The sequence below is a fragment of the Euryarchaeota archaeon genome (assembly GCA_016207515.1).
Classification (GTDB): Archaea; Thermoplasmatota; SW-10-69-26; order JACQPN01; family JACQPN01; genus JACQPN01.
Window position 1 is genome coordinate 1 of sequence record JACQPN010000024.1, and the last position, 41,768, is coordinate 41,768.

The window sequence follows — 41,768 nt, forward strand, 5'->3', positions numbered from 1 at the left end:
ACGATCTCCATCTTCTCGCGCGCTGTCCATTTCCGCTTCTGTTCGTTTTCCATTCGTGTTCCCTTCCCGCTTGGTCAGCGGGGTGGGAACCGTTCAGAAATCAGAAGACCTTTTTGTCCCAGTTTCGCTGAAACATCTCAGAATAGCTATTGAAGTCTGGAACGTGTCCAAAAGCTTCGCGATACGAAGCAATTTCATCCACAATGGGAGTCGTTTCGACGAGAACCAGACACCAGCCACGGGATCGCATGGAATTGACGTGAGAGTGAGGTCAAGCGACGGGCGCCTACCTAGTGACATGACTCTAACGGGACAAGTATTCCAGATAGGCAGAAACCACCTAGAAGGCTTCATGGCCGCAATTCGGATTGGCGTCGATGTGGGCGCGTTGGAAAACACGATGACAGGCCACACTTATCGATTGATCAGCAACAATACAATCGAAAGCAATGATCAAGGAATTGTTCTAGGGCTATCTGCAACTCTCTCGAACAACTCGATCCAGAATTCCTCTGCCGCGGCCGTATGGCAATCAGCTTCGACCGCCACCTCCGCCCTGTTGGGCAACGAGATCCGAAACACGCCCCTCGGGTTCTCCCCGTTCCACTCCTGCGCTGGGATTCCGGTCTATCCGATTGTCGAGTTCAATAACTTCGTCAATACAACGGATTGGGCCATTTTGCAAGGAGGATGTACCGCCATCGTGCCGGCGGCTAACAACTACTGGGGCCACCCTGACGGTCCCACCTACAACCGCGGCGACAACGCTCTCGATCCGATTCTCGACCCCATCGTGCCCGAGGAGATTGGTTACGGGGGCCGGGTCACCTTTGGCGTGGTCTTCGCGCCATGGTTGACGGAGCCGAACCCGCACGCCGGGCCGGTGCCCGAAAACTAGACGGCTGACCTCCTCGTCGGAAGCATGCGCATCATCACGGCGCGCGCTTGGCGGCGAACACAAAGCGTCCGTTTGACTGTCTGGCATTGACGATAAACTCCCGTTCCAGGGGATCGGCGCACCCATCCCATCCTTAGGCCGACTGTTCGTGCACCGGTTATCATTCGGTTTTTCGTCATGGCCCACGAGGATTTCCTTCGAGGCGGAGAGCACTAGGAGGAAACCGTATTTTTGACGGCCCGCCATCCGTCGCGTCTTGTTCGCGTCTTTCGCCCACATGTACTTCTATATCCGACGATGTGCCTGCATCAAGACAAAGGCGAGGCAAGCCGGTTGAAGTTCGACCACTACAAGACCGACGGATTCTATGATGAGATGTTCACGGCCGACGGCAAACCCCGTGAGGGCGCCTCTGTGCTCGTCGACGCCCTCGAGGGCTTCAGCGACGAGGAGATGCGCCGGCGCCAGCAGGCGGCCGACGTCGCCTTCCTCAACCAGGGCATCACCTTCACGGTCTACGGCGACAAGGAAGGCCGGGAGCGGATATTCCCGTTCGACATCGTCCCACGGATCGTGCCCGCAAGCGATTGGGCCGTCCTGGAACGCGGCCTCCAACAACGCATCAGGGCGCTCGACCGTTTCGTCGACGACGTCTACCACGACGCCCACATAATCAAAGACGGCGTGATCCCGGAAGCGGTCGTCCGGACGAGCAAGGGGTTTCGCGACCAATGCATCGGCCTCGACCCGCCGAAAGGCATCTGGTGCCACATCTCCGGCATCGATTTTGTCCGCGACGGAGACGGGCGGTATTATGTGCTCGAGGACAACCTGCGAACCCCCTCCGGCGTGTCCTACGTCCTGGAGAACCGGGAGGTCATGAAGAAAGTCCTCCCGGAGATAATGGGCAGGATGAGCATCAAGCCCGTGACCCAGTACCCGATACAGCTCCTGGAGACGTTGCAGCACCTTTCAGGGAAAAGCGACCCCACCGTCGTCCTCCTCACGCCTGGCATCTACAACAGCGCCTACTTCGAACACTCGTACCTCGCCCAGAAGATGGGCATCGAACTCGTCGAGGGAAGCGATCTCATCGTCGACGGCGGCGAAGTGAAGATGAGGACGACGCGCGGCCTAAGGCGCGTGGACGTGATCTACCGGCGCATAGACGACGATTTCCTCGACCCGGCGGCGTTCCGGGGCGACTCGCTCCTAGGCGTTCGCGGCCTCATGGACGTCTACCGCGCGGGAAACGTAGCGCTCGCCAACGCCCCCGGCACCGGGGTCGCCGACGACAAGGTGGTCTACCCGTACGTCCCGTCCATGATCGAGCACTACCTGCAAGAGAAGCCGATCCTCCCAAACGTGCCGACGTTCGTGTGCTGGGACGACAAACAACGCGAGCACGTGCTCGGCAACCTCGACAAGTTGGTCGTCAAGGCCGCGAACGAATCCGGCGGCTACGGGATGCTCATCGGTCCCTCCGCATCGAAAGAGGAGCGCGAGGCCTTCGCCGCGAAGATCCGCGACAACCCGCGTAACTACATCGCGCAGCCCACCCTCGCGCTTTCCCGGGTCCCCACGAGGATCGGGAACGGCTTCGAGGGACGCCACGTGGATCTACGCCCCTACGTCCTCAACGGGAGATCGATCCATGTGCTCCCCGGGGGCCTCACGCGTGTGGCGCTCCGGAAGGGCTCGCTTGTCGTGAACTCGAGCCAAGGCGGCGGCAGCAAGGACACGTGGGTGCTTGCCGACAACGGAGGCCAGTGACGTTGGCCCGCTCGACCACGTCACCGACTCTTCCCCGCGGGGGTGGCCGCTGATGCTCTCTCGGGTAGCCAACGCGGTCTATTGGATGAACCGCTACATCGAGCGGGCCGAGAACGTGGCGCGCTTCGTGGACGTGAACCTCAACTTGACGCTGGACCTTCCCGAGGGCCACGCGGACCAATGGGAGCCCCTCGTCATCACGGCGGGCGACAGCCTCGTCTTCAAGAAGCGCTTCGGTCCCGCCACGAAGGAGAACGTCATCCATTTCCTCACCTTTGACAGCGTGAACCCGAATTCGATCCTCTCATGCCTTCGCCAGGCCCGTGAGAACGGACGCAGTGTCCGCGAGATCATCTCGTCCGAGATGTGGCAGCAAGTGAACCGATCCTACCTTTACCTCCAGGACGCCATAGCGAGCGGCACGGCGATCCAGAGCCCTCACGAGTTCTTCGCCCGCGTCAAGATGGATTGCCACCTTTTCACCGGCATCATGGACGCGACGATGTCGCACGGCGAGGCATGGCATTTCGGAAGGATGGGCCGGCTCCTCGAACGCGCGGACAAGACATCGCGCCTTCTTGACGTGAAGTACTTCATGCTCCTACCTCGCCCCACGGACGTGGGCTCGGCGGTCGACGATCTCCATTGGCAGGCGGTCCTCAAGTCAGCGAGCGCCCTCGAGATGTACAGGAAGGACCGCCGACGGCGCATCACGCCGTGGGACGTCGCGGACTTCCTGATACTCGACCGCCAGTTCCCGAGATCAATCAGGTACTGCGTCACGAAGGCGGAGGAATCGCTGCAGGTCATCGGCGGAAAACCCGGCAGGGCCTTCCACAACAAGGCGGAGAAGCGGTTGGGACGACTCCGCTCCGAACTCGACTACATCGACCTCAAGGACGTCTTCCAGAAGGGTTTCCACGAGTTCCTCGATGGGATCCAAACGGAAATCAATTATGTCGGCGACGGGATCCACGACACGTTCTTCGCCGCGATCACTGTAGATGAAACGGCGCCGGTGAGCGGGGGCCCGCAGTAGGCACCGAACCAATGATAATCGAGACAAGTCACGAAACGTCGTACAGGTACAATTCCGCCGTCCGGCTCGACCTTCAGACCATACGGTTGAAGCCCCGCGCCGACGCACGCCAGAGGATCCTGCACTTCGACCTTCACGTCTCCCCGGATCCGACGTTCCGCAGCGAGGGCATCGACGAGGATGGGAACGTGATGGTCTGGGTCCGCATCGACGGAAGCCTGGACCGCTTCGACGTGAAGACTTTCTCCCGAGTAGAGACGACGCCCTCCCGGCCCGAAATCGAGATGCTCTCGCGAGGAGTTCGGAAACTGCCGATGGAACTTCCGGGCGACGAGGGCGTGAGGCTTCAGCGTTACTTCGTTCCCCCCTGGGTCGGACCCGAGGTCAAGGAGTACTCCGAGCGCATCGCCGATTCGACGCACAGGAACACATTGGATTTCCTGGAGACGCTCGCGTTCCGCATCCACAAGGACCACGCGTACCGGGCGCGTATCGAGGGCCCTCCGCTCACCCCGGACGTGACGCTCGCAAGACGCGAGGGCAGTTGCCGCGACTTCACGGTCCTCTTCATGGAAAGCTGCAGGGCGCAGGGGATCGCGACGCGGTTCGTGAGCGGTTACCACGTGAGGCAACGCGACAATGCAGGCCGGGAACTGCACGCGTGGACGGAAGCCTACTTGCCGGGCTTCGGGTGGCAGGGCTACGACCCGACCATCGGGCAGATCGTGCTCGAAAGACACGTGCCGGTCGCGACGGCGTCGAACCCCAGCGGGGCGGCGCCTGTCACGGGAAGTTTCTGGGGCAACAACGTCACCTCCACGCTCTTTTTCAAGGTAGACGCGCGGATCCTCACCGCGAACCCGCCCGCCACGTTCTGAAAGCCGCCGGCATGGCGACGCTCATCCACCGTAGCATTTACATTCCGCCCCGTGTCGGTGGTTCCCGCCACCCTCACGTTTTATTAACCGTGGCGGATTCGCACGTACATGGCCCAATGGAGCCCCGCCTGCCTATGCGGGCAGATCGGCGTCAACATGATAGTGACCGGCAACGACATCGGCCCCGAGGGCGCATACTTCGGGCCTGGGGCGACGATGAAATGCCCCGCCGGCCACGAGATAGAGCTTGGCACGTGCCGATGGGCGCGGACAGGGTAAGCGCGGACAGCTTCTCCAACGTGATCAGCGTTCGACCTCGCGACCCGGTCGCGCCGGCAAGAACGATGCGTTCAGCCTTTGAGGTGCCCGGTTTTTTCCCAAGACGGCAACCAAATCGCCTTTCGCACGCGGGGCCCCAGCGCGAATAAGCCTATGTACCGACGAGGCGTTTGCCAGTCGTGGTCTCCGAATCCGGCCTCCTCTTCGACGCCGACTACGTGACGGTCGACGGCCGGGCCTGGGTCCGCCTCTGGGTGAAGTCGGGCGGGCGCGTCATACGCGTCCTCGACCCCACCTTCGAACCGTACTTCTACCTCGTCCCCGACGGAGTCGATTCGCTTGACAAGCTCCGAGCGGCTGCGGCGAGGCTCTCTGACGGGAATGCCCGCGTCGAGAAGGCCATCGAAGTTGAGGTGAAGGAAGGCCTGAGACCCGTACGGGTCGTGAAACTGGTTACTCACCACCCTTCCGATGTCCCGAAGCTACGCGAGCGCGCCGCACAACTTCCGGGCGCCGTCGCGTGGCGAGAAGCCGACATCCTGTTCCGCAACCGCTACCTCATCGACCGCGACCTCGTCCCAATGAACGGGGTCACGTTTGAGGGTGAATGGCGCGACAAGGCCAAAGGCGAGTTCGTCGCGACGAAAGTGGAGGCCGCGCCGCCACCAAAAGATGAGGCCCTTCGCCTACTTGCTTTCGACCTCGAGGTCCACAACCCCAAGGTGGTCCCCGATCCCGGGAAAGACGAGATCGTCATCATAGCGATCGCCCGCTCGGACGGAAAGGTGCAATCGCTCGAGAGCAAGACAGGGGACAAAGCACTCATCGAGGCTTTCGTTCGCGAGATCCATGACTTCGACCCGGACGTCCTCGTGACGTACAATGGTGACAACTTCGATTGGCCCTACCTAGTCGCGCGTGCGGGAGCCCACGGGATCGGCCTCGGCGTGGGGCGCGACGGCTCGGAGCCCGACGTCCTGCAGCTCGGGCCCGCGAAGACCGTGCGCATAACGGGTCGTGCCGGCGGCGACCTGTACAAGATCGCGCAACGGGATCTGCCGGACGTCAAGGTCAAGACGTTGAAGAACGTCGCCGAGCACCTCAAGGTGAAACTCAAATCCGAACGCGTCATGATCCCGAAGGAAGAGATCTGGAAATACTGGGACGATCCCGAGAAAAGGAAGACGTTGGTGGCCTACGCCCGTGACGACGTGACCTCCACTCTCGACCTCGCAGCAAAACTCCTCCCCATGCAAGTAGAACTCGCCCGCCTCATCCGCCAGCCCCTCGACGAGGTCGTCGGTATGGGCCGCGGCCGACAGGTGGAGTGGTTCCTCCTCTCGGAAGCCCACCACCTGGGGCTCATCGCGCCGAACAAGCAGTTCAGCGAGGACGAGGCGTACGAGGGAGGCGTCGTATTGGACCCGAAACCCGGCATCTACGACGACGTCGTGGTCCTCGACTTCTCCGCGATGTACCCGAGCATCATGATAAGCTACAACATCTCGCCCGACACGGTCTTGCTCCCCGGCGAGGACACGCCCCACTTCACGGCGCCCGAGGTAGGTTACCGTTTCCGCAAGGAGCCCGACGGGTTCTTCAAGAAGATCCTTCAGCGGCTCGTCGACGAGCGACGTTCCATCAAGGCCGACATGAAGAAGACGGCCCCCGATTCGGCCGAGCACGCGTATCTCGACATCCGGCAGAAGACCGTGAAGGTGCTCACGAACTCGTTCTACGGTTACACCGGTTGGGCGGCCGCGCGTTGGTACAAACGCGAATGCGCCGATGGAACCGCGGCGTGGGGGCGTAACCTAATCATGCAAGTGGTCGACAAGGCCAAGGCGAGGGGCATCAACGTGATCTATGGCGACACCGACTCGCTGTTCGTCACGAACACGCCCGACATCGACATGTTCGCGGCCGAGGTGAACGCGGAGCTTCCGCTCGAACTCGACCGGCAGGAGGAGTTCGAATCCATCTTGTTCACGGGCGCGAAGAAACGTTACGCGGGCCTCACGAAGAAGGGCGCCTTGGTCGTGAAGGGCCTCGAAGTGAAGAGGGGCGACTGGTGCGCTCTCGCCCAACGCATCCAGGAGGAATGCCTGGAACGGGTCTTGCGGGACCGCGATCCCGGTGCCGCCGCGACGTTCGTGAAGGCCACCGTCGCCCGGCTGCGGGCCGGGGATTTTACGCTCGATGAGGTGACGATAAACAAGGGGCTCACGATGAGTCTCGCAAGCTACAAGACGAAAGGCGCGCACGTCCTTGCGGTGGAACGGGCCATTGCGGAGAACCCCGGTTACAAGCCGCAGATCGGCGCGAAAGTCAGTTTCGTCATCGTGAAACCGGGGCCGGCCGAAAAGAGTTCGAGCAAGGCGAAGGTCCCGAGCGACTCGCTACTACGCGACCGCGCCCGACTTGTCGAATTCCTGAAACCGGGCGAGGAGCCGGACCCAGAATACTACGTCGAAAAGCAGGTCGTCCCGGCGGCGGTCCGGATCTTGGAACAGTTCGGCTTCGACGCGGAATCGCTCCGCGGAGGCCCGGCAGGCGGAAAGGCAACGCCGAAGAAACAACCGAGCTTGCAGGATTGGTTCTGACCAAGACCCGCCGCACTCTGGGGGAGACCGAGTCCGGCAGCGTCCGCTCACGACGCGTTCCCACGCACAGAACCTTTAAGTACCAGACCTTTCATCATCATTATCGCTGCTTTTGAAGCGCCCCTTTTGAGGGAAGTTTATGCAGGAAGCTTTGACACCAAAGTCCTTCGACGAGCAGGTTAAGGCCGTCTCGACCGGCACGAGCACCATCGGCATCGTTTGCAAGAACGGTGTGGTCATGGCGACCGACATGAGGGCCACTTCGGGCCACATGATAAGCCACAAGACGACCCAGAAACTCTTCAAGATCAGCGACAAGCTCGGTCTCACGGTGGCCGGCCTTGTGGGCGACGCCCAGGTGCTTGCCCGCTGGCTCCAGGCCGAGGTCGAACTCTACCAAGTGAAGCGCGGCAACGATATCTCCGTCAAGGCCGCCTCCACGTTGATGGCGAACATCCTCAACGGGCGCAAGTTCTACCCGTTCTGGGTGCAACTCTTGATCGGCGGCGTCGACAAGGACGGGGGTTGGATGTACAGCCTCGACGCGGCGGGCGGCAACATCCCGGACAAGTACGTGTCCACGGGAAGCGGCTCCCCATTCATCTACGGTGTCCTTGAGGACCACTACAAGGACGACATGACGACGGAAGAGGGCATCGACCTCGCGATACGCGGCCTCAACGCCAGCATGAGGCGCGACAGTGCGTCCGGCGACGGGATACTCCTCTGCGTCATCACCCAGAAGGACGGCTACAAGGCCATCGACGCAAAAGAGATCGAGAAGCGCAGGAAGAAGATGAACCTCCCCTAGGGTTCTGCTTTTTCTCTTCGTTCAAGTCTCTTCGATTTCACGCTCCAGATTTCAATCGAGTTGACCACCCATGGGTGTAGAAGACCTACTGAAACAGATCCGCGAGGAAGTCAAGTCAGAGCTTCCGCCGGAAGTCATCGTGACGGACATCGAGTTCGAGGGCGCCCTTCTCGTGATCTACACGAAGACGCCGGAGAAGTTCGCCGACGACGAGGACATGGTGCGTCGGCTCGCGAAACGCGTGAGAAAGCGCGTCATCATCCGCCCCGACCCCTCGGCGATGGCGGAGATAGAGGTCGCCAGGAAAAGAATCGAGGAGTTCGTCCCGGCCGACGCGGAGGTCACGGAGATCTATTTCGAACCCGACTCGGGCGAAGTGACCATCGAGGCGAAGAAGCCCGGCCTCGTCATTGGCCGCCACGGTTCGACGCTCAATGACCTGAAGCGCGCGATAGGCTGGGCGCCGAAGGTCACGAGGACCCCGCCGATCGCCTCGAAGACGATCAAGGAGATCCGCGACTACCTGCGCTCCGTCTCGGAGGAAAGGAAGGACCTTCTGCGGAAAGTGGGTCGCCGCATCTACCGTGGAAGCACGGGGAGGGACCCGATAATCCGGTGGACGAGCCTCGGCGGCTACAGGGAGGTCGGCAGGTCCTGCCACCTGTTGATGACGCAGGAATCGAAGGTCATGATCGATTGCGGGGTCTACTTCGCAAGCGACGACTCCGGGACACCTTACCTTCAATCGCCGGAGGTCTCGCCGTTGAACAGCATCGATGCGGTCGTCCTCTCGCACGCCCACCTCGACCACTCGGGGCTTGTGCCACTGCTTTTCAAGTACGGTTACGACGGGCCGATCTACGGGACGGCCCCGACCCGCGACCTCACGGCTCTTCTTTGCATGGACTACCTGAAGGTCGCCGCCGCCGAAGGACGGAAGATGCCGTTCGAGAGCGAACACATCCGCGAGATGGTGAAACATTACATCCCGTTGAAGTGGGGCGACACGACCGACATCGCGCCGGACATCAAGCTCACTTTCCAGAACGCGGGCCACATCATCGGTTCATGCGTCTCGCACTTCCACATCGGCGATGGCGCCCACAACATCGCCATCACGTCCGACATGAAGTACGAGAAGACGTGGCTTTTCAACCCCGCGGTGAACAAGTTCCCGCGGCTTGAGACACTCATAATCGAATCGACATACGGAGGGCGCAACGACTTCCAGCCTTCGAGGATCCAGGCGGCCGAGCAGATGAAGGAGATCTGCAACCGTGTGGCGGGGCGGGGCGGGAAGATGGTCGTACCTGTCTTCGCGTTGGGGCGCTCCCAGGAGGTCATGATCGTCCTCGAGGAGCTCATGAGGACGAAGCAGATCCCGACCGTCCCGGTGCATCTTGACGGCATGATCTGGGAAGCCACCGCAATCCACACGGCCTACCCGGAGTTCTTGAACAACAAGCTCCGTCAACAGATCTTCCACGAGGGCGAGAACCCGCTCCTTTCCCCCATCTTCGAGCGGGTCGATTCGCAGGACAAGAGGAGGAGCATCCTCGCATCCAACGAACCCTGCATCGTCCTAGCGACCTCCGGGATGCTCAACGGCGGCCCCGTAATGGAATACTTCAAGGAATGGGCGCCGGACGAGCGTAACGCCCTCGTTTTCGTCGGCTTCCAGGCAGAAGGGACCTTGGGCCGCCGGCTCCAAAAAGGCTGGGGCGAGATACCGTTCACGGAACAGGGGAAGTCCCGCGTCGTCAAGGTAAACCTCTCGATCGAGATAATCGACGGTTTCTCCGGCCACAGCGACCGGCGGCAGCTGATGAATTATCTCAACAACATCAGCCCGAAACCCGACCGCGTCATCGTGATGCACGGCGAAGAGTCAAAGTGCATCGACCTCGCGTCAAGCATCTACAAGAAGTTCAGGATGCAAACGCACGCGATGGCGAACCTTGAGACCGTGAGACTCAAGTGAGTCTTCCTGGACGGCTTCGCCGTCGACTACGGCCTCGATTCTGCGTAGCTGGGGGAGGTCCGGCTATGGTAAGAGGGTCTCGCGACCCGGATCCGGGTTTGTGGCCGCGCGCCGACGCTCACGAATGAACCCTTTCCTAAGGCGCCACGACCAGGAAATCTGCGTCCCACATCTAAGACACACGTGTAGTCCATCCCCCTAGAAAAACCACATATACGCCGTAAACGTATACTGACTATACATGACCAAGCTCGTCCAACTTTCTGATGAAGCGTATCGTCGTCTCAAGAACCTGAAGCGAGGCCGCGAAAGCTTCAGCGATGTAGTCAACCGCGTGACCCGGAAAGGCGACCTGAGCGGCCTATGGGGTCTGCGTTCCGGCGCCGAGATCGACGCGCACGAAAAAGCCATCCGCGAGGTCAGCGACCGGGATCGACCGGAGACCCATTGATGGTCGTCCTGGACACCTCGTTTCTCATCGCATTCGAACGACGCGAACCGAACGCCGTCGCCTTACGGGACACTTTCATCGAAGACGCCGAAACACTTCGCATCCCGGCCGCGGCTTGGGTCGAATTCCTTTACCGATTCGGCCCTAAGGAGCGTCGTGAGGCCGCGCGCGTCCTTTCGGAGGCGACGAGCTTCGAGGCCTTCACGCAGGAATTGGCCCACGAGGCGGCCGAGATCCAGCATGAACTGGAGAAACGGGGCCGCACACTTGCGTGGCACGACCTTCAGGTCGCTGCCACGGCCACTACCTTCAGGGAACCGTTGGTGACGCGTGATCTGGCCTTCGACCGGATGCCCGGTCTGGAAATAGTCCGCTGGTGACGCGGGGCCTACGCCCGGGCAGGCCGGCGACTGCGGGCCTCCAAAGAATGGATGCGGCGGGAGGCGTCCTTCGAAGGGGGCGCGTCCAGTTGCGGCGGTCCCGTCCAATCACACACGATTCCTCCACTTTCTTGCGTCTACAGGCCAGGGCGGCAAGTTTCGGCCCGATCTCCTGGAGGGGCAGTACGCATAAGGCCAGACCTCGATGGCATGCCCTCGGTCGGCCCGAAATTCATGTGCGGCGGCGCAACGCTAGCGCGCCAAGGAGGATCGCCACCGGGACAAACAAAGCAGGCATCGGCGTCTTGGCTTCCGGCGCGATGGTCGCGGACGGTCCGTCTGCCGCGTCGCTTGAATCGGTCGATACGGGATCGCGGCCCGAGGCGCCTTGGTCGCTTGACACGACCCCGCCGCCGGTCACGTTCCCCGTTTCCACGGGCTCCTCCGGAGCGGCCGCGGTCGGCGGCGGCCTAAGCACGTAAGTCGCGTTGCTCCTCGCAACGTCGTTGGCGCAGCCAATGACAAGGCACCCGTTCCCCTTGATCTCCCATGAATAGGCCGTAAGGCCGGAAAGTGTCAGATTCCCGCGCGTGGACGCGGGCAGCGTGAGGTTCTCCTCGAGGAACCTCTTCGGGAAGGTAATCGACAGGTACCCAGGACTGCCGTACCTGAATTCGCCCTTCGTTTCGTTTCCTTCGAACTTCTCGAACGTTTCCTTTTCGTACCTGTTCACGTTGAAACCGGTGCTCCCGTCGGGGCCGATGAACGCGAAGAGGCTGTAACCGTAGCCCCGGTAGACGAAGTCGAACCTGTAGCTCGATTGACGCGCCGCCGCGGCGTCGAGTGTCTTGTACTTGATGTTCGCGTTGAACGTGCCGTCGGTCTCCTTGTCTATCCACGCTTCGAGGATGTCGCCATAGAAAGCACCCGTCGGGAAAGCCGGGTCCCCTTCGGCGTCCTTTATCTCCGGCTTGGCCTCCGTGCCGGCGAACGCGCCTTGAGAAAGCGCCCCGGCTATTGTGAGCGATGCCATGATGAGAACATACCCCGCCCGCACCGACATCGAGCCGTTGAGTGGAGCGTGCCACAAATAAGGTTTGGGGCAGCAGCCTTGACCAGGAGGTGGATGAGTGTCAGCGTGCCGCGGCGTTTATCAGACGTCGGATCGCGGCGACCGGATACTCGGTCTTCTTCGAGAACCGGAGGCAGCCGACCATCACCTTGAAACCAGCCGCTTCCAACGCGACCTTCTCCCGTTGGAGCAGGCCGGATTTCGGAGGGCACCAGAAGTGGAGTGTCATCCCGGATTTCCCCTCCACCATCATGATCGCGAACTTGAAGGGGTCCATCGTCCCACGCATCATCTCTGGAGGCGGCGCCCATTCGATACCGACGACCCAACCGGGCATATCGAACATGTGGGTCGGCCTCGCCGCCGGAAACGCCGACTTGAAGGCGCGGCCGATCCCTTGGAAGGCTTTGCGAAACCGCGGTGAGGCGCCCTCCAGGTACGCGCGCCTTGCCTCCGCGTCGTAAGAAGCGGGCCAAGTGGTCCGCGGCGTGCGCGGCGTGGCCTTCATGACGGCTTTGGCCACCGGCTCACGTGCCCTTGAAGTCCGCCTTCCGTTTCTCGATGAACGCCCGCATCCCCTCGCGTATGTCCCCCGTCGTGAAGCAAAGGGCCGCAGTCTCAAGCTCCAACGCGAGCCCCGAGTCGATGTCGGATTCGAGGCCACGGTCGATCGCTGCCTTGGCCAACGAGACGGCTACGGGCGCGTTCGCGGAGATCCGTTCGGCGAGCGCCACGGCCGCCCCCAGGAGTCCGGCCGCGGGGACCACCTTCAGGACCAGGCCGATCCGTTGCGCCTCGTTCGCGTCGAACTTGTCACCGGTGAAGATGAGCTCCTTGGCCTTCGCCTTCCCGACGAGGCGCGGGAGGCGTTGCGTGCCGCCAAAGCCCGGGTGAAGACCGAGGCCCACTTCGGGAAGCCCGAAGGTCGCGTTGTCTGCCGCGACGATGATGTCGCACGAGATCGCGAGCTCCATGCCGCCCCCGAGCGCAAACCCGTTGACGGCGGCTATGACGGGCACGGGCAGCGTCTCGATCTTCCTGAACACGCGTTGGCCCATCGCGGTGTATCGACGCGCTTCGAGCGGCGTAAGGGCCACCATCTGCTTGATGTCGGCACCGGCGGCGAACGACCGGCCTTCCCCTGTAAGGACCACGGCGCGAAGCGTCTTGTCCATTGGGAGCGTGTCGATAGTGGCCTCAAGATCGGACAACACCTCGCCGTTCAAGGCGTTCAAGGCGTCCGGTCGATCGAGGCTCACGATGGCCACACGGCCCTTGCGCCGCACGTTCACTCTTCGAAGCGTCCACGGGGTGTTCTTCCCACCATGCGCTTGAAGGTTCGCGGCGACGGGGAAGGCGGCCCCATGGCGAGCGTGGATCGCCTCGACGAGTCGAAGCGCTTTCCCCGTGCCGATGCGGTTCATGAGGGCGAACGGCCCGGTCGCCCACCGTAGCCCGGTCGTTGCGGCCTTGTCCGTGTCCTCGGCCGTGGCGACACCTTCGTCGACCAACTTGGCGGCGATGCCGAGCGTCACGCCGAGGAGACGCTCGGCCACGGCCTTCGTCGCTTCAGGCTCGATCCTGCCCGCTATGTCGAAAGGCGTTCCGGCCTTGAACGCCCTTTCCAAGACGGCGCTAGGCTTGTAGAACGGACCGAACGCCTTGTGGAGGCTCTCCTGACTGTGGTAGGCGATCGGTATGCCCGTGAAGTTCATCAACTCGAACGGCCCCATCGTGATGCCAAAAGCCTCCTTGGCCGCCGCGTCGATGGTCGCGGGGCTAGCAAGGTCTTCTTCGACGATGCGGCAGGATTCATTGAGGAGGGGCACGAACGCCCGGTTCACGGCGAAGCCGGCACTGTCCGCGGTGCGCACCGGTAGTTTTCCGAGCGTCCTTGAGAACGTGGTGAGCGTCTCGACGGTCTCCTCACTCGTCTCATTCCCCGCCACCACCTCGACGAGGAGGTTCACGGCCGCGGGGTTGAAGAAGTGGAGGCCGCCGAAACGTTCCGCCCTCTTCGTGGCCTTGGCCATCTCGGTGACCGAAAGGGACGACGTGTTCGTTGCGAAAACCGTCGTCGCCGGGCAAAGGCGGTCCAATTCGCCGAAGACCTCGTTCTTGACCTTCATCTCCTCGAAGACCGCTTCGATGACGAGGTGCGCGCCTTCGGACAGTACCTTTAGGTCCGTCGTCGGCTTTATCCTCGAAAGGGTCGCGTCCATTTCCGCCTGTTTGAGTTTTCCCTTCTCGACGCGCTTCTTGAGCTGCGTCGCGATGTTGTCCATCCCGCGCCTCACGAGTGCCTCGTTCGTGTCGCGTAGCACCACGTCGAATCCCGATTGGGCGCACGCGAGCGCGATCCCAGAACCCATGTTCCCGGCACCGACCACGGCCACCTTTCGTATCTCCAAAGTCACACTGAACGCCTCAAAAGTGAACCGGCCGAGCGGTAAAGCCGTTTCCGGTCTCCCACAGGAGGAAGGATACCTCTTCGCCCACGAAAAGCGTTATAAAGAGGTTCTGCCTTGTCACGAACCCCGGAGAAGAACGGATGCCAGCGAGAAACATGTGTTGGAGATGCGGCAAGAAGTACCGGCAGGAAAGCCACATCTGCCAGCCAAGCGCCATGGCGAAGGCGAAGCTGCACGGGCAGCCGCGGCCGTAGCGCACTCTTGTTTTCTGGTCTTCGGGCACCCGCTCGACACTTGGCCCACCGGCTTTAGGCCATTTCGAACCTGCTCGTGAAGTGCCTCAAGGTCCTCGATTCCTTGGCGAACCGCACTCCCCGGATCTCGGCCTTGTGCCTCGCCACTTCCCTGAACGCGTCCGCGACATAGTCGAGGTGCGCGGTCGAATAGACGCGCGCGGGGATCGCGAGCCTAAGCATCTCCACGGCCGCGCCTGTCTCGTCACCGGTCTTCGGGTCGCGCCCGGCCATGAGTGTGCCGATCTCGACGGCCCGGACACCGGCCTCGACGTAGAGGGCCAAAGCCAAGGCGTGCCCCGGGTAGTTCTTCGCCGGTATGTGCGGCAGAAAAGCGCCGGCGTCGACGAACACTGCATGGCCCCCGGGCGGCGTGATGACCGGTACACCGGCGGCCACGAGTTTCTCCGCGAGGTATTCTACCTGTGCCACGCGGTGCCTTAAGAAATCCTCGTCGGCCGCCTCTTTGAGGCCCACCGCCATCGCGGCGAGGTCGCGACCTGCGAGTCCGCCGTAAGTGAGGAAGCCCTCGTGGAGCACGGCAAACGGGGCGAATCGCTCGTACAAGTCGTCCGATTGCGTGAGGATCAATCCACCGATGTTCACGAGCGCGTTCTTCTTGGCACTCATGAGCCCCGCGTCGGCAAGGCTGCTCATCTCGTGGGCTATCTCGACGACCGACCGTTTCCCGTAGCTAGGTTCCCGTTCCCTGATGAACCAGCAGTTCTCCGCGTACCTCGCCATGTCGAGAAACAGCGGAATGCCGTGGCGCTTCGTGGCCTCGCGCACCGCGCGGAGGTTCGCCATCGAAACGGGTTGGCCACCGACCGTGTTGCAAGTGACGGTCACGAGGACGTACGGGATGTTCTCCTTGCCATGCCGCTTGACGGCGGCTTCGAGCTTCGCGATATCGACGTTTCCCTTGAACGGTTCCTTCGAGTCACGCACGCGCGCCTCGTCGATCGTGCAGTCGACGGCGGCCCCTCCCTTGTGCTCGATCTGGGCCTTGGTGGTGTCGAAGTGGGCGTTACCCGGGATGACGCTTCCCGGTCTGATCACGGCCTCGGCGACCACGCGTTCCGCGCCGCGACCTTGATGGACGGGGATCACGCGTTTGAAGCCCATGACCTCGCGAACGGCTGCCTCGAGCTCGTAGAAGCTTCTCGATCCCGCGTACGCCTCGTCGCCTCGCATGATCGCGGACCACTGTTCGTCGCTCATGGCGCCCGTGCCGCTGTCGGTGAGCAGGTCGATGTAAACGTGTTCGGCGCGAAGGAGGAATGGGTTGAACCCCGCGTCCCGGATGAGTCGAGCGCGTTCTTCCCGTGTCGTGAGCCGGATCCTCTCGACGGTCTTCACGCGGAAGGGCTCTGGCGGCGGGCGCATACAAGGTGGACGTATAACTTTGTACATTACACTTTTGGGCGATCCTTCATGGGCCGCGCCGTCTTGACGCAAGGTTTGAAGCGACGGCCACCGTTTTGCACGCCGTGCGTCGAAGATCGTCATTCGCGACCGTTTTCGTCCTGATGGCCGTCATCCTTGGGCTCGCCGCGGTCCAGGTGGCAACGGCGAAAACGGCACACGTCGGGTCCTTCACGATACAGCCCGGCCGGTTCGGTGAGACGGACCTGAACCTGTCGCGCGGAGATGTGATCGAGTACGAGTGGAGCACCTCGCCCCCGACCGTGATCGGTTTCAACGTGCATACGCACCGCGACGACAAGACCATCGAGTACAACGAAGCGCGAAACGTCTCCGGGAAGGGCGCCTACACTGCGCCCGAAACGGGCACCCACTCCATCCTTTGGGACCCCGATCCGCCTGCGACGCGCTCCTTCAACGTGACGTTCCGCCTTGGCGGAAACTACGCGTGTCTCTCGTCCGTCCCGGAAGGCCTCTGCGCGATGACGGCGCCCTCGGACGGAAGCCGCCTCGCATCACCCGGGGCCGGTGTCACGGTCATTGGCCTGTTGGTCGCTGCTGCCGGGGTGGTCGCGATCGGAAAACGGCGTCGCCCATGACGCAGCACGAAGGCTGATCCGAGATCCACAGGAGGAGAGGAGTGACGCGGGTCCTGTGACCGCCATCATGGGCGGCGGGGCGTCGAACAACATAGTCGCTACTTTTCCCCTTCACTGGGCCCTGTTTTGTGGCGGGGTGGATGGCCGGTGTCGCGCGCGTCCTCGAAGAACCCAACGTGGAGCTGACCTTCGAGCGCTTCATGGAGACGCGTGACGAACCCCCAAAAGAGCACGGCGAAAGCGAGGACCACGATGCCGACACCCAAGAGAAGCTCCCGCGAAACCGCCGCGCGGGAAGCGAAAAAGACCACGATGACGACTGTGAAGACGAGCGCGACGAGGAGCAGGACCGCACCAGCCGCGCTTCGGAGAAGTCGCGCGCGCTCCCCCTCGGGTCTCACGAGCAGCGAATAAAGCGTCTGGAGACTTGTGAAGAGGGAGAAGAACGCGGGGATCGAAAGAAGCGTCGCCCCCACCCACACGATGAGAAGCGCGTTGGTGCGATTCTGGGCCGCGACGAGTCCCGGCACTATCCGGGCGAGAAGGACCGTGAGGTTCACGAGTATCGCAAGAAAGAGCGCTGAGACGAAAACGCGCCGAAGGACCGACCGCGCTTTCCTGCCGGAGGGCGAGTCCGCGGCGATCCTTGCCCGGGCCCTTCCGACCCACGCCGCGTAGTACCCGGAGAGTAGATGCAGCTCCCTCGGAGCCCGGTTATGGAGGGCGATGGCGCCCCTTGCCACACCCGCTGCGTACGGGGGGGCGACGATACTCGTGATGAGACAGAGGCTCGTTCCCGCTGCAAAAACGAGGGCGCCCTCGCTCGTTGCCTGACCGAGGACGGTCGAGAGCACGATCGCGAACGTCCCGTAGCGTCCCATCGTCGCGCCGATCCTCACGCTTTCGACTGCGCTTCGCCCTGCGAGGAAGAAACCGGATCCTGCCCCGATGGTCTTCGCTAGCATCGCAACCGCCACGATCGCCCCGATCGCCGGCAGGTTCGAAAGCGCAACACCGGGATCCATGAGAAGCCCCATGGAGATGAAAAAGAGGCCGAGCGCGGTCTCGCGGCCCATCTCGACGACGCGACGGAGCCGCTCTCCGCCTACCGATTGGGCGACTGCGGCCCCCATCACGAAAGCGCCCAGGGCCGGTGAGAAGCCGAGCTCCGAGCTCGTCACCGCCGCCGCGACGGCGAGCAGCGACGCGGCGACCCCGATCGGCCAATCGCGTCGCGATCGGACCAAGGCGCGCATGATGTAAGGTGCCGCGATCGCAGAGAGGCCGACGAGGACCAGCATGAGAAGCGCCGTCTGCCCCATCGCCTCCGTCACCTCCACGGCGGAGAAGGAGCCGGAAAGGATAAGCGCCGAGAAGACGGCGAGGAGGGCCGCGGCGGCGACGTCTTCCATGAGGAGCACGCCGACGACCACGTCCTTTGAAGGGAGGTCACGGTTCTCCCGCCGGAAGGAATAGAGGACCAGCGTGGTGCTGCTGATGGACATGACCGCTCCCAAGACGCCGCTTGCGATAGGCGAAAGGCCGAGCGCCTGGCCCAGGGTGAACCCTAAGACCAGGACGACGAGGACCTCGATCACGGTTATGAACGCCGCGACACCGCCGGTCTTCGTGACCTCTCGGATGGAAACATCGGTGCCAAGGGCGAAAAACGCGAGGACGATGCCGCCGAGGGCCACGAACTGCGCCATCTCAAGGCTGATCGGTTGAACCGGGCTCGGTCCCCCGCTTGCGAACACCACGCCGACGACGAGGTATAGGGTCGTCGGTGGAAGCCCTACTTTGCGAGCGATGCGTTCCGTGACGAGCGCGGCGCTCGCGATGAGGATGCTAGCGAGGATGACGTCTTCGCCTGCCACGAGAATGGTCCAGCCGGCCGGGAAAAGCCGCGTCCCCACATTTACAGTTTGCCAGACGTTGAGCGCTAAGGGCTCCCGCGTCCGCCTTCATCGACGGCGCCTCCGCGTCCGTCCCTTCTTCGTGCCTTGCCGCCAGCCTCGTCTTCCTCTGCCCCTTCGAAGGCAAGGAGTATCACGTCGCCCTCCTCGATCTCCGACGAGCGGGAAAACGTCGCGATCGGCCTGCCTGATCGCCTTATGCCGATCACGGTGGAACCCTGGAATTGATCGTCAAAGCCCCTGGCGATCGATAGGCCCACGAGTCCGCTTCCGGCCGTCGCGACGATGCGCCTCATCTCCACGCCCTCGGGGTGGGCGTGGAGGAGCCTCTCGACCAGGGCCTCCTCATCGGGTCCCTCCTCCTCGCCACCGAAGAATGATTCATGCAGCGCGTACTCCAACGAGCGGTGGAACGAATCGATGGACCGCCACAGGACGAGCGCCGTGACGACGACGATCAAGCCAACGCCACCGACGACCTCCACGGGCGCGAGTCGCCCGGAAGAGAGCAAGAGCGCCATGACGCCCACGAAGGCGACGACCGAGAGGACAAGGAGCCGCGCGATCAGCCTCTTGAGGAGCACGGCTTCCCCGCCGGTCGGTCGGAAGAGAAGACGGAAAAGACTCACCGCCGACGCCGCCATCGACAAGAGCCCCGGAACCGCCAGTAACGCCGTGGCGAACCAGATACCCATGGCCGCGTCGTCGTGGCGAACGTTGCCTCCAAGAAGAGGCGGGACGACCTTCGTGGCGATGAGGCCGAGGTTCACCATCACAGCGACCAAGACGGCGGACACGAAGATGCGCGCCATGAGGTGGCGGGCCTGACGGCCGGCCGCCGAGGTCGCCGCCGCGCGGGATCGCGCCCCCCTCATCCAACCGCGATAAGCGGACGAGAAGGACTTGACCGATCGCGGCGCCCCGCGCTCCAGCGCGCCGACGAGCGCCGACGTGGCCGCCCCCAACGGGCGGGCGGAAAGCGTCGACGCTATGCAAAGTCCGGCCGCCGCCGCAAAGAGGACCGCCCCCTCGGTCGTCGTGGTCCCGATGACGCCGGCCAAGACGACGGAGAACTCCCCGAACCGCGCAAGACGCGTCCCGGTGAGGCTCGCATCACGCACCGTCTCCCCGAGAAGGAACATCGACGTGGTCGCGGCAAGGGTCTTGCCGACGATCGCCACCACGGCGATCAAGAGGATGAGGGGAAGGTTGACGAAGAGCACGGTCGGTGACACGAGGAGGCCTATCGTCACGAAGAAGAAGGCGACGACGGCCTCGCGTAACCCCTTTGCGACTACGACCATATGCCGTGCGGCGTCCGACTGTGCGGCGGCGGCGCCCATGATGAAGGCGCCGAGGCCCGGCGAGAACCCGAGGAGAGTCCCTGCCCCGGCGGCCGTGGCGGTTACGGCGGCCGTCCCGATTATCGCCGGATAGTCGCCGCGGGGCCGGCTGAGAACACTCAAGAGCCGCGGCGCCACGAGCACGGCAAGGGCCGTGAAGACGAACAGCAGGATGACCGCGCGCCCAAGGGCACTTACGACCTCTCCGGCGGAGAACGAACCCGAAAGGCCCACGGTCGAATATAGTCCGATTAGGGTCGCGGCCGCGACGTCCTCCACCAAGGCGACGCCGAGAAGCACGCGCCGCGCCTCGTCGGACATTCGCTCCTCGCGAGTGGAATGAAGAACTAGTGTCGTGCTGCTTATCGCCACGACGCCGCCCAAGACGGCGCTCGAAAGCGGGGAGAGACCGATGGCGCGACCTGCGGCGAATCCCACACCCGTCATGAAGACGACGCCTGTCGCCCCGGCAAGCGCCGCGACACCGCCGACGTTCACGATCTCGCGCACCCGGAATTCGAGGCCTAGGAAGAAGAGGGCAAGGACCATCCCTATGTCGAAAAGGATCCGCGCGTTCTCCGGTCCGAGGAACTGCCCTGCGAAAGGCGTCTCGGGGCCGATGAGGATGCCTGCCGCGACGTAGAGAGCGACAGGGGGCACCTTCGTCAACACGGCGGCGCCTCGCGCGGCCGCACCGACCAACGCGACCATGGCACCGGCGACGACGAGTCCTTCAACCTCCACTCGCCGCCTCCAGGCAACGTGCAAGCCGCCTTAGGGATCGGAGGTCCTTCACGCTCTCGCCAAGATCCGGGACGATGATGGGGCGGACCGAGAAGCTGTGCTCGAGCAAGGCCATGGCCCGTTCCTCTTCCTCGAGGATGCGCGCATGGAGCCGGGCGCTGCGGTCGATGCCGCGCACGAAATCGGCGCGATCATCGCCGGCAAGGCCCATGGACGGCCCTCCGTCAGAAAGGCGGTGCATGGCCGATGGGTCCGACCGCGGGATGACACGGTTCACGACGACGCCCGACGTCTTGAAGGCCAACCGGGTCATCGACACCTCCAATTGCAAGGCGGACTCGATGGCCTGCCGCTCCGGGTTCGTGACGATGTAGTACGCCGTCTTCTCGGGGTCGCGAAGCAACGCGTCCATCCTCCTTGACCGTTCTTCCAGGTCGACGAACATCTGGTCGAAGTTGTTGATGAACTCGGCGGCCTCATGGAGGAACCTTTGCGACGTCCATCGTGCGGCCGCGTCCGCGAAGCGGCCCCCCGCAAGGCGCACGATGCGGGACGGCTTGAAGAAGAACCGGACAAGGCCGGATTCGAAGACGCGCACCAGCCGCGAGGACGCAGAGAGGAAATCTATCGCGTGCGTCCTAGGTGGCGTATCGACCACCACGAGGCCGTAGCGGTCTTCCGCGAGGATACTGTCCAAGGTGCCGACGGCCACGAACTCCTCGCTCCCCGCGAAGGCGTCGGAAAGGTGGCTGTAGAACGTGGACGCGAGCACCTTCTCGCGCACTTCATCGCTCGGGGCGTACCTTCGGACGAGTTGATCGAGGGCGGATTTCGTGTCGAGCATCAGCGCCGAGAGGTCGCCTGTGACCTCGTGCTCCGCCCCCCCGAGTCCTACGCCCATCGCGTCCGCGAGGCGTCTTGCCGGGTCTACCGTCATCACGAGGGTCTTTCGATGCCTCGACGCCGAAAGCGCGGCCGCCGCGCTGAGCGTCGTCTTGCCGACCCCGCCGGGCCCAAGGAAGACCACGAGCCGTTTCGATTCAAGGTCTCCCTTGAGGCTCATAGGAGCCCCTCCACGGTACTCGAGAGTTTCTCGGCCTTCGAATCGCCAAAGACCATGGGCGCCTCGACGAGCGGCAGACCTATGTCGCGAAGCAGTTGCGCCTGTTCCTGCTGCGACTTTGAACGGGCAAGGATCACGACGAGCGCCCTCGCCGCCTCTTCCACCGCCGTGTCGCTTGCACGCGGCTGTCCTCGTGCCAGCTTCAAGAGTGTCGCCTGTGACCTTCGTCGTTCGAACATCGGGGGGATGTTCTTGTTCACGACGATCGCGCGGACCGTCATCGCCGCTTCGCGTAGCCTCAGGAGGAGGTCGGCCGTCTCGCGGACCGCCACCTCCTCGGGTGTTGTGACGACGACGACGCGCGTCACCGATGGGTCCTCCAGCATGACCCGTATCGCGCGGCAGCGGTCCTTGAGCTTCCCGACGAGCATCGCCTCGCTCTTTCCGGGCGCTTCGAAGAACGCCGCCCCGTGCCCCGTGGCGAGGCCGTCGACGACGATCTCGTCGTGGCGTCCAGCGAGTCCTATGTCCCTCAGTCGGTTGAGGACCGCCATCTCCTTGACGCCGGGCGCGACATCGACGAAGCTGTCGTAGGCGGCGCTTCCCGTCACCATGTGCGAGACGAGCGGGAACTTGAGGAAATTGTGGAAGGCCTCGTCGACGAGGAGGCGCGGCTTGAATTCGAGGTGCTCGAACGGCTCCGCCGCGGCGCGTTGGCGCGTGGCACGGTGTTGGAGGGAAAAAAGGAGAGTCTTCCTTCCGGCGAGGCTCGCGCCGAGCGCGAACGCCTCCGAGATGGTGGTTTTTCCAGTTCCCCCTTTTCCCGTGAAGAACGTTATCCGGGGCCGCGCCACGGAAGCAGTACGGCGGCGGCGCTTAACAGTTTTTTGCAGAACCGGACGCCCGCATGGGTCCCGCTTGCCGCGCGCGAGTGCATTGCTTGGGCGATGCGTTCAAAGGGGCGTGATTCCGAGGACGTCCATGGCCGAAACGGCCTCACTGGGAAGATCGCGTGGGTCGACGACCGCTCGCCTTGAGCCCGTAAGTTCAGCGGCGAGCGTCAACGCCCGCACGGGGTCGGACTCCAAATGGTGCCTGGCCAGCATGTGGCCGATGTTTGCCCGCCCCAGACGGACCGCGTCCGTCGGACGTGGAGAATAGTGGCCGCCCCCCACGCCAAGGCAAGTGGGAAGATCCATGCCCGCGGTCTCTTCGCCGAGGCCCATGATGGTGCGGGCGACGGCCGCGGCCGCCTCCTCGTCGCCCCATCGCTCCTCGCTGCTTCCCACTTCAATGAAGAAGGACGGCGCACGCATCTCGGGCCCGTGGTGGGTCGCCTCGAACGAAACGTCGTAAGGCAGTCCCGCGGCGTTCTTCATCAAGAGGCGGAGTGCTTTCGACTGTAATGCCGCCGGCGCGGGGGCGAGCGTCCAAGGCTTTCCACCGTATTTCGCCTCGGCGAAGTTTCCGATGGGGTGGACCGTGAGTGTGTGCTTACGCGATGCCGCCTGGTGCCTTGACGCGAACATGAAGGCGGCGGGAACGATGCCTGTCTCGGTGCGAAACCCCAGGTCCAACCTTTCGTGATAGATGTGCAGGTCCTCGATCTTGCAGAGGATCAGCCGACCGTACCGAAGGACGTCACGGCCCCCAAAAGACCCGATCCTTTCCCACGACGCCGCGTCGTGGAGCGCGCGGCCGATGGTGACCGACGCCACATCGGGTTCGGATACCACCACCACATAAGGAGGCGACGCGGAAGCGGAATCGTCCGTGGGGCCGTTTCGGGGCATCGTGTCCCCTTTGGCGCCCGTCGGCGCCACTATTGGTCGTCTTCTTCCTTCGCCCAGACGCCCTCGTCCTCAAGTTCCTCGTCGTCGCCCGCGTCGGTCTCGGGTCCGTCGACGTCGCCAGCGCCCTCTTCCTCGGCGGGCGCGGGGCCTTTCGTTTCGGCTTCGACCGCGCTCACGGGGCCGCCGGCCTTGACGACCTCGGCGAAGGCGAGTTTGCGAAGCACCCGGGTCACTCGGACCTGCACGGCTTCCCCCACTTTCGTGTTCGGGACGAAAATCACGAAACCGTTGATACGAGCGATGCCGTCGCCTTCCTTGCCGACGTCCTCGATCTTCAGCTCGTACAGGTTCCCTTCCTTTACAGGCGGCGGCCTGGGGGCACTTTTCGCCGGAGCGCGGTTTCCGAAAGCCAATCTGGTCAACTCCTGGTCTCTAGCCGCCCCCAACCGCTAATCGCCAATGCGATTACGCGGCCGCAGCGACTCTTCGCGCTAATCCGAGCAGACTATAAATAGATTCGTCAGCTGCTCGTTCGGACCACATGGCGGCCCGGACACGCAACAAATCTCAACGGGCAAAGGACGCGAAGCGGCGCCTCGACCCGGGCGTCGTGGAGGTCGTGCTGTCCGCGGGTCGCCTCAAGAGCCGCGAGCGACGCGGTTGGCGGCAGGCAAGGTTGACGGCCCGACGGTTCGAGAGCGTCGCCGATCATTCGTGGCGTGTCGCATTCATGGCGTTCCTCGTCGCCCCGCCTCGCATCCGCCGACGAGCGATTGAACTTGCGCTCCTTCATGACCTCGCCGAGGCGGAGTGCGGCGACATCACGCCGCGAGACGGAGTGCCGGCCAAGGCGAAGCGACGTATCGAGGCCGCGGCGCTTGAAACCGTCCTCGCCGGGCTGCATGCGCCCATCGCGTCGCGCGTCCGCCGCGCTCATCAAGAATACTCGTCGGGAAAGAGCGTCGCCGCGCGCCTCGTGAAGTCGCTCGACAAGGTCGAGATGGCGATCGAGGCTTTGGCGTTGGAGCGGGAGGGCGCGGACCCCGAGACGCTTGAGACCTTCTGGAGGTCGGCGCGACGTGCCGCCACCACGAAGACCGGGCGCGGCCTCATGAGCGGACTTGAGAAGGCGCGAAGGACCGGCGGTCGTTAGCCCGGCGGCGCCACGACCAAGTCGTAAGTATCACGGACTCCGGGGAGAAAACCGGGGAACGGGAGCGCGCCCGTCTACAGCTTCTTGAGCGTGTCGCCCTCGTACTTCATCGTGAGGCGCTTTCGCCCCGCCCACGCCTTTCGCTTCGCCATGAGGGCGCCGACGATCATCGGAAGGCCCAACGAGACATCGACGTAGCATTGCGCCTTCTTCGCGTCCTTCGCGATCTTGCCCCAGCTCTGCGCTTCCTCGAAAGTGCACCCGGAAAGGCCGCCCCAGTGCGGGCTGTCCATCGTCAACTGTATGGCATAATGGTGCCCGCCAGGTTCGTAGCCGAGCACTTCAGAGATGACCTCGGTCTGTTGTATGTAGTTCTTGCTGATGCCGCCCGCGATGTAGATGACACCGGTCTTCTTGGAAGTGTACTTGATCTGGGACAGTTCGTATGCATCCCGTATCGGGTCGATGGTCGGGTACGCCTCGCCCCTCTTCCTCGCCTTGACGTACTGCGACACCATGCCTATGCCGATGGAGGAATCGTTGAGGGCCGGGGCGAATATCGGCGTGTTCGTCCTCGCGGCCTCGGCGACCCACGAGGCCTCGTCGTCGAGCTGTTCGCCGAAGAACTTGAGGATCTCCCGGCTCGAATACCCTCGCGTCTCGAGCTTCCCGAAGAGCTTGCCGAGGTACTCGTCGGTCTCACGGAACTTCTCCTCGTCGACGATCGTGTCGTAGAGGCGGTCGAGGAAATGTTCCCTGAGCTCGAGGTCGTCGACATCCGGCGACGACCTCCAGAAGTCGTACCCGCGTGCCGCGTAGATGTCCTGGTACGGCTGCGAGCCTACGGTGACGATCACGTCCACAAGGTTGTACTTGATGATGTCGCGAAGCACTTTCCGAAGGCCCGCGGCCATGAGGCTCCCCGCAAGCCCCATGACGATCGTCGGGCGCTCCTTGTCGGTGAGCATGTTCTCCCAGATCTGGGCGCAAGTGCCGAGGTTACGGGCCTGGAAGCTCGCGCCCTTGTAGGCGTCGATGAGGTCCTCGATGGTCTTCATCTTCTCAAGGTCGACCTGCGTTATGGGCGTGTGGAGAAAATCCTTCTTCGTCATCTTGGCCAAGGGAAACGCCGTCCACGGTTACGCAGGATTCGCGTTTTAAGTTTTGCGGGCCCCCTTCGCGTCGAAGGACGCCCCCGTGTGTCGGGCCTACGCGACCTGAACGCGCACCGAATTGTTGGCAAGGTACGCTTCCCATTTGAACGTGACCGTCATCCTGCGTTCGCCCCTGATCGCGAGTACCTTCTGATCCCGTAGTTTCTCGTTGACGATCAAGCGCACCGCGATGCCGCCCGCGTCCTTTTTCGACGTGTTCTCAAGCGTGATGGTCGTCGTGACGATCTCCCCTCGAACGACCTCCTCGGGCTCGTTCTTCACCTCTAAGATGTGGACGTCCTCGAAACCGGAAGGCGCCCCTGGTATCGCTCCGCTCGGAAGGCCCGATTCCAACTCCTTCTCTATGAGCGGTCGCTCGGCGGGTGTCGGCAGGTCCGGAAGCTCCCCCTCGGGCAGCGACTCGTCCTCCCCCATCTCGGCCGAAAGGGAGAACACGTCTTCCTTCGGGCCGGGCCTCGCGATGGGCTCTTTCGGCCCCTGGCGGCCCTTTTCGCGCACCGGCCTCACGCGCTTCTCCTTCGCAGGGCGTGCCGCTTTTCCTTTCCGAACCACGATGACCTTGGCCGTGACGGAGCGCTCGTACTTAGGGCGCCGTTTCGAACGAAGGACCACTTCGACGGTCTTTCGCGACGGCGCTGGCCAATCCTGCGGCGGCTTGAGAAGAAGGCCGAGCGTCACCGTCTCCCTGGGGTCCAACGTGAATTCCGTGCGCGCAAGGCTTGCGGCCCAAGCGCTCGGAAGCGGTTCGAGGCCGAGTTGGACGTACTCCGGCAGGCGGCCCTTGTTCGTCACCACGATATCGAGAAGGCGTGCCTTTCCGGGCTCGACCATGAGGCGGGCGGCCTTCAACTTGAGCAGGATTTTCGGCCTGGTCGAAAGGCTACCGAGCACGATGACCAAAATGATGAGAAGGAGCAGGAGCAAGAACACCATAGACAGGGCATCGGCGTTGTCACGAAGCGTAGGAACGCTCGCGAACATGGACCGGAAGGAATCCGCGACCGGGCGAAGCGGATTGAAGGGTTGCGCGAACTGGCCGTCCGGGCCGTCGTTTCCGCCCGTATTGTTCCCCGTCTCGTTGTTACCCGCAGGACAATCCCCGACGCTCGGTCTCAGGGAACCATCGGGACAGGTCTCCCCGACGGGCGGCCCCTGACCAGTGGAGACACGAGCGAGAAGGTCGGCGACGTCGGTTGCGCCTCGAGCCGAAACCGCGTAGATGGCGACGGCCTGCGTCTGCCCCGCCGGCGGGTTCGGAGGGGCAACGACCTCGACGGTGAAATTGGCGCTCGCATTGCCTTCCATCCGGAAGCGGAACGGCGTGATGATCACGTCCCACCCGGGAAGAAGCGTGGAATTGGTGATGTTTATCGTGTCCTGAAGGTCACCGAGGTTCTGGAGCGTCATCGAGAAGTTGACGCTGTGACCTGGCTCGACCACGAGGTCGCGCTCGGCCGCGATGAGCTTCACCTTCGCGACGGTGGCGGTCTCGTACGTGAAGTTGATGTACGACGGGTGCTGCTCCGAGTCGTAGATGAGGCGGAATTCGTTTGCGGTGGCCTCCGGAGGCACCTCCGGGGGTGTGGGGGGGACCAGTTCGTTCGCCGCGATCGCCGTGAACCCAACGGCTATGGAATGTCCTCGCTCGATCACGGGGTTCGTGAGGTTTCGCGTGGGGATAACGAAGACCTTGCTCGGTTTTGGTGCAAGCGGGTGGAGACTTGATCTCGCTTCGAGTTCTATTTCCTGGCTCTCCTCACCAATCTTGATCAAGGTCCCATTCGGCGGGAGATCGTAAAGCGTCATGTTCACGAGCTTGACAGCCGCGACGGTCGCGTTGGTATCGTACCAAATGACGCCCTGGACGTCGTTCGAGATCTTGAAGGACTCGGCGGCGCCGAGTTCAAGGTCCAAGACCCACGCGTTCGGGTCGTAACCGATGTCGATGATCGAGTCTGCCGGGCTCGTCGGTCTGAACGCGTCCATCGTCCTTTGGTCGACGCGGCCTAGGAACGATTTCGTCTTGTTGTGGAGGAAAAGCTGCGACTCGACCGTCACGACGGCCTCTGCCGTGATCGGCAGGAGCGCTATGGAGGAAAGCAGGAGGCCGACGAGCAAGACCGCGCTGTAGCGGCCAGGTCTCGTCAAGGGGTTCGTTTCAGCCAATGGGTAATGTGAGAGGGCGACCGGTATTTAACTTTCCGAAAACGGGGAAGAGATATCGCCCGAATCGCGAGGCCGTGACCGGCGTCCCCTGGTCGAAACCGCGTCGGCGGGCCTTCGCTCCAGCCCAGCACCCTTATAAACGGCGGGGCGGTTCAAGCGCCCTGGATGGAGAAGGAGAGAAGCGAAAGGTTCGCGCGGCCGAAAGGCACCCGTGATTTCTGGCCGCACGAGATGGAACGGCGGCGCCGGGCCGAGAGCACGCTACGGGACCTTTTCCACCTCTACGGCTACCGCGAGGTCGCCACCCCGACGTTCGAGAACCTGGACCTTTTCACCAGAAAATCGGGGGAAGGCGTGAAGAATCAACTCTACGCCTTCAAGGACAAGTCGGACCGGGACATCACCCTGAGGCCCGAACTCACGGCGCCGGTCTTGAGGTTCTACGTGAACGAACTATCGCGCGAGCCGAAGCCTCTCAAACTCTACTATTTCGGGAACTGCTTCCGCTACGAGGAACCGCAAAGCGGTAGGTACCGGGAGTTCTGGCAGTTCGGCCTCGAACTCATAGGACCGCGTGGGCCCGAGGCGGACGGGGAGGTCATCGCGATCGCGGCCAAAGCCGTGGAATCGCTAGGACTGTCGGACGCCGAGCTACGGATCGGCCACATCGGGATACTTCGTGAACTGATCGGCGCGCTCCCCATCGATGAAGCGAAAAAGGCGGAGGCGCACCGCAAGATCGACAAGAAGGAAGCGGGCCTTGCGTGGTTCCTGGAGGACGCGGGTGCCTCAAGCGCCGAAGCGGGGCTCTTGGAGGAAGTGGCGGGAACGACTGGCGGCCCGGATGTTCTGAAGACGGCCGCGGACCTTCTTTCCGGGAGACCGAACGCCCACAAAGCCGTCCAGGAACTGACGCGCCTCGCGGAGATCGTCGCGCTCCACGGCGTCAAACGCTTCCACATCGACCTTGGCGTGGTGCGCGGTCTTGACTACTATACTGGCGCCGTCTTCGAGATCCATTCACCGTCCCTTGGCGCCGAGTCCCAAGTATGCGGCGGCGGAGCGTACTCCCTTGCAGAGATGTTCGGCGGGGAGAGCGTGGGATCGAGCGGTTTCGGCCTCGGCTTCGACCGCGTGCTGCTTGCGAGCGCGCCGAAGACGGAAGTGAAGAAGGGACGTATCGACGCGTTCATCGTCCCCGTGGGACCCGAAGCGCGGGGAAAGGCCATCGAGGTCGCCGTGGGCCTGCGCGCTGCCGGGATCTCCGCCGACTCCGACCTGATGGATCGTTCCATCTCCAAATGCCTCGACTATGCGAACGCGATAGGGGCAAGACGTGTCGTCATCATCGGGAAGAAGGAGCTTGAATCAGGGTCGGTCACCGTGAAGAACATGGAGACGGGCGCCCAGGAGAGCGTCAGGCTTGGAGACGTCGCCAAGCACCTCAAGGCCGCGTGACGGCCACTCGATCCGTGGATGTGCGGGCGCCGGCTCGCCAAGGTCATGTTCCGGCCATCCAATCCGTCACGATCCTTGGGACGCGCCTCAGGTCCCGCACCTTCTCGACGTCCACGTTCCTCGCGTCGTGCCGATCCACGAGGATCACGTGGGCTATCCCCGCCGCCATGGCCCCCTCGATGTCCCGCCCGAAACTGTCCCCGATCATCGCCGCTTCCCCCGGGCGGACGCCGGCCTTCTTCAAGGCGGCCTCGAATATCGCCGGATGCGGCTTCGGGAAGCCCACCTCCTCCGAACAGGTGACCGCGTCCACCCATGAGGCGGCCCTGAGTATCGGCAACGCTTCGCCGGCGAGGTACCGGTCGGCATCCGTGACCACGCCGACGTGAAGGCCCATGCCCTTGACCTCCTTCAGCGCGTCGGCCGCTTCCGGGTAGAGTCGCCATGATCGTCGCTGTATGTCGAGGTAGCGGCCCCAGAACCAATCGACATCGGCCCGATCCACCCTGAAACCGAAGGCGTCCATCATCTCGACGAAGACGTCTCGCGCGGCCTTTTCGAACGGGACGTACTCGGCCGGCAGGCCGTCGTCTGCGGCCTCACCGTGTATCATGTCCATGATGGCGAGGCTGAATTCGCCCGAAAGGTCGGACACGGGTCGCTCAAGGCCGTACTTGTCCCGCACTTCCCTCATCACGGTATCGAGGGCATCGTAGTCGCTTCGCTCGTCGAGGATCGTCCCAAGCAGATCGAAAAGGACGGCTTTGAGAGCCACGGGTCGCCAACGACGCCTGTATGCCAAAACCTTCCGGTGGCAGGTCCGTTCGCTGACGCAAGAAGGGACAGAGTCCATGCTTACAGGTCAACGCCAAAGGGGATCCAAGGAACCGCTTCCGCCATGTTCCATACCGCTCAAACATGAGGCTTCAGGGTGCGTCCCGTAGTGCTACAGTCCATCCCGGCGGCGTCTTAGTGGCAGGATTATTTACCAGGCACGCGGCTCCTTGCAACCGCAGATGACCGCCCCCGTCGGTAGCCGTGTGCTGGCAGCGATCGCGTTTGTCGCGGCGCTCGGCGTCGTGTTGATCGCGGCCCAAAGCGAGTTCGGCCCCCACGCAACACCCGAGCGCCGTCTATCGCTCGTGACCCCGTTCGACACGCTGACGGGCGCGCCGGAGACTTTCATCACGCTCCCGCTCATCGTCCGTAACACGGGCGACGTGGAAGAAACGGTGAACGTGACGGTGCGAAGCGTCCTTGAAAGCGAGGTCCGCCTCTCCGGTCCTTCGATCATCGGACCCGGGAACGCTACGGGCGTGTTCGTCGTCTTCCACATCCCCCCGGAAGGCGCCGACCACGTCGAAACGAAGATCTCGGCGCGTAGCGGCGGCGCCGTCGCCAACCTCGACCTCGTCGTCAACAAACTACGAGCCCTTGGTCTCGTGAACGCGGGCGACACGGCGGTCGTAGATTACGTGGCGCGCCTCGACGACAACACGGTGGCCGAGACCAACAACGCGTTCGTGGGCGGGAACGCCGCGTTCAGGAGGGCGGGCCCGCCGAGGTTCGAGGCGCTTTCGCCTCTCAACGTGACCGCCGGCGGCGCCTCAGACATCCCCGGCCTTGGCGCGGCCGTCGAGGGGATGCGCTCAGGCGAGAGCCGGACGTTCCTTTTCACGCCCGCCCAAGCGTTCGGCGAAAAGAACGCGAGCCTCGAACGGGAACGCAGGACCATGATAGATCGCTCCTTTACGCTCGACCGGACCGTTTCTGGACCCCGCTTCGCCTTCAGGCTCGTCAACGAATCGAGCGCCGTGGGGGATGTCATCCGGCTCGAATCGGGTCGAAACGTCTTCGTCTACAGGATAGTGGCGCTCGACGCCGTGAACGCGACGCTCTCATTCGAGGCATCGACAGGCGATACTTTCACCCTCATCTTGACGCCGGAAGGCTTCGTGTACCCGGATTTCTGGACGAACGAGACGATAGTGACGGCGGTGACCGAGACCAACGTGACCTTCACGGTGTTTCCGACTCCCGGCCCCGACTTCACCTGGTTTCCTTACTGGCCGGATTCATCCAGACTCTACGCGATCAACGACGAGTCCATCGTCGTGGAGCACGATCCGCCTATCGGCCTTAAGTACCGGGAAGCGTCCGGCGGCCGCGCGATAGAGGCGACCGTGGCCGACGTGGCGGATGACGTGATCACCGTGACGGTCGCGAATTCGAACCCCTTGGCCGGCGTCCCGGTGTTCTTCGACATCTACGTGCGCGGTGTCGTGCACGAGACCTGACAGTTACGGGCACCGTGGCGACACGCGGGATGCTGCCGCGTACTCCTCGTCACGCAAGAAGTGCGTCGCGCGCGGATCAAGTGCCTGCCAGAAGGCTCATCGGCGCGCTTCCTCGAGCAAGTGCCCCAACTCCGGGAGGACGATCCTTTCCATCGCGAGCGAGACGGCCCGCGTGGAGCCCGGAAGGAGCACGAGAAGCTTCCTGGCCGCCGTGATGCCGGCCGTCGCCCGGGACATGATGCTGGCGCTTCCGATCTCTACGTGCGAGAGGATCCTGAAGAGTTCGCCGAAGCCCGGCAGCTCCTTGGCGAAAAGGGGGCGTAACGCCTCAAGGGTGACGTCTCTGGAGGATATCCCGGTGCCGCCGGTGAAGATGACCACGTCGCTACCAAGCGCCGACGCCGTCATCGCCGCCGCCACGATGTCCTTCGCGTCGTCTTTCACGATGGACGTCGAGACGATCGAATGCCCCGAGCGGACAAGACCTTCCTCGATCATCTTGCCGCTTGCATCGGTCTCGGGCGTGCGCGTATCCGACACCGTCACGATCGCGACCTTGATCCCGACGGGTGCTTTTTCACGGTGTTCGCGATGGCTCACACGCCACCCTTCCGTTTCCTCGTGACACGGATGGAGCGGATCTTGGCTACGGGGTATTGACCGTCGTCGTCCTTCTCCAACGGTTTCGTCATGTCCCACACGGTGAGAAGAGCGGCCGCCACCCCGGCAAGGGCTTCCATCTCGACGCCGGTCTTGTAATCCGCCTCGACGGTGACTTGCACCCTGATGCAGTCACGAAGGACCGTGAACTTGACCGAGACGCCGGTCACCGGTATGGGATGGCACAAAGGGATGATGTCCGGCGTCGCCTTCACGGCGCGGATGGCGGCGACCTCGGCCACGGTGAGGACATCGCCCTTATGGATGCGCTTCAGCGCCACCGCGCGGATGGTGCGGTTTCGTAGCGCGATCTCGCCTTGCGCGATGGCGATCCGGCGGACCACAGGTTTCTCCCCTATGGACACCATGCGCGCCCCACCCTCGCGGCCACGCTTGCCAGGCCCCGCGCGCCTGCCCACTGCCTTAGCGACCGTGTCGAGCGCCCTCCACCCAATGGGTCCCGGAGACCGTGGCCTCTTTTTTCCAGATCGGGGCGAAGACCTTGAGCTCCTCGATGAGGAACTTCGTCGCCTCGAAACCCTCTTCGCGGTGCGGTGATGCGACGCCAATGAAGACGATCCGTTCGCCCGGCCGAAGGGTCCCGACACGATGGACGACGAGGGCGTCGACGAGTCCCCATTTCGCCATCGCCCGAGCCACGAGTCGTTCGAGTTCCACGACGGCCATCGGCTCGTAGCATTCGTAGGTGAGCGTCTCCACCGCTTCTCCCCTGGCCTCGGTGCGGACGATTCCGATGAACGTGACCACGGAGCCTGCGCCTCGTCGTTCAAGCGCCTCCGTGAGCGCCCCGACGTCGAAAGCCTCTCCTTGGATCCTGACCCGGCTGTGCGAGCCGCCGGAGACAGGTGGAAGAAGCGCCAATTCGTCGCCCGGCGCCACTTTCGCGCCAAGGCCGCAGTATTCAAGGTTCAATCCCACCGCGAGATGCCCCTTGAAACGTGCGAGGCGCGGGTATTCAGTGAAGAGCATCTGGAGGAGCGTTTCCACGTCGGCACCTTCCGGCAACTCGATCTCGATCCTTGATGCGCCGACTATCTCCCGCGGCTCCGCAAAGAGGAGTACACTCGCCTTGAACCTTTTTCCGGGGCCTTCGTCCGCCATGTTCCGCAAGCGTTCAAATCGCGCCTGTGCCTTAAAAGCTCGCCGCACGCCGGCCAGGGCCCACAACAACGTATTTGGCGCGGCAGGCACAATCCAGCAGCCGATGGAAAGAACGGTGGCCCTGCTACTCACGGCGATACTCGTTGCGGGGTGCCTTGGTCCAACGGTCGAGCCCGAGAACGTGAAGGAGAACGCGCCGCGTGTCCGGGTCAAGGGAACGATTCCCTACGATGTGACGCTCGCGACCGTGCTCTCAGCGATTCCCTCCAACGTCACCTCGGTCGATGACATCGTCAATCGGACCCTGCGCCTCAAGGCAAGCGAACGCGCCACGATCTTCCTCGAAGGGCGTTCGGGCCTTGGGCGACCAATCCTCTCCGTGGCCATTGTCGAGAACAACACGGCCGGCAAGGCCACGATCCAGATCACGGGAAGCCAACATGGAAATGAGCCAAGCGGGAGCGACGCGGCCCTCATGTTGATGGAACTTTTCGCGTTGGGCGCGGGAAGCGACGTGTATCCGATCCTATCGCGCGTGAACCTCGTGTTCGTGCCGAACGCGAACCCCGATGGCCGCAACCTCGATCGACGCGGGAACGCGACGGGCATCGACATCAACCGCGACCACATGAACCTCGAAAGCCCGGAAGGCAAGATACTACATGAGGTCTTCAACCGCCATCAGCCGGCGGCGATCCTCGACCTCCACGAGTTCGGCGGCCTCCAAGGCGCCCCCGAGCAATCGCCTGACAATGTGCATTTCGAGATCGGCGGCCCCCAGAATCCGCTCGTGCACCAGGAAGTCGCCCGGGCCGCCTACGACTTGGAGACCGTTGCGCAGAACGCCGTCAACGAGGAATTCGGGCCCGGGTGGGCCGGCATCTACCCGCCGACCGATTCGAGCCAAGGGTCGGACATCCACCGCAACCACTATGCGATGCACAACAGCGCAAGCCTCCTTTTCGAAACCGACGGATCACTTGGCAGCGGGGACGGCTACAAGACACGCGTAAGAATTCATTTCATCGCCACCATGGCGGTGATCAAGGCCGTGGCCGCCGATCCTGCACGGTTCATTACGGCGTCCGCGACGGCCGGATCCGACCAGGAGAACGCGACGAAGGCGTTCTTCGTCTACGAGCCACAGTCCTACGCAGGGCAATTCACGAGGCTACTCGAAACGCACGGGCTCGAACTCGACGTGGCGGCCACGCCCATGATGACGACGGCGCTCGGCTCGTCCGCATCCACCGAACCGGTGAAGACGTCGTTTGCGGCGGGGTCGGTCAGGGTCTGGCTGAACCAGAGTGCGGGACGTAGCGCCGCCGAGATGTTCGAAGTGTCGAACGCGCAAGACCCGTTCTACAGGGCGGGGCCCAAGGACAATGGGCTGATGTATTACCGGGGGGGCGAAAGCCCGACGCCAGCCTCGTCGTGATACGCGGATCAGGGCCTCGACCCGCTCGTCCCGGTCATTGGCGAATCAATGGTCGTGAGGCGCAACGATGAGTGTCTCCAATCGCTTCACGCCAGGAAGTTCGAGGAGGCCCTTTGCGACCTCCATGCTTTTCTCGAAGGATTCCGCCTTGATCGCGATCGCCCCATCATAGCGTCCAAGCGTCACCACGACCATGCTGACGCCCTTGGTCTTGGTGGCGGGGTCGAACCACGCAGGCTTTGGGAGGCCTCGCGTCGGAGACCGTCGCTGCACGCCCCCCTGGTCGCTCTTGAGATGGATCGCTGCGTCGCTGTTTTGCACAAGTGCGATCAGCTTCCAATGCCTCAATCTGGCCGCCCCCTCTCGTATTCGATGCCCAATCCCGCAAGGACCTCCGCGCTCTCGACGGCCGGATGATCCTTCACTTGCTCGGTGATGCGCTCCAGGTCAGCCAGGTTCGAGGCTTCGGCCTCCAAGACCGCGTCGACGCTTCCAAAGACCGGCTCGTAGCTTGTCAAGCCGCCGACCGTCCTCAAGTGTGCCACGACTTCCGCCCATTTTGATTGCTTTGCCTTCAGAAGGATGAGTGATTTCACAGGTCTTCCCCCGATCCAGGAATGCTGCGGTCGACGCTTAATTGTTATCACGTGGCGCAACCAAGGGTGGATGCTGCGAGGCCGATCGATTGGGGCCCCAACGATCCTTGCGCCGGGCCGGCAGACCGACGGCGTCGGCGACCGGTTTTGGGCAGGCAGCGACACTTCGAACGTATTTTACGGGGCCGTCTGCATCCGCGTACCCGTGCACGATTGGACGGCCCAATCCCCACAGCTTGCCGCAGTGGCTCTCGTTCTCGCCGTGGCCGCCACGCTCGCCTTCTTGAGCCCCTACAACCGGGCCGTGCGGGCCTTTGTCGTGTTATTGGCGCTACGCGCCCTCACGGGCCTGGGTCACGCGATGGCGAACATAGCCGACAGTCCGGCGGATGCCGACTTCTGGTGGCGCCTTCATCCCTATTTTATGCTGCCCCTGGCGTTTGCCGCATTGTACTTCGCGTCGGTTTTCCCGCGTCGCCGTGTGCTCCAGGGGGTTCCCGGTGGCACGGCAGCGCTTGCCGTGGCCGGAACAGTGGTGGCGCTGACGGCCTACGTTTTCGATCACCGCCTGTTTTGGGACCTCGGATCGGTCGCCGCCGGCGAATCTCCGACCATGAACGCGACCACAGGGCCGCTCTTCGTGTTCGAAGGGATCTTTCTTCTCGCCTACGCGATCATAGTCTACACGTGTGCCCGGGACTTCACCCTGTCCAGCCCTGGGCCTGCCCGCCAATCCATGCTCATCGTCGGCCTTGGTTTCGGGGTCGTTTCGCTCTACGACGGACTTAGTTTCCTGACGCTCGAGAGCGGCGCGGTCTGGCGACACCAACCATTGGTCTCGTACGGACTCGCGGTCTCATTCGTCGGTGCCATCATCGTCGTCTGCGCCGCGGCGTGGATCCTGTACCGGAACATGCGACGGGAGGATTCCACGCAGACGCGGTCGACGACCCGGCGTTTCCTCTTCGGTCTAGCTCTTGCCCCGGTCTCGCTCGGGATCCTGGCCCTTACCGGAACAAACGGCCCGGGCGCCGAGCCACTTTCGATGGTATTTGCCGCGTTCTGGCGCGTGGCGCTCCCCCTGCTCGTCGCATACGGGCTCGTCCGCCACCACATCTTCGACATCGACGTGAAGCTCAAGTGGACGATCGGGAGCGGGACGCTCGCGGGTTTCTTCCTTGCGGTGTTCTTCGTGGTCGCCCAATTGGTCCAGAACGCCCTCGGTGAGGTCTATGGTTGGCTCGTCGGTGGCGTTGCGGCCGGTCTACTCCTCTTCGCCCTGTCGCCTTTGCAACGGATCGCCGAGCAGGTCGCGCACGCAGCTTTACCGGGGGCAAAACCCATCGCGGCGATGAACCGCGACGAGAGACTGCTGGTCTATCGCGATACGGCCCGCGTCGTCTGGGCGGACGGTGCGATCGACCGCAACGAACGGGCGATGCTCGACAAACTAAGGGAGACGTTGGGTCTCACGAGGGAGGAGGCGAGCGTCATCGAAAGCGAGGCCGCGAGCGCATAGGGGAACGGCAGCGCGCAGGGCCCAGGACGGATACCCACGCCGCCTCTGGCGCCTCACGGGTTCTTCGGTACCTTCTCCCAATCCTTGAGGAACTGCTGGATCCCCCTGTCCGTCAATGGGTGCTTCACCATCTGCTCCAAAACCTTCCACGGAAGCGTCGCTATGTGCGCTCCGGCTTCTGCGGCCTCGACCACGTGTATCGGGTGCCGCACGCTTGCGACCAGGACCTGCGTCTTGTAACCGTAGTTCCCGTAGATCTTGAGGATCTGCCGGATGAGGTCCATCCCGTTGTGGCTCATGTCGTCGAGCCTGCCGACAAACGGGCTCACGATGAAGCCGCCAGCCTTGGCGACGAGAAGGGCCTGTGTCGGACTGAAGCAGAGCGTCGTGTTCGTACGGATGCCCTTCGCCTCCAGCCGCTTTACGGCTTTCAGCCCCTCGGCCGTCATGGGGACCTTCACCACGATGTTTTCGTGGATTTTTGAAAACACAACACCTTCACGCACCATCCCCTCATGATCCTCTGCGATCGTCTCGGCGGAGACCGGCCCGTCGACGATGGAGCAGATCTCCTTGAGCGCCGAAGGGTAGTCGCGGCCCTCCTTCATGATGAGGGTCGGGTTCGTCGTCACGCCATCGAGGATGCCCCACGCGGCGGCTTCCTTGATCTCTTTCACGTTCGCAGTGTCGAGGAATATCTTCAATTCCAACTCCCCCGTTTCGATATGAATCCCGCTCCCGGCTTCATCTCTTTAGCACCCTCTTTGCGGCATCCGCAATGTCTTGGGCCACTATATGGTACTTCTTCATCAATTCGCTCGCGTCGCCGGATTCGCCGAACGTATCACGCACACCCACGCGTTCCATCCGCACGGGATACGTCTCGACCAGGACCTCGGCCACGGCGCTACCAAGACCGTTGTAGATGTTGTGCTCCTCGGCCGTGACGACGGCCCCCGTGTCTCGCGCCGCCTTCTCGATCGTGGCGCCGTCGATGGGCTTGATGGTGGGGCAATTGATGACGCGCGCCTCCACCCCTTCCTCGTGGAGAAACGCCGCGGCGACGAGGGCCTCGTACACCTCGAGCCCACAGGCGATGAGCGAAACGTCGGTCCCGTCGCGAAGCACTTGCGCTTTCCCTAATTCGAAACCCCTGACCTGCTCGAGAAGCGGCGAGTCCTCGCGGCCGCATCGGACGTAGAACGGACCGTACTCGTCGGCGATGAAATGTATGACCGCCTCCATCTGGTTGGCGTCGGCCGGGACGATGACACGCATGTTCGGAAGTCCCCGCATGAGGCCTATGTCTTCGAGCATCTGGTGCGAGGCGCCGTCGCCGCCGACCGATATCCCAGCGTGGGTGGCGACAATCTTCACGTTGAGGTTTGGGTAGCAGATGGATTGCCGTATCGGGTCATACGCCCGGCCGGTCGCAAAGACCGCGAAGGTGGAGGCAAAGACGGTCTTGCCGCACGAGGCGAGCCCGGCGGCGGTACCCATCATCCCCGCCTCCGCTATCCCCATGTCGAAGAAGCGGTCCGGGTACAGGGTGCCGAAGCGCTTCGTCTTCGTAGAGAGCGCGAGGTCCGCGTCCAACACGACGACGTTCGGGTTCTTCTTGCCGACCTCGATGAGCGCCTGACTGTAAGCGTCGCGGAGGTTACGCATCTGGGCCATGTGTTGGACGTGCAAGCGCCGTGTGGGTGATAAATACACCGCCGGCACCGCATGCCGCTTTGACCGCTCCTCTCCTCCGCTAGGACCACCTGGTTTCCAACTCGTCACGTGGGAGGACCCGTGCGGGCGAAGCCTCATACGGCCGCGCCTGCTTTTTGCCTCGTGCGGCGCGCCTCCATATGCAGGTACAAGGAAGGATGCATGAGCCGCGTCAAGGACTCGATCGCCGAAGAAGCTCTATTGCACCTTGAGATCAACAAGGAGGCGGCGTTCGACACGATATGCACGCCGACCGACGTGAAGGAGTTCGCGGTCGGGAACCTCTTTGCGGAAGGGTTCATCCGATCCGTAGATGAGATCATGTCGATCAAACGCAAGAAGAAGAATGACGCAATCTACGTGGACGTCACCTTGCGCCGGTTCGACCAGAAAAAGACCTTCCTCAAGAAGAACTACAACATCATATGGACCGAGTGCGGCCCGCCCGTCAATTTCCGCAAACGCATCGGCGACCGGCTGAAGAACGCGGAGGCCCCGTTCACCCTGACACCCCGCGCTCTGTTTGACGCGCAGGAGAAGGTGATGATGCACAGCCGGGCGTTCCAGGAGACGGGCGCAGAACATTACGCGTTCCTGTTCGACCCGAGCGGGCGGCTGCTCACGTGGTCGATGGACGTCGGTCGCCACAACGCCGTCGACAAGGTGATCGGCAAACATCTCCTGGCGAAACGGTCCTTCGCCGACACGTGGCTTTTCTCCACGGGACGCCTTTCCTCCGATCTCGTCTTCAAGGCCCTTCGCGCGCGGATCCCTCTGGTCGTGAGCAAGTCGGCGCCGCTTGCTTCCGCCGTGGACATCGCCCGTGAGTACGGTCTAGGGCTTATCGGGTTCCTGCGGGGCCAGCGATTCAACCTCTACAGCGGCGAGAAGATGATATCGCTAGAACGGGGTGGACGGTCCGCCTGAGGGCGACACGTCATTTACGCCCGACGAAGCGCAGGATCTCGCGCACCACCTTCTCCCCGCGCACCTTCTTCACCGTCTCGCCGCGTTCGACGTCCACCGACGCGAAGCCGGAGAGAAGACGACGCAACTCGCCCTCCGTGAAGTAATAATAAGGGATCCCCTCCTTGACGACGAAGCGGTCCTTGGCGCGAAGGTCGTTGTGGCTGAACACCTCGCCGATGAAGAGTCCTGCTGGTTTGAGCACGCGGTGCGCTTCCGCCACCGCGGCCGGCCGTCCCCGTTCGCTAAGGTGCGTCAGGACGAAATTCGAGATGACGACGTCGGCCATGGCCGCCGCGGCCGGGATTTGTACAACGTCCGCGACGACGAAGTCCGCTTCGGGGTTCTTGGCCCGCGCCCCGAGGACACCGGCCCGTGCGTAGTCAACCGCGAACACCCTCGCGCCTTTTGAGATCAGTGAGGCCAATGTCTTTCCCCCGCCACAACCCGACTCCAACACCACATCACCCTTGCGCACGAGGTCAAGAAGGGGCGATCTCCAAGTCCCCCGCCAAGGCAATGGTTCGCGCGCGTATTTCATCTCCCAAGCCCGCCGGGCAGTGGTGTGGACAGTCACTTTGGGCGGGTCTGGCACGCAGAATGGACCGCGTTTCGCATCTAAGTGTACTAGTAAACGCTTGCTTCCGGTCGAGTCTTCGACACGCCGCGGCGCTGCTCGCTACGTTTAAATAGGGGTTGTGACTTGTATGCCAAGCCGACCGGCATAGAACCGGTTGATGCAATCGGCTGCTTTTGACCCGGCATAAAGGTGCCGGCGAGGTAGGGAAGACGCTTCCTGACTTCGCGCGTCCTTGCTCGTAAAAGAGCATCCGCCTTCTCGCGGACGACGCGACGTGGCAGCCGAGGCAAGCCGCGATCGTAATTCGCCCGAGGACCTTGTGTCCATTGAACGGCGATATCCAAGTCGCGGAAAAACGGCAAGCGTCGCCGCAAAAAGTGCCCAAAAGGGCTCTTCGATTCATGGAGAGCCGAGAAACCCGATGCGTACAACCTACGCAGCGTGACCTCTCGCCTCTGACGAGGAAGACCAATATCGCTGTTTGAACAAACAGCGTGGATGGTGAAACTTGAAAGTCCCGCGGAAGTCGCAAACGTGCGACTTCCTGAACGAATAATGTGTATTCGTTCGCAATTCCTAATCGGAAAAGTACTTTCCCCAAAATCACTGCGATTTTGGGAATAACGATTCCGTGCGGAGCAACATGATTGCGAGGTGGCAGAGCCTCTTACGGCGCTGCGACTTCGTTAATTCCGGTTGATCCTGCCGGAGACCACCGCTATTGGAGTTAGCTTAAGCCATGCGAGTCGAGAGGTGTAAGACCTCGGCAGACGGCTCAGTAACACGTGGAGAACCTACCCTAAGGTGGGGGATACTCTCGGGAAACTGAGAATAATACCCCATAGATCACGGATGCTGGAACGCTTTGTGATCCAAACTTCCGGGGCCTTAGGATGGCTCTGCGGCCTATCAGCTTGTAGTCAGGGTAACGACCTGACTAGGCTACGACGGGTACGGGCGTTGAGAGACGTCGCCCGGAGATGGACTCTGAGACACGAGTCCCGGCCCTACGGGGCGCAGCAGGCGCGACAACTCTGCAATGTGGGCAACCACGACAGGGGAACTCCCAGTGCCGGCACTTTGTGCCGGCTGTTTTCATGCCTAAAAAGCATGGAGAGTAAGGGCTGGGTAAGACGGGTGCCAGCCGCCGCGGTAATACCCGCAGCCCAA

Annotated in this window: 39 protein-coding genes and 1 rRNA gene; 18 read left to right on the forward strand and 22 right to left on the reverse strand. The window is 62.8% G+C overall.

Annotated elements, in window-relative coordinates; genetic code table 11:
- Positions 1-352: 352 nt before the first annotated feature.
- The 10 genes from HY556_10750 (at position 353) to HY556_10795 (ending at position 11,093) form a co-directional block, all read left to right on the forward strand.
- On the forward strand, positions 353-898 hold the full coding sequence (locus HY556_10750; GenBank protein MBI4394252.1) for a hypothetical protein: 546 nt from the start codon (positions 353-355) through the stop codon (positions 896-898).
- Between the two features lie 333 nt (positions 899-1,231).
- Positions 1,232-2,671 carry a circularly permuted type 2 ATP-grasp protein gene (locus HY556_10755; protein MBI4394253.1) on the forward strand — a complete coding sequence of 480 codons (1,440 nt, stop codon included), beginning with the start codon at positions 1,232-1,234 and terminating at the stop codon, positions 2,669-2,671.
- 52 nt (positions 2,672-2,723) lie between these two features.
- On the forward strand, positions 2,724-3,710 hold the full coding sequence (locus HY556_10760; protein ID MBI4394254.1) for an alpha-E domain-containing protein: 987 nt from the start codon (positions 2,724-2,726) through the stop codon (positions 3,708-3,710).
- Positions 3,711-3,721: 11 nt separating this feature from the next.
- Positions 3,722-4,588 carry a transglutaminase family protein gene (locus tag HY556_10765; GenBank protein MBI4394255.1) on the forward strand — a complete coding sequence of 289 codons (867 nt, stop codon included), beginning with the start codon at positions 3,722-3,724 and terminating at the stop codon, positions 4,586-4,588.
- 108 nt (positions 4,589-4,696) lie between these two features.
- Positions 4,697-4,867, forward strand: a complete 171-nt coding sequence (locus tag HY556_10770) for a hypothetical protein (protein MBI4394256.1) — start codon at positions 4,697-4,699, stop codon at positions 4,865-4,867.
- 179 nt (positions 4,868-5,046) lie between these two features.
- Positions 5,047-7,470 (forward strand): ribonuclease H-like domain-containing protein, encoded by a 2,424-nt coding sequence (locus HY556_10775; protein ID MBI4394257.1) that lies wholly within the window; start codon positions 5,047-5,049, stop codon positions 7,468-7,470.
- A gap of 139 nt (positions 7,471-7,609) precedes the next feature.
- Positions 7,610-8,281: an archaeal proteasome endopeptidase complex subunit beta gene (psmB, locus tag HY556_10780; protein MBI4394258.1), complete on the forward strand. Its 672-nt coding sequence runs from the start codon at positions 7,610-7,612 to the stop codon at positions 8,279-8,281.
- Positions 8,282-8,351: 70 nt separating this feature from the next.
- Positions 8,352-10,262, forward strand: coding sequence for a beta-CASP ribonuclease aCPSF1 (locus HY556_10785; GenBank protein MBI4394259.1), 1,911 nt, complete (start codon positions 8,352-8,354; stop codon positions 10,260-10,262).
- Between the two features lie 241 nt (positions 10,263-10,503).
- Positions 10,504-10,713 carry an antitoxin VapB family protein gene (locus HY556_10790; GenBank protein MBI4394260.1) on the forward strand — a complete coding sequence of 70 codons (210 nt, stop codon included), beginning with the start codon at positions 10,504-10,506 and terminating at the stop codon, positions 10,711-10,713.
- Complete coding sequence (locus HY556_10795) at positions 10,713-11,093, forward strand: type II toxin-antitoxin system VapC family toxin (GenBank protein MBI4394261.1); 381 nt, start codon at positions 10,713-10,715, stop codon at positions 11,091-11,093. Before HY556_10790 ends, HY556_10795 begins: the two co-directional genes overlap by 1 nt.
- A 232-nt stretch (positions 11,094-11,325) precedes the next feature.
- Here HY556_10795 and HY556_10800 read toward each other — a convergent pair whose 3' ends face one another.
- From HY556_10800 to HY556_10820, 5 genes are all read right to left on the reverse strand, one after another.
- Positions 11,326-12,156 (reverse strand): hypothetical protein, encoded by an 831-nt coding sequence (locus HY556_10800; GenBank protein MBI4394262.1) that lies wholly within the window; start codon positions 12,154-12,156, stop codon positions 11,326-11,328.
- 70 nt (positions 12,157-12,226) lie between these two features.
- Positions 12,227-12,688, reverse strand: coding sequence for a hypothetical protein (locus HY556_10805; GenBank protein ID MBI4394263.1), 462 nt, complete (start codon positions 12,686-12,688; stop codon positions 12,227-12,229).
- A 4-nt stretch (positions 12,689-12,692) separates the two neighbouring features.
- Positions 12,693-14,582, reverse strand: a complete 1,890-nt coding sequence (locus tag HY556_10810) for an enoyl-CoA hydratase/isomerase family protein (GenBank protein MBI4394264.1) — start codon at positions 14,580-14,582, stop codon at positions 12,693-12,695.
- Positions 14,583-14,592: 10 nt separating this feature from the next.
- Positions 14,593-14,859 (reverse strand): hypothetical protein, encoded by a 267-nt coding sequence (locus HY556_10815; GenBank protein MBI4394265.1) that lies wholly within the window; start codon positions 14,857-14,859, stop codon positions 14,593-14,595.
- 25 nt (positions 14,860-14,884) lie between these two features.
- Positions 14,885-16,255, reverse strand: coding sequence for a tryptophanase (locus HY556_10820; GenBank protein MBI4394266.1), 1,371 nt, complete (start codon positions 16,253-16,255; stop codon positions 14,885-14,887).
- A 104-nt stretch (positions 16,256-16,359) separates the two neighbouring features.
- On the opposite strand from HY556_10820, the gene HY556_10825 reads away from it, so the two are divergent.
- Positions 16,360-16,893 (forward strand): hypothetical protein, encoded by a 534-nt coding sequence (locus HY556_10825; GenBank protein ID MBI4394267.1) that lies wholly within the window; start codon positions 16,360-16,362, stop codon positions 16,891-16,893.
- A gap of 98 nt (positions 16,894-16,991) precedes the next feature.
- Here HY556_10825 and HY556_10830 read toward each other — a convergent pair whose 3' ends face one another.
- The 6 genes from HY556_10830 to HY556_10855 all read right to left on the reverse strand — a co-directional run bounded on the left by HY556_10830 (position 16,992) and on the right by HY556_10855 (position 24,165).
- Positions 16,992-18,770, reverse strand: a complete 1,779-nt coding sequence (locus HY556_10830; protein MBI4394268.1) for a cation:proton antiporter — start codon at positions 18,768-18,770, stop codon at positions 16,992-16,994.
- A gap of 65 nt (positions 18,771-18,835) precedes the next feature.
- Positions 18,836-20,896: a cation:proton antiporter gene (locus HY556_10835; protein MBI4394269.1), complete on the reverse strand. Its 2,061-nt coding sequence runs from the start codon at positions 20,894-20,896 to the stop codon at positions 18,836-18,838.
- Positions 20,886-21,959 carry an ArsA family ATPase gene (locus tag HY556_10840; protein MBI4394270.1) on the reverse strand — a complete coding sequence of 358 codons (1,074 nt, stop codon included), beginning with the start codon at positions 21,957-21,959 and terminating at the stop codon, positions 20,886-20,888. The genes HY556_10835 and HY556_10840 overlap by 11 nt, the downstream gene beginning before the upstream one ends.
- On the reverse strand, positions 21,956-22,813 hold the full coding sequence (locus tag HY556_10845) for a hypothetical protein (GenBank protein MBI4394271.1): 858 nt from the start codon (positions 22,811-22,813) through the stop codon (positions 21,956-21,958). The genes HY556_10840 and HY556_10845 overlap by 4 nt, the downstream gene beginning before the upstream one ends.
- Positions 22,814-22,912: 99 nt before the next feature.
- Entirely contained in the window at positions 22,913-23,782 is an 870-nt protein-coding gene (locus tag HY556_10850; GenBank protein MBI4394272.1) for a hypothetical protein, read from the reverse strand.
- Positions 23,782-24,165, reverse strand: coding sequence for a TRAM domain-containing protein (locus HY556_10855; protein ID MBI4394273.1), 384 nt, complete (start codon positions 24,163-24,165; stop codon positions 23,782-23,784). Before HY556_10855 ends, HY556_10850 begins: the two co-directional genes overlap by 1 nt.
- A 128-nt stretch (positions 24,166-24,293) precedes the next feature.
- Here HY556_10855 and HY556_10860 point away from each other — a divergent pair, with 128 nt between their 5' ends.
- Positions 24,294-24,905, forward strand: coding sequence for an HD domain-containing protein (locus HY556_10860; protein MBI4394274.1), 612 nt, complete (start codon positions 24,294-24,296; stop codon positions 24,903-24,905).
- Between the two features lie 74 nt (positions 24,906-24,979).
- Here the strand turns inward: HY556_10860 and HY556_10865 are convergent, their stop codons facing one another.
- Together HY556_10865 and HY556_10870 are read right to left on the reverse strand one after the other, a co-directional pair.
- On the reverse strand, positions 24,980-26,026 hold the full coding sequence (locus tag HY556_10865; protein ID MBI4394275.1) for a deoxyhypusine synthase family protein: 1,047 nt from the start codon (positions 26,024-26,026) through the stop codon (positions 24,980-24,982).
- Between the two features lie 87 nt (positions 26,027-26,113).
- A complete protein-coding gene (locus tag HY556_10870; GenBank protein ID MBI4394276.1) occupies positions 26,114-28,246 on the reverse strand; it encodes a hypothetical protein in 2,133 nt (710 codons plus the stop codon).
- Positions 28,247-28,411: 165 nt separating this feature from the next.
- Here HY556_10870 and HY556_10875 point away from each other — a divergent pair, with 165 nt between their 5' ends.
- Positions 28,412-29,704, forward strand: coding sequence for a histidine--tRNA ligase (locus tag HY556_10875; protein MBI4394277.1), 1,293 nt, complete (start codon positions 28,412-28,414; stop codon positions 29,702-29,704).
- A 43-nt stretch (positions 29,705-29,747) separates the two neighbouring features.
- Here HY556_10875 and HY556_10880 read toward each other — a convergent pair whose 3' ends face one another.
- On the reverse strand, positions 29,748-30,479 hold the full coding sequence (locus HY556_10880; GenBank protein ID MBI4394278.1) for an HAD-IA family hydrolase: 732 nt from the start codon (positions 30,477-30,479) through the stop codon (positions 29,748-29,750).
- A 241-nt stretch (positions 30,480-30,720) separates the two neighbouring features.
- Between HY556_10880 and HY556_10885 the strand changes: the two genes are divergently transcribed.
- The gene (locus HY556_10885) at positions 30,721-32,001 is read left to right on the forward strand and encodes an FKBP-type peptidyl-prolyl cis-trans isomerase (protein ID MBI4394279.1); all 1,281 of its coding nucleotides are present in this window, start codon (positions 30,721-30,723) and stop codon (positions 31,999-32,001) included.
- Positions 32,002-32,097: 96 nt separating this feature from the next.
- On the opposite strand, the gene HY556_10890 is transcribed toward HY556_10885, so the two are convergent.
- Genes HY556_10890 through HY556_10900 form a run of 3 tightly spaced genes read right to left on the reverse strand, consistent with a single transcriptional unit; the run spans position 32,098 to position 33,783 of the window.
- Positions 32,098-32,601 carry a MogA/MoaB family molybdenum cofactor biosynthesis protein gene (locus tag HY556_10890; protein ID MBI4394280.1) on the reverse strand — a complete coding sequence of 168 codons (504 nt, stop codon included), beginning with the start codon at positions 32,599-32,601 and terminating at the stop codon, positions 32,098-32,100.
- On the reverse strand, positions 32,598-33,029 hold the full coding sequence (moaC, locus tag HY556_10895; protein MBI4394281.1) for a cyclic pyranopterin monophosphate synthase MoaC: 432 nt from the start codon (positions 33,027-33,029) through the stop codon (positions 32,598-32,600). Before moaC ends, HY556_10890 begins: the two co-directional genes overlap by 4 nt.
- Positions 33,030-33,084: 55 nt before the next feature.
- Complete coding sequence (locus tag HY556_10900) at positions 33,085-33,783, reverse strand: molybdenum cofactor biosynthesis protein MoaE (protein MBI4394282.1); 699 nt, start codon at positions 33,781-33,783, stop codon at positions 33,085-33,087.
- Between the two features lie 103 nt (positions 33,784-33,886).
- On the opposite strand from HY556_10900, the gene HY556_10905 reads away from it, so the two are divergent.
- Positions 33,887-35,221, forward strand: a complete 1,335-nt coding sequence (locus HY556_10905) for a hypothetical protein (protein MBI4394283.1) — start codon at positions 33,887-33,889, stop codon at positions 35,219-35,221.
- A 45-nt stretch (positions 35,222-35,266) separates the two neighbouring features.
- Here the strand turns inward: HY556_10905 and HY556_10910 are convergent, their stop codons facing one another.
- Both HY556_10910 and HY556_10915 read right to left on the reverse strand, forming a co-directional pair.
- A complete protein-coding gene (locus tag HY556_10910; protein MBI4394284.1) occupies positions 35,267-35,569 on the reverse strand; it encodes a hypothetical protein in 303 nt (100 codons plus the stop codon).
- Entirely contained in the window at positions 35,566-35,817 is a 252-nt protein-coding gene (locus HY556_10915; GenBank protein ID MBI4394285.1) for a hypothetical protein, read from the reverse strand. Before HY556_10915 ends, HY556_10910 begins: the two co-directional genes overlap by 4 nt.
- 205 nt (positions 35,818-36,022) lie before the next feature.
- Here HY556_10915 and HY556_10920 point away from each other — a divergent pair, with 205 nt between their 5' ends.
- Positions 36,023-37,336: a hypothetical protein gene (locus tag HY556_10920; GenBank protein MBI4394286.1), complete on the forward strand. Its 1,314-nt coding sequence runs from the start codon at positions 36,023-36,025 to the stop codon at positions 37,334-37,336.
- Positions 37,337-37,389: 53 nt separating this feature from the next.
- Here HY556_10920 and fsa read toward each other — a convergent pair whose 3' ends face one another.
- Both fsa and HY556_10930 read right to left on the reverse strand, forming a co-directional pair.
- Positions 37,390-38,040: a fructose-6-phosphate aldolase gene (gene fsa / locus HY556_10925; GenBank protein MBI4394287.1), complete on the reverse strand. Its 651-nt coding sequence runs from the start codon at positions 38,038-38,040 to the stop codon at positions 37,390-37,392.
- Between the two features lie 40 nt (positions 38,041-38,080).
- A complete protein-coding gene (locus tag HY556_10930) occupies positions 38,081-39,004 on the reverse strand; it encodes a transketolase family protein (protein ID MBI4394288.1) in 924 nt (307 codons plus the stop codon).
- A 171-nt stretch (positions 39,005-39,175) separates the two neighbouring features.
- Between HY556_10930 and fdhD the strand changes: the two genes are divergently transcribed.
- On the forward strand, positions 39,176-39,979 hold the full coding sequence (fdhD, locus tag HY556_10935) for a formate dehydrogenase accessory sulfurtransferase FdhD (GenBank protein ID MBI4394289.1): 804 nt from the start codon (positions 39,176-39,178) through the stop codon (positions 39,977-39,979).
- A 10-nt stretch (positions 39,980-39,989) separates the two neighbouring features.
- On the opposite strand, the gene HY556_10940 is transcribed toward fdhD, so the two are convergent.
- Positions 39,990-40,478, reverse strand: coding sequence for a class I SAM-dependent methyltransferase (locus HY556_10940; GenBank protein MBI4394290.1), 489 nt, complete (start codon positions 40,476-40,478; stop codon positions 39,990-39,992).
- An 800-nt stretch (positions 40,479-41,278) separates the two neighbouring features.
- Here HY556_10940 and HY556_10945 point away from each other — a divergent pair.
- Positions 41,279-41,768, forward strand: a 16S ribosomal RNA gene (locus HY556_10945); the annotation flags it as partial.

Excerpts from the sequence above, each read along its gene's own strand:
- HY556_10750 (MBI4394252.1), top strand. The coding sequence starts at position 353 with ATGGCCGCAATTCGGATTGGCGTCGATGTGGGCGCGTTGGAAAACACG.
- HY556_10760 (MBI4394254.1), top strand. The coding sequence starts at position 2,724 with ATGCTCTCTCGGGTAGCCAACGCGGTCTATTGGATGAACCGCTACATC.
- HY556_10765 (MBI4394255.1), top strand. The coding sequence starts at position 3,722 with ATGATAATCGAGACAAGTCACGAAACGTCGTACAGGTACAATTCCGCC.
- HY556_10770 (MBI4394256.1), top strand. The coding sequence starts at position 4,697 with ATGGCCCAATGGAGCCCCGCCTGCCTATGCGGGCAGATCGGCGTCAAC.
- psmB (MBI4394258.1), top strand. The coding sequence starts at position 7,610 with ATGCAGGAAGCTTTGACACCAAAGTCCTTCGACGAGCAGGTTAAGGCC.
- HY556_10785 (MBI4394259.1), top strand. The coding sequence starts at position 8,352 with ATGGGTGTAGAAGACCTACTGAAACAGATCCGCGAGGAAGTCAAGTCA.
- HY556_10790 (MBI4394260.1), top strand. The coding sequence starts at position 10,504 with ATGACCAAGCTCGTCCAACTTTCTGATGAAGCGTATCGTCGTCTCAAG.
- HY556_10795 (MBI4394261.1), top strand. The coding sequence starts at position 10,713 with ATGGTCGTCCTGGACACCTCGTTTCTCATCGCATTCGAACGACGCGAA.
- HY556_10800 (MBI4394262.1), bottom strand. The coding sequence starts at position 12,156 with ATGTCGGTGCGGGCGGGGTATGTTCTCATCATGGCATCGCTCACAATA.
- HY556_10820 (MBI4394266.1), bottom strand. The coding sequence starts at position 16,255 with ATGCGCCCGCCGCCAGAGCCCTTCCGCGTGAAGACCGTCGAGAGGATC.
- HY556_10840 (MBI4394270.1), bottom strand. The coding sequence starts at position 21,959 with ATGAGCCTCAAGGGAGACCTTGAATCGAAACGGCTCGTGGTCTTCCTT.
- HY556_10860 (MBI4394274.1), top strand. The coding sequence starts at position 24,294 with ATGGCGGCCCGGACACGCAACAAATCTCAACGGGCAAAGGACGCGAAG.
- HY556_10875 (MBI4394277.1), top strand. The coding sequence starts at position 28,412 with ATGGAGAAGGAGAGAAGCGAAAGGTTCGCGCGGCCGAAAGGCACCCGT.
- HY556_10885 (MBI4394279.1), top strand. The coding sequence starts at position 30,721 with ATGACCGCCCCCGTCGGTAGCCGTGTGCTGGCAGCGATCGCGTTTGTC.
- moaC (MBI4394281.1), bottom strand. The coding sequence starts at position 33,029 with ATGGTGTCCATAGGGGAGAAACCTGTGGTCCGCCGGATCGCCATCGCG.
- HY556_10900 (MBI4394282.1), bottom strand. The coding sequence starts at position 33,783 with ATGGCGGACGAAGGCCCCGGAAAAAGGTTCAAGGCGAGTGTACTCCTC.
- HY556_10905 (MBI4394283.1), top strand. The coding sequence starts at position 33,887 with ATGGAAAGAACGGTGGCCCTGCTACTCACGGCGATACTCGTTGCGGGG.
- HY556_10930 (MBI4394288.1), bottom strand. The coding sequence starts at position 39,004 with ATGCGTAACCTCCGCGACGCTTACAGTCAGGCGCTCATCGAGGTCGGC.